Source organism: Streptomyces sp. NPDC090499 (genome assembly GCF_044769305.1).
Taxonomy (GTDB): domain Bacteria; phylum Actinomycetota; class Actinomycetes; order Streptomycetales; family Streptomycetaceae; genus Streptomyces.
Genome location: NZ_JBIVXP010000026.1, coordinates 55,853 through 106,348, shown reverse-complemented (window position 1 = coordinate 106,348; position 50,496 = coordinate 55,853). Strand labels below are relative to the sequence as shown.

The following is a 50,496-nucleotide window of genomic DNA, read 5'->3' as shown; positions in this document are numbered from 1 at the left end:
CGCATGATCGAGATCCGCAAGCAGAATCCTGCCTTCGGACTGGGGTCCTACACCGAACTGCAGTCCTCCAACCCGGCGGTGATCGCGTTCCTGCGCGAGTACGAGGACGACCTGGTCCTCTGCGTCCACAACTTCTCCCGCTTCGCCCAGCCCACCGAGCTGGACCTCAGGCGGTTCGACGGCCGGCACCCGGTCGAACTGTTCGGCGGGGTGCGCTTCCCGGCGGTCGGCGAGCTGCCGTACCTGCTCACCCTGGCCGGGCACGGCTTCTACTGGTTCCGGCTGCGCGCGGACAGCGCCCCGTAAGGGGCGCGGGGAACTGCGCGACCGGCCCCCACCGGCCCGCAGACGAAGAACGGCACACCCAGCGGAGCGCACAGGCACAGTCCACCCCGGGCGGCGGCGTTTGGTTTCCGCCGACCCGCCTGGGGCACGCATCACTAACGCCCCCGACGACCGGGGAAAGGACGTACCGCCATGGCGGAAACGGTCAGCCCCTCCACTCCCGCTCTCCTCGCCTCGCTCGACCCCCTGCTGCGCGAGTGGCTGCCCCGGCAGCGCTGGTTCGCCGGCAAGGGGACCCCGGTCACCGGCTTCTCCGCGGTGGCCGAGACCGAACTCCTGCCCTCGGACGGCCGGCTGGGCCTGCACCACCTGCTGGTCCGCGCCCACCAGCCGCCCGCCCCCGCCGAGGCCGGCGACTGCTACCAGCTCCTCATAGGCGTGCGCGAGGCGCTGCCGCCCAGGCTGGCGCCCGCGCTGATCGGACACCTGACCGACGGCCCGCTGGCCGGGCACACGGTCTACGACGCGCTGTACGACCCCCGGCCCGCCGAGGTCCTGCTGGAGGCCCTGCGCACCCGGGCCCGCATCGGCGACCTGCGCTTCGAGCGCGAACCGGGCCAGGAGATACGCGAGGGGCTGGTGGCCCGGCTGCTGACCGCCGAGCAGTCCAACTCCTCGGTCGTCTACGGAGATACGTTCATCCTGAAGCTGTTGCGCCGGGTCGTGCCCGGTGTCAACCCCGATCTGGAGATACCCCTGGCCCTGGCCCGCGAGAGCTGCGCCCGGGTGCCCGCGCCGACGGCCTGGCTGCGGGCGGAGCTGGCCGGCGAGCACGGTGAGCCCGCGGAGCCGTACGTCCTGGCGGTCCTCCAGCCCTTCGTGCGGGGCGCGACCGACGGCTGGGAGCTGGCGCTGCGCGAGCTGGGCAAGGGCGAGGACTTCGCGGCCGAGGCGCGGGCGCTGGGGCGGGCCACCGCCGAGGTGCACACGGCGCTGGCCCGGGCGCTGCCGACCGCCACCCTCGGGCACAGCCAGCTGGAGTCGCAGGTCGCCGGCATGACCGAGCGGCTGGCGGCGGCCGTGCAGGCGGTGCCCGCGCTGCGGCCGTACGAGGACGGGCTGCGGTCCGCCTACACCGCGCTGGCCGACCTGGCCGCCGAGGGCCGCACCTGGACCGCCCAGCGGGTCCACGGCGACCTGCACCTGGGGCAGTGCCTGCGGGCGCCGTCCGGTCAGTGGTCGCTGATCGACTTCGAGGGGGAGCCGGCCCGCCCGCTGGCCGAGCGCCGGATGCCGCAGCCGCCGGCGCGGGACATCGCCGGGATGCTGCGCTCCTTCGACTACGCGGCCCACTCGGTGACCCCGCCGGCCCTCGGCTGGGCACGCGGCTGCCGGGCGGCCTACTGTGCCGGCTACGCCGAGATCACCGGCGCCGACCCGCGCACCGACCCCGTGCTGCTGCGGGCCTACGAGACCGACAAGGCCGTCTACGAGGTCGTCTACGAGGCCCGGCACCGCCCCGACTGGCTTCCCGTCCCGCTGTCGGCCGTGCACCGCCTGGCCACCCCCGACCCGACCTGATCCCCGGGAGACGCGTCCGTGACCTCCAACACCCCCGTGTCCGTAGCCGCCGGCGACCGTGAGCGGCTGCTGCACGGCACCCACCACGACCCGCACTCGGTGCTGGGCGCGCATCCGGTCCCGGGCGGGATCGCCGTCCGCGCGTTCCGCCCGTTCGCCCGCGCGGTGACCGCCGTCGCGGGCCGGGATCTGCGGGCCCAACTGCACGACGACGGCGACGGGTTCTTCTCCGCCCTGCTCCCCCTCTCCGAGGTGCCGGTCTACCGGCTGCTGGTGGAGTACGACGGGACGGTCCGGGAGACCGAGGACGCCTACCGCTTCCTGCCCACCCTCGGCGACCTGGACCTGCACCTGATCGGCGAGGGCCGGCACGAGCGGCTGTGGGAGGTGCTCGGTGCGCATCCGACCGTCCAGCAGGGCGTGCCGGGCACCCGGTTCACGGTGTGGGCGCCGAACGCCCAGGGGGTGCGGGTGGCCGGCGGCTTCAACTTCTGGGACGGCACCGGCGCTCCGATGCGCTCGCTCGGCTCCTCGGGTGTCTGGGAGGTGTTCCTGCCGGGCATCGGCGAGGGCGAGCTGTACAAGTTCGAGATCACCCGCCCGGACGGCTCCCGGACGCTGCGGGCGGACCCGATGGCCCGGCGTACCGAGGTGCCCCCGAACACCTCGTCGATCGTCACCGGGTCCCGGCACGAGTGGGACGACGCGGAGTGGATGGCGCACCGCGGCGACACCCCCGTCCACAAGGCGCCGTTCTCGGTCTACGAGGTGCACCTGGCGTCCTGGCGCCCCGGCCTGACCTACCGGCAGCTGGCCGAGGAACTGCCCGCCTACGTCGGCGACCTGGGCTTCACGCACGTGGAGCTGATGCCGGTCGCCGAGCACCCCTTCGGCGGCTCCTGGGGCTACCAGGTCACCGGCTTCTACGCGCCGACGGCCCGGCTCGGCACCCCCGACGACTTCAGGTTCCTGGTCGACGCGCTGCACCGGGCGGGCATCGGGGTGCTGATGGACTGGGTGCCGGCGCACTTCCCGCGGGACGACTGGGCGCTGGCGGAGTTCGACGGCCGCCCGCTGTACGAGCACGCGGACCCGCTGCGGGCCGCGCATCCCGACTGGGGCACCCTGGAGTTCGACTTCGGCCGCCGCGAGGTGCGCAACTTCCTGGTGGCGAACGCCGTGTACTGGTGCGAGGAGTTCCACATCGACGGCCTGCGGGTCGACGCGGTCGCCTCCATGCTGTACCTGGACTACTCGCGCGAGCCGGGCCAGTGGACGCCGAACGAGCACGGCGGCCGGGAGAACCTGGACGCGGTGGCGTTCCTCCAGGAGATGAACGCGACGGTCTACCGCCGGTCCCCGGGGGTGGTCACGATCGCCGAGGAGTCGACGGCCTGGGAGGGCGTGACCCGGCCCACCGACAGCGGCGGCCTCGGCTTCGGCCTGAAGTGGAACATGGGCTGGATGCACGACTCGCTGGAGTACATGTCCCACGAGCCGGTGCACCGCAGGTACCACCACCACGAGATGACCTTCTCGATGGTCTACGCGTACAGCGAGAACTACGTCCTGCCCATCTCCCACGACGAGGTGGTGCACGGCAAGCGCTCCCTCGTCTCCAAGATGCCCGGTGACTGGTGGCAGCAGCGCGCCAACGACCGCGCCTACCTGGCCTTCATGTGGGCCCACCCGGGCAAGCAACTGCTCTTCATGGGGCAGGAGTTCGCGCAGGGCTCGGAGTGGTCGGAGGCGCACGGCCCGGACTGGTGGCTGCTCGACCCGCAGTACGGCGCGGCGGCCGACCACCGGGGCGTGCGGGACCTGGTCCGCGACCTCAACGCGGTGTACCGGGCGACCCCGGCGCTCTGGCAGCGGGACACGGCGCCCGACGGTTTCCAGTGGATCGTGGGGGACGCGGCGGAGGACAACGTCTTCGCCTTCCTCCGCCTGGACGCCGAGGGCACCCCGCTGCTCGCCGTCGCCAACCTCTCCCCCGTGGTCCGCGACTACCGCCTGGGCGTCCCGGACGAGATCCCCGCCTGGCACGAGACCCTCAACACCGACCTGGCCCGCTACGGCGGCAGCGACGTCACCAACCCCGACCCGGTCAAGCCGGAGCCGCAGGGCAGCCACGGCCGCCCGGCGAGCATCCGGCTGACCCTGCCGCCGCTGGCTACGGTGTGGCTGCGGCCTGCCTGAGCCCGTCCGGCAGGCCGCCGGTGTACAGCACGCCCAGCCGCTGGGTGGCCCGGGTCAGGGCCACGTACAGGTCGCTGGTGCCGTAGCGGTCCGGTTCCACCACGAGGACCGAGTCGAATTCGAGGCCCTTGGCCTGGCGCGGGTCGAGCAGGACGACCGTCCGCGTCAGGTCGGGCTCGGCACCGGCCGTGACGCCGTCCAGGCGGGCGGCGAGGGCGCGGTGCAGGTCGCGGGGGGCGATGACGGCCAGCCGGCCCTCGGCGGGGGCGAGTTCGGCGACCGCCTTCTGGACGGCGCCGGGCAGGTCGTCCGTCGGGCGCACCCACGGCCGTACGCCCGTCGAGCGGACCGAGCTCGGGGGCTCGAAGTCCGGGTGCTCGGCGCGGACCACGGCCGCCGCGAGGTCCATGATCTCCGACGGGGTGCGGTAGTTGACGCCGAGGCGGGTGTGCTCCCAGCGGTCCTGGACGTAGGGCTGGAGGATGTCCGCCCAGGAGCCGACGCCGGCTGCCTCCGCGGTCTGGGCCGGGTCGCCGACCAGGGTCATCGAGCGGGTCGGGCTGCGCCGCATCAGCAGCCGCCAGGCCATCGGGGAGAGTTCCTGTGCCTCGTCCACGATGATGTGGCCGAACGCCCAGGTGCGGTCGGCCGCGGCCCGCTCGGCGGCACTGCGGAAGTCCTCCTCCTCCTGGCGCTCGGCGAACCGCTCGGCGTCGATGATGTCGTGCGCGGACAGCACCTCGGAGGAGTCCGGGTCGCTGTCCTCCTTGTCGTCGAACTCGTAGGTGCGGGACGCGTAGGAGACGTCGAGGACGCCCTGGGCGTAGGCGATCTGGGTCTCGCGCTCGCGTTCGGCGCGGGCCCGCGCGACCCGCTCGTCCACGCCGAGCAGCTCGGCCGCCTCGTCGAGCAGCGGCACGTCCGAGACCGTCCAGGTCCGGGTCGCCGGGCGGCGGATCGCGGCCGCGTCCTCGTCGCTCAGGTAGCCCTCGGGGGCGGCGAGGAAGTCGGCGACCAGGCGCTGCGGGGTCAGCCGCGGCCACAGCTGGTCGATGGCCGACCAGACCTCGGGGTTCTCGGCGAGTTCGTCGCGGATCTGGGTGACGTCGGAGGGGTCGAGCAGGCTGCTGCCGTCGAAGGGGTCGGTGCCCACGCGTTCGGCGTAGAGGTCGGTGAGGGTGTTGAGGATGTGACCCTCGAAGTGCTCACGGGCCACGTTGTGCGGGAGCCGGGCGGCGCGGGTGCGCTCGCGGGCCATGTTGACCAGGCCGTCGTCGAGCATCAGCACCTCACGGTCGTGCTCGACGGTGAGGACGGGGTCGGGCAGCGCCTGCCGGTCGTGTACGACGGCGGCCAGCACGTCGGCCATGTCGGCGCGGCCCTTCACGGCGGCCGCCTCGGGGGTGTCGGACGCCGTCGCCTTCACGCCGGGGAACAGCTCGCCGACCGTGGCCAGCAGCACACCCGTCTCGCCGAGCGAGGGCAGCACCTCGCCGATGTAGCCGAGGAAGGCGGGGTTCGGGCCGACGATCAGGACCGCGCGCTTGGCGAGCAGCTCCCGGTACTCGTAGAGGAGGAAGGCGGCGCGGTGCAGCGCGACCGCCGTCTTTCCGGTGCCCGGACCGCCCTCGACCACCAGGACCCCGCGGTGGGGCGCCCGGATGATCTCGTCCTGCTCGGCCTGGATGGTCTGCACGATGTCGGTCATGCGTCCGGTGCGGGCCGAGTTGAGCGCGGCGAGCAGCACCGCGTCGCCGGACGGGTCCTCGTGGCCGGTGCGCTCGCGGTCGCCGAGGTCGAGGATCTCGTCGTGCAGGGCGGCGACCCGGCGGCCGTCGGTGGCGATGTGCCGGCGGCGGCGCAGGCCCATCGGGGTGTGGCCGGTGGCCAGGTAGAAGGGGCGGGCGACCTCGGCACGCCAGTCGACGAGGACCGGGGTGCGCTCGGCGTCGTCCAGGCGCAGCCCGATCCGCCCGATGTGATGCTTCGTACCGGAGGTCAGGTCGATGCGGCCGAAGCACAGCGAGCCGTCGACGGCGTTCAGCGCGGCGAGCAGCCCGGAGCGCTCGGCGACCAGGATGTCCCGCTCCAGGCGGGCCTGCATCGGCTTGTCGCCGAGGGCGAGGGCGTCCGCGACCGAGTCCTCGGTGTCGCCGCGCAGGGCGTCCACCCGCGCGTACAGTCCGTCGATGAATTCCTGCTCATGGCGCAATTCATCGTCCGGAAATTCGGTGTTTGACAATTCCACTCCAGCCCGGATATACTGTGCCCACTGAACTTCTCCGCGACTTCATCGACTCCACCTCGATCTGAAGTCGCGAACTCTTGAATATACGCAAAGAAATCCCCCGGACGCAATTGTCCGGGGGATTCTTCGTATTAGCGGTCGGTTCAGCGCAGTACGTCGGGCAGTACGCCGGGCAGCGCGTCGGCCAGCTCCTCGAGGAGCCGCCGCCTGGGCCGGGCGCCCACCATCGAGCGCACCGGCTCACCGCCCCGGAACACCATGAACGTCGGCATGGACAGCACCCCGTACGCGTTCGTCGTCTCCGGATTGGTGTCCACGTCCAACTGCACGACCTTCAGCCACTCGCCCGCCTCCGCCGCGAGAGCCGTCAGCACCGGGCCCATCTGCCGGCACGGCGGGCACCAGTCGGCGGTGAACTCCACCAGCACCGGCAGCTCCGCCCCGATCACCTCCGCCGCGAAGTCCGCGTCCGTCACCTCGGCCACACCAGCCGCCTTGATCATCGCCCGGTCCCTCCCAGTTCGCAGACCGGCTCCGGACCCCCCGGAGCCAACGCCTCGGCGGCCAGTACGTCCCGCGCCCGCTCGGCCCGCTCCAGCTGGGCCCCGACCGTCGCCCGCACGGCCTGCAACTCGCCGATCAGCGAGTCCAGCTCCGCCAGCTTGCGCCGGTAGACCGCGAGCGACGCCGGGCAGGTGTCGCCCTCCGGGTGCCCGGCCCGCAGGCACTCCACGAACGGCCGGGTCTCCTCCAGCTCGAACCCGAAGTCCTGCAGCGTCCGGATCTGCGTGAGCAGCCTCAGGTCACTCTCGTCGTACGTCCGATGCCCGTTCCCGGCCCGCCGCGCGGGCAGCAGCCCACGTGCCTCGTAGTACCGCAGGGCCCGCGTGGTGGTCCCGGCCCGTGCGGCCAGCTCGCCGATTCGCATGCCTACGACGGTAGGACTTGACGCCGACGTCAGGACAAGCTCGGCTCGACCCCCGCGGACTCCTCGACCTCCAGGAGCGAGGCGCTGTGCCGCTCCTCGTCGAAGGCCTTGCGCCCGCCCCGCAGCCCGAACAGCCGCTTGGCGAGGGCGATGTAGAGCACCGCGAGGATGTTGAGCACGAGGGTCGCGATCTTCAGGTAGCTGACCTTCTCGGTGAGCTCCCAGATCTCCAGCGGCAGGAAGGCGGCGGTGGCGACGACCGTGAGGTACTCCGCCCACCGCTTGGCGTACCAGAGGCCGACCGCCTCCACGAGCTCGATCAGCGCGTACGCCAGCAGCAGCGCGGCCACCAGCAGCAGCGTGGAGTGCTTGTAGCCGAAGGCCTTCTGGATGGACCCGACGACCGGTGAGTGGTCGAGGTCGTAGTGGAAGTGCTTGAAGACCGGCCGGAAGGTGTCCAGGTACTCGTTGAAGAGCCTGCGCACCGCGTCCTGGCTGTTGCTGAACTTCCACACCGCGACCGCGACCAGCACGATGAACACCCCGCGCACGGCCCGCTCGATCGCGAGGAAGCGCAGGATGAACAGGTCCCGCAGCACCTTCCCGCGCGGCACCAGCGGAGCGTCGTCGGCGGGCCCCGAGCCGTGCGGCTCGCCGAGCGCGAAGTCGCCGCAGCGCAGACACCGCCAGGCGTCCCCGACCGCGGTCTGCGCGTGCAGCCGCACCCGCAGCCGCGGGTCGTCCGGGGCATAGGTCACATGCCCCTTGCGTGCGCAGTGCCGACGGTCCCAGTCGATCGCCATCCCCCGTGCCTCCAAATACCGATGTGCCGTTCCCGTTGGACAGGAACGGCACGTTAGTGGATACGTCTGACAGGCGGGACCGAGGGGGTGGACCGGGCGGCTGGACAACGGGGGGAGTTCCCAGCCGCCCGGCGAACGGTGACCGGACGCCCGGCCCGGGTTCAGGCCGGGCCGGACGTCCGGCGGCTTCACAGATGCCGCGGTGCAGCGCCCCTTGAGGGGCGCGAGGAACTGCGCGACCAGCCCCCACCCACCCGCAGCCGACGACGACGGCGCACTACGCCTTCGCCAGCTCCTCCCGCTGCTCGGGAAGGTCAGGCGCAACCCCCGGCTCCCCCTCGTCCAGCAGCGTCTTCTCGTCGAACGGCAGCTCACCCGCCAGCACCTGCTGCACCCGGTCCTTGTCGATCTCCTTGGTCCAGGTACCGATCAGGACCGTCGCGACCGCGTTCCCCGCGAAGTTGGTCAGCGCGCGGGCCTCGCTCATGAACCGGTCGATGCCGACGATCAGACCGACGCCGTCCACCAGCGCGGGCTTGTGCGACTGCAGACCGCCGGCCAGCGTGGCGAGACCGGCGCCGCTGACACCCGCCGCACCCTTGGAGGCCAGCAGCAGGAAGAGCAGCAGCGGGATCTGCTCGCCGACCGACATCGGCGTGCCGAGGGCGTCCGCGATGTACAGCGACGCCATGGTCATGTAGATCATGGTGCCGTCGAGGTTGAAGGAGTACCCGGTCGGGACGGTGATGCCGACGACCGGCTTGCTGACGCCCAGGTGCTCCATCTTCGCGATGAGCCGCGGCAGCGCGGACTCGGAGGAGGAGGTGGACAGGATCAGCAGGAACTCGCGGGCGAGGTACTTGAACAGCAGGAAGATGTTGAGCCCGGAGACGACCCGCAGCACCGTCCCCAGCACCACGAAGACGAAGAGCACGCAGGTGACGTAGAAGCCGAGCATCAGCACGGCGAGGCTCTTGAGCGCGTCGATGCCGGCGGAGCCGACGACGGCGGCGATGGCACCGAACGCACCGATCGGCGCGGCCCACATGATCATGCCCAGAATGCGGAAGACGAGCCGCTGGATGTGCTCGACACCGCGCAGCACCGGCTGCCCCGCCGACCCCATGGCCTGCAGCGCGAACCCGGCGAGCAGCGCGATCAGCAGCGTCTGCAGCACCTGGCCCTCGGTGAAGGCGGAGACGAACGTGGTCGGGATGATCGACAGCACGAAGTCGACGCCGCCGAGCGCCTCGGAGTCCACCTGGGCGTGACCGGTGGCCTTGAGGGCGTCGGTGATGTGCAGCCCGTCACCGGGGTGCAGGATGTTGCCGACCACCAGGCCGATGGTGAGCGCGACCAGCGACATCACCAGGAAGTAGCCGAGCGCGATGCCGCCGACGGCACCGACCTTGGCGGCCTTCCGTACGGACCCGATCCCGAGCACGATCGTGCAGAAGATGATCGGCGAGATCATCATCTTGATCAGGTTGACGAAGCCGGTCCCGAGCGGCTTCAGCTCGACCCCGGCGTCGGGCCAGACGAGCCCCACGACGATGCCGAGCGCCACCGCGGCGATCACGGCGATGTACAGGTAATGGGTGCGGTCCCGCTTCACAGCGGGTGCGGCAGGTGCCGTATCGGGGGTGCTGGCTGCGGCCACGGCTGCCCTCCTTGACGTCTTCGTCGGTACCACCGGCGTGCGGCTCACGTCCGGGCGATGTGGGGGATGCCGTGACTATCTCCCGGTCTGTGAGGGCGGTCACCCTTCCGTTCATTGAGTTCACGCCCGGCTCGGGAGGCACACTGCTGACATGCGTTTTCCGTCCGTCCCCCGCCCCCGCAGCCTGGCCGGCCAGCTCTTCGCCATGCAGGCCGTGCTGATAGCGGTCGTGGTCGCCGGTTACGCGCTGTTCACGTACGTCAGCGACCGCCACCAGGCGGAGGACGCGGCGACCCGGCAGGCGACGGCGGTGGCCCGGTCGGTCGCCGACTCCCCGTCCGTCCGCGCGGCGATCCACACCGCGAACCCGACGGCCGAGCTCCAGCCGTACGCCCTCCAGGTGATGCGGGACACCGGCGTCGACTTCATCACGATCATGACTCCGGACGGCGTCCGCTGGACCCACCCCGACGAGACCCAGATCGGCAAGCACTATCTCGGCCACATCGAGGCGGCCCAGCAGGGCCACACCTACAGCGAGACCTACAAGGGCACCCTGGGCGCCTCGGTACGCACGGTGACCCCGGTGGAGGAGAAGGGCCGGGTGATCGGCCTGGTGAGCGCCGGCATCAGGGTGGAGGCGATCAGCCAGCGGGTCCAGGAACAGGTGACGGCGCTGCTCGGGGTGGCGGCGAGCGCACTGCTGCTGGGCGCGCTGGGCACGTACGTCGTCAACGCCCGGCTGCGCCGCCACACCCACGGCATGAACGCCGCGGAACTGAGCCACATGCACGACTACCACCAGGCGGCGCTGCACGCGGTGCGCGAGGGTCTGCTGATGCTGGACGGCCAGTACCGGGTGGCGCTCATCAACGACGGGGGCCGGGAACTGCTGGGGGTGGGCGCCGAGGAGGACGTGATCGGACGTTCGGTGGCCGAGCTGGGTCTGCCGGCCCCGCTGACCGGCGCGTTGCTGGCCTCCGAGCCCCGGGTGGACGAGGTGCACCTGACGGCGGACCGGGTCCTGGTGGTGAACACGTCCCCGGTCTCGGGCGGTGAGCGGCGCGGCACGGTGGTCACCCTCCGGGATGTCACCGAACTCCAGTCGCTGATGGGCGAGTTGGACTCGGAACGCGGCTTCACGCAGGCGCTGCGCTCGCAGGCGCACGAGGCGGCGAACCGACTGCACACGGTGGTCTCGCTCATCGAACTCGGCCGGGCGGAGGAGGCGGTGGACTTCGCGACCGCGGAGCTGGAGCTGGCCCAGGCGCTGACCGACCAGGTGGTGGCCGCCGTCAGCGAGCCGGTCCTCGCCGCCCTCCTGCTGGGCAAGACCGCGCAGGCGAACGAGCGGGGCGTGGAGCTGGTGGTCTCGGACGAGAGCCGGCTGGATGACGGTTTGCTACCGGAGAGCCTGTCGGCGCGCGATCTGGTCACCATCCTCGGCAACCTGATCGACAACGCGGTGGACGCGGCCCAGGGCACGGTCGGGGCACGCGTGACGGTGACCGCGTACGCGGAGGACGCCGAGTTGGTGATGCGGGTGACGGACACGGGCGCGGGGGTCGACCCCGCCCACGCCGAGCTGGTCTTCCAGCGCGGCTTCTCGACGAAGCCGGCGGGACCGGGCGGCCGGGGGCTCGGCCTGGCGCTGGTGCGGCAGGCGGTCGTACGGCTGGACGGCACCCTGACGGTGACCGAGGCGCCGGAGGGCGGAGCGGTGTTCGAGGTACGGCTGCCGCTGCGGTCGTCGGTGACGGGGGGCGGGGCCGGATGACCGGGGAGCCGATCAGGGTCCTGGTGGTCGAGGACGACCCGGTGGCCGCGGACGCGCACGTCATGTACGTCGGCCGGGTGCCGGGGTTCGTGGCGGTGGGCAAGGCGCACACGGGGGCGGAGGCCCGGCGCATCCTGGACCGCACGCCGGTGGACCTGCTCCTGCTTGACCTGCACCTGCCGGACGTGCACGGCCTGCAGTTCGCGCGCTCGCTGCGGGCGGCGGGGCATCAGGCGGACGTCATAGCGGTCACGTCGGCCCGCGATCTGGCGGTGGTCCGGGAGGGCGTCTCGCTGGGTGTGGTCCAGTACGTCCTGAAGCCGTTCACCTTCGCGACCCTCCGCGACCGGCTGACCCGGTACGCCGAGTTCCGGGCGGCGGCGGGCGAGGCCAGCGGCCAGGACGAGGTGGACCGGGCCCTGGCGGCACTGCGGGCGCCGTCGCCCGCGGCCCTGCCGAAGGGGCTGAGCGCGCCGACGCTGGAGCGCGTGACGATCGCGCTGCGGGAGTCGGAGGAGGGCCTGACCGCGGCGGCGCTCGCGGAGAGCGTGGGGATCTCACGCATCACGGCCCGGCGGTACCTGGAGCACCTGGTGGAGGCGGGACGGGCGGGGCGGAGTCCGCTGTACGGGCAGGTGGGGAGGCCGGAGCTGGTCTATCGGTGGGGCCGGCGGTGAGCCTGTCGCCCTGGGTACGGGCATCGGGCATCGGGCATCGGCGAGGTGCCCGATGCCCTCCATGCGTGAGCATCGACGGTACGGCGTCAGGCCGGGGTCCGTCCCGGTCCCGCCGGCCTCATGTACAGCAGCACCTGCACCCCGAGCCCCACCACCGCGAGCGCCTCCAGCACCGACAGGCCGACCAGCAGCCTGCCGCGGTCGCCACCCGCCCAGAACACCGCCAGCGCGGCCAGCGGCACCGCGCAGAACGCCGTCAGGTCGATCACGGCCTGGATCGTCTTGCGGGTCCGCCGCCGGACGTCGGTCCGGTGGTACGCCTCCCAGCCGAAGGTGGCGAACTCCGCCTCGGCGGACGCCAGTCGAGCGAGCCGGGGCCCCAGCTCGTCCCGCACGTAGAGCCCGATCGCCGAGATCTTCTCGTCGTTGACCAGGTACGTCCACCCGAGCACCACGCACACCGGCGGCAACGCCAGCAGCATCGACGGCTGCTTCGCCTGCGCGGCAGCCGCGATGACGGCGGCCACCACCCCGAGCGTCACGTACAGCAGGTTGTCCCGGAACCCGATGCGCGCCTTCTGCTCGTCCTTGATCGTCTGGTACTCGGCGAGCAGCAACTGCCCGACGGTGACGCCTTGTTCCGGCATGCGGCTCTCCCCCACCCGACGGGCCGACTCGCGCCGGACGACGATACCCCGCCCGACCTGGCCCTTGCCCGTCCGCCGCCGGACGGGCCGGGTGGGCGGCGGGTCTCCGCTCAGCCGGTGTGCTCCACCACGGCGTCGATGAGCTGGGGCCACAGCTCGCGTGGGCGGTCGTGGCCCATGTCGGGGAGCAGCAGGAGCCGGGCGCCCGGCACCAGCTCCGCGGTGCGTTTGCCGCCGCTCGGGTCGATCAGCGTGTCGTCCAGGCCGTGGATCACCAGCGTCGGCATCACGAGTTCGCGAAGTGCGTCCGCGCGTGACCCGCTGAGGACCATCGCGCCGAGCTGTCGGCCGATCCCCGCGGGGTAGTGGGCTCGGTCGTAGCCGGCCGCCGCCAGTTCGCGCAGCGCCGCGGCGTCGCCGTATCGCTTGGAGGCCCACACCAGTTCGTTCTCCGCCGCCGCGACGTACCCCTCGCGGTCCGCGGGCTTCGGACCGAACAGCACCGCCTGGGCTTCGGGGCTGGTCCTGCCGTACTCGCTCTCGCCGGTCGAGGACATCATCGACGTCAGGGTCAGCACCCGCTCCGGGGCGGCGATCGCCATCGTCTGGGCGATCATTCCCCCCATCGAGGCACCGACCACGTGGGCCCGTTCGACACCCAGGGCGGTGAGCAGGCCGAGGCCGTCGTCGGCCATGTCGGAAAGCCGGTAGGGGACCATCGCGAGGGCGGCCGGAAGGTCACCCGAGCTGACGGCGGCGATGAACTCGCCCATGTCGACGGGGTGGTCGTCGAACCTGGTGGACAGCCCGCAGTCACGGTTGTCGTACCGGATCACGTGCCGGCCGCGGTCCGCCAGCGCCCGGCAGAAGTCCTCGTGCCAGGCGATCATCTGCGCGCCGAACCCCATCACGAGCAGCACAGCGGGGTCTCCGGGGTCGCCGAAGCTCTCGTACGCGATGGACACCTGCGGAGACACACCGACGACCGACATACGCGGAGCCTGCCACGGCCGACCGCGGTGCGCACCCGGATAACCGGCGCGACCTGCGCGTCCGCTCCGGCTCCGCCCATGGTCCGCCGGGCGGGCCCCGGCCCCTCCCCCGGTCACCAATCCCCTGCACGCACATTGACCTGACTAGACCACTCCACTTACCTTCACACGGCAAGAGAGACGAACCCCCAGGCCACAGCGGAGTGGCCGCCGAGGAGGTCGTGCCCGTGCGCCCCACCGCCGTCAGCATCGTTGCCCTCGCCGTCGTCACCGCCGCCGCCTCGCTCAGCGCGTGCGGCAGCGGGTCCGGAAGCAGTCCGGACACCGTGAAGGTCTCCTTCAAGCAGTCGATGGACAACTCCGTCAAGGTGACGGACACCTATCTCGCGGACATCAAGAAGCAGTTCGAGAAGGAGTACCCGGGGAAGAAGGTCGAACTCGTCCCCATCAAGGCCTCGGACGCGGACTACTACACCAAGCTCCAGCAGATGCTGCGGTCCCCGCGGACCGCTCCCGACCTCGTCTACGAGGACACCTTCCTCATCAACTCCGACATCACCAGCGGGTACCTGAAGCCCCTCGACTCCTACCTCGCCAAGTGGCCGGACTGGGGGCAGTTCATCGACACCGCGAAGTCGGCGGCCAGGGGCGAGGACGGGAAGACGTACGGTGTGCCGGACGGCACCGACACCCGCGGACTCTGGTTCGACAAGCGGGTGTTCGCGAAGGCCGGGCTGCCCACCGACTGGCAGCCGAAGAGCTGGGACGACGTGCTGGCCGCCGCCCGGACGATCAAGAAGAAGGTCCCGGGCGTCACGCCCCTCAACGTCTACACCGGCAAGGCCGCCGGTGAGACCGCCAGCATGCAGGGCTTCGAGATGCTGCTGTACGGCACCAACGACGGGACCGGCGACCCGCTCTACGACAAGACCAGCAAGAAGTGGATCGCCGGGAGCCAGGGGTTCAAGGACGCGCTGTCCTTCGTCGAGACCGTGTACAAGGACAAGCTCGGGCCGGACGTGTCCGACGCGCTCGACCCCAACTACCGGAACACGGTCTGGGGTGAGCTGATGCCCCAGGGCAAGCTGGGCATCAACCTCGACGGGTCCTGGCTGCCGCAGTCGTGGGGCAAGGGCAGCGGCCACGAGTGGCCCGACTGGTCCCAGCAGCTCGGGCTCGCCTACATGCCGACCCAGCACGGGCAGGCCCCCGGCAAGGTGAGCATGTCCGGCGGCTGGACCTGGGCGGTCCCCGCCAAGGCCGGCAACCCCGACCTCGCCTTCGACTTCATCAAGACCATGCAGACCAAGGCGAACGCCGAGAAGTGGTACATCGCCAACTCGGGGATCGCGGTGCGCAAGGACGTCGCGAGCGACCCGTCGTACACGTCCGCCCAGCCCGGCATCAGGTTCTTCACCGATCTCGTCGCCAGCACGCACTACCGGCCCGCCTACACGGCCTACCCGAAGGTCTCCACCGCCATCCAGGAGGCCATGGAGAGCGTGACCACCGGGGACGCGTCGGTCGACAAGGCGGCGAGCCAGTACGACTCGAACCTCAAGGACGTCACCGACGGCCAAGTGGTCACCCGGTGATCACCCGTCGTCTCGCCCGCACCCTCCCGCTCGCCCCCGCCCTGGTCCTGCTCCTCCTCTTCCTGGGCGGGCCGATCGTCTACTGCGCCTGGATCGCCTTCACCGACCTCCAGCTCACCGGGCAGGCACACTCGTCCTTCGTGGGTTTCGCCAACTTCCGCAGGGCGTTCCACGACGACGCCTTCCTGAACGCCGTCTGGCTGACCCTCGTCTTCACCGTGCTGTCCTCGCTCGTCGGGCAGAACACGCTGGGGCTCGCGCTCGCCGCGCTGATGCGGCGGGCGTCGAAGCCGGTGCGGACCGTCACCGGGGGGATCGTGGTCACGGCATGGGTGCTGCCGGAGGTCGTCGCCGGATTTCTGCTCTACGCCTTCTTCCGCAGGGAGGGCACCCTCAACGCCATCCTCGACTTCCTTCATCTGCCGTCGCAGAACTGGCTGTTCACCCTCCCCATCCTGGCCGTGTCCTTCGCCAACGTGTGGCGGGGCACGGCCTTCTCGATGCTGGTCTACTCCGCCGCCCTCGACGAGATACCCAACGAGATCGAGGAGTCGGCGGAGGTGGACGGCGCCGGCGGCTGGCGGCGGATGTGGCACATCACGCTGCCGATGATCCGGCGGTCCATCGGGACGAACCTGATGCTCAACACCCTCCAGACGCTCTCCGTCTTCGGGCTGATCTGGGTGATGACCCGGGGCGGCCCCGGCGACAAGAGCCAGACGCTTCCCCTCTTCATGTACGAACAGGCCTTCCAGAACAGCATGATCGGGTACGGGACGGCGGTCGCCCTGCTCCTTCTCCTGGTCGGTTCGCTCTTCTCCGTCGTCTACATGCGCCTGCTGCGCACGGAGGTGTGAACCCGGACATGCCCCGCCGTCAACGCCGTTCGCACCGGCTCGCCGCCGACCTCGGGCTGCTGGTCGTGGCCGCCGCCTTCGTGCTGCCGCTCGCCTGGGTGGTCCTCTCCGCCGTCGATCCGCACGCCGGCCTGCGGGTCAGGATCCCGGACGGGTTCACCTTCGGGAACTTCGACGCGATCCTCACCCCGGACATCACCTACACCCCGCTGCTCAACAGCCTGATCCTGTGCGGCGGTGCCACCGCGCTCACCGTCGTGTGCGCCGCCCTCGCCGCCTACCCGCTCTCCCGCTACCGCTCCCGGTTCAACCGGCCGTTCCTGCTCTCCATCCTCTTCGCCACGAGTCTGCCCATCACCGCGATCATGGTGCCGGTGTACGCGCTGTTCGTACGGATCAACCTCATCGACACCATGCAGGGCACGATCCTGTTCTTCGCCGCCTCCCAACTCCCCTTCGCCATCTGGCTGATGAAGAACTTCATGGACGGCGTCCCGAAGGAACTGGAGGAGGCCGCCTGGACGGACGGCGCCAACCCGCTCCAGTCACTGGTCCGCATCGTGCTGCCGCTCATGGGACCCGGCCTCGCCGTCGTCACCGTCTTCGCCTTCGTGATGATGTGGGGCAACTTCTTCGTCCCGTTCATGCTGCTGCTCTCGCCGGACCAGATGCCCGCCTCGGTCTCCATCAACGACTTCTTCGGCAACCGCGGCATGGTGGCGTACGGCCAGCTCGCCGCCTTCTCCGTCATCTACTCGACGCCGGTGATCCTGCTGTACGTGCTGGTCGCGCGTCGGCTGGGAGGCGGGTTCGCACTGGGCGGCGCCGTCAAGGGATGAACAGGTAAGCACCGCTTGTGAATCCGTACGCTCCCACAATCCGTGTTCCTGGCCGAGCGGACCGTAGTCAGTGCCCCCGCGGACCCCTACCTTGTCGGCTGTGCGCCGACCCCCAGCTCTGCCGAACCAGCCAGGTCCCCCCTTCAACGCCCCCGCCGCCCGCAGACTCCGTGCCGCTCTCGGCATGGGACCCGAACACGTGGCGTACGACTTACAGGCCTCGTACGGGATGCCGCACGCCACCCCGGATCTCGTACTCGCGTGGGAGGGTGGGGAGTTGGTCCCCAGCAGTCCTGAACTGACTGCCCTTGCGGGAGTGTTGTGGTGCACCCCGGGTGACCTGATCGGCCGCCCGCGGACCTTGCGCGAACACCGGATCGCCCGCGGCCTGGCCCCGGAGGACGTGGCGGCGGCCCTCGGCCTCGGGCTCCTCCCGTACCTGCAGCTGGAGGAGGACGAGGAGTGGCGGGGCACCGACCGGCTGACCGCCGCCCTGGCCGATTTCCTCCACCTCTCCCTGCCGGACGTCATCACGCTCACGGGGAAGGAGAGGGAGCTGGCGGAACTGCTGCGCGGCGCGGTCACCACCACCCGGCGGCAGCCCTACGTCCGCCAGGTCTGCAAGCTGATCCCCTTGGACAAGCGACTCATCGAACACACACTCGGCGAGCTGCACGAGTCGTACCAGGCGCAACTGGCGACAACGCTGTCATGGGGCGACTTCACCGCGACGAACCGGATCCAGAAACTGGGCGAGGACTTCCTGGCCCAGATCGTCGCCCACTTCTGGAACACGGCGGAGAAGGGAACTTCTTGAACGCCCCCGGCCAAGGCGCCCCGTAAGAGGCGCTGGGGGTCCCCCGGCCGAAGGCTGGGGGAGGAGCTGCGCGACCAGCCCCCACCCTCCCGCAGCGGGACTCGAACCCCAGCCCTAGAAGACGGACTCCGCCTCGTCCATGCGATCCTTCGGCACCCTCTTCAACTCGGTCACGGCCTCCGCGAGCGGCACCATCGCGATGTCCGTCCCCCGCAGCGCCGTCATCCTCCCGAAGTCACCCCGGTGCGCCGCCTCCACCGCATGCCACCCGAACCGCGTCGCGAGGACGCGGTCGTAGGCCGTCGGCGTACCGCCCCGCTGGACGTGGCCGAGGATGACCGGCTTGGCCTCCTTGCCGAGCCGCCGCTCCAGCTCGTACGCCAGGGCCGTGCCGATGCCCTGGAAGCGCTCGTGGCCGTACTGGTCGATCGCGCCCTTGCCGTAGTCCATCGTGCCGTCGGCGGGATGGGCGCCCTCCGCGACGCACACCACGGCGAACTTCTTGCCGCGGGCGAAGCGCTCCTCGACCATCTTGACCAGGTCGGCCGGGTCGAAGGGCCGCTCGGGGAGGCAGATGCCGTGGGCGCCGGCCGCCATCCCGGACTCCAGGGCGATCCAGCCGGCGTGCCGGCCCATCACCTCGACGACCATCACCCGCTGGTGGGACTCGGCGGTGGTCTTCAGCCGGTCCATCGCCTCCGTGGCGACGCCCACCGCGGTGTCGAAGCCGAAGGTGCGGTCGGTGGAGGAGATGTCGTTGTCGATGGTCTTCGGGACGCCGACGACCGGCAGGCCCGCGTCGGACAGCATGCGCGCCGCGGTCAGCGTGCCCTCGCCGCCGATCGGGATCAGCGCGTCGATGCCGAACTCCTCGACCATGTCGGTGGCCCGGTCGCACGCCTCGCGCAGCCGGTCCCGCTCCAGCCGGGACGAGCCCAGGATCGTGCCGCCGAGGGCGAGGATGCCGCTGACGGCGTCCAGGTCGAGGGTGCGGAAGTGGCCGTCGAGCAGACCCCGGAAGCCGTCCTCGAAGCCGATGACCTCGTCGTCGTACTGGGCGACAGCCCGGTGCACCACCGATCGGATGACGGCGTTCAGGCCGGGGCAGTCGCCGCCTGCGGTGAGAACTCCGATGCGCATGGTGGTGTGTCTCCTGCTCGCTGTCGTTGCCGGTGAGCCGATCCGATTGTTTCATGCCGGACGGGCGGGCGAACTCCTGACGGGCGCCTTATCCGGCGTCAGGGGTATTGTCAAGAGCGTTCCGCTCACCCCGGTGGGCGATTTTTGTGCGGCCACAGAGACGGCCACGGAAACGGCTACAGAGACGGAGTGCCCACGTGACGCGCAGCGTGTACGTGACCGGGATCGACCGCGGCGACGGCCGCCAGGTGGTCGAGCTGGGCGTGATGGAGCTGCTGACCCGGCAGGTCGACCGGGTCGGTGTCTTCCGCCCCCTCGTCCACGACGGTCCCGACCGCCTGTTCGAGCTGCTGCGTGCCCGGTACCGCCTCTCCCAGGACCCGGCGACCGTCTACGGCATGGACTACCACGCGGCCTCCGCCCTGCAGGCCGAGCGCGGCGCCGACGAACTGGTCTCCACCCTCGTCGACCGCTTCCACCTGGTCGCCCGCGACTACGACGTCGTCCTCGTCCTCGGCACCGACTACGCCGACACCCAGTTCCCGGACGAACTGTCCCTCAACGCCCGGCTCGCCAACGAGTTCGGTGCCTCGGTGATCCCGGTGGTCGGCGGCCGTGACCAGAACGCGGAGTCGGTGCCGGCGGAGGTCCGCAACGCGTTCCGGGCGTACGACGGTCTCGGCTGCGACGTGCTGGCGATGATCGCCAACCGGGTGGTCCGCGAGGACCGGGACGAGATAGCGCGGCGGATCGACGGACGGCTGCCGGTGCCGGTGTACGTGCTGCCGGACGAGCCGGCGCTGTCCGCGCCGACGGTCGCCCAGATCGCCCACGCGCTCGACGCGAAGGTGCTGCTCGGCGACGACTCGGGGCTGGCCAGGGACGCGCTGGACTTCGTCTTCGGCGGGGCGATGCTGCCGAGCTTCCTGCCCGCCCTGACCCCGGGCTGCCTGGTGGTGACCCCGGGCGACCGCGCGGACCTGGTCGTCGGCTCGCTGGCCGCGCACAGCGCCGGCACCCCGCCGATAGCCGGCGTGCTGCTCACCCTCGGGGAGCGGCCCACCGACGGGATCCTCACCCTCGCCGCCCGGCTGGCCCCCGGCACGCCGGTGCTGTCCGTGCCCGGCAACAGCTTCCCGACCGCGGCCCAGCTGTTCTCCCTGGAGGGCAAGCTGAACGCGGCCACCCCGCGCAAGGCGGAGACCGCGCTCGGCCTGTTCGAGCGGTACGTCGACACCGCCGGCCTCAACAAGCGGGTCTCGGCGCCGAGCACCGGCCGGCTCACCCCGATGATGTTCGAGCACAAGCTCCTGGAGCAGGCCCGGTCCGACAAGCGGCGGGTGGTGCTGCCGGAGGGCACCGAGCCGCGGGTGCTGCATGCGGCGGAGGTGCTGCTGCGCCGGGGGGTATGTGACATATCACTGCTCGGACCCGTCGACCAGATCCGCAAGAAGGCCGCCGACCTCGGCATCGACCTCGGCGACGCCCAGCTGATCGACCCGGCCACCTCCGAACTGCGCGACGCCTTCGCCGAGCAGTACGCCGTGCTCCGCGCCCACAAGGGCGTGACGGTGGAGCTGGCGTACGACGTGGTCGCCGACGTCAACTACTTCGGCACCCTGATGGTGCAGGAGGGCCTCGCGGACGGCATGGTCTCCGGGTCCGTGCACTCCACGGCGGCCACCATCCGCCCGGCGTTCGAGATCATCAAGACCAAGCCGGGTTCGTCGATCGTCTCGTCCGTCTTCTTCATGTGCCTCGCCGACAAGGTGCTGGTCTACGGCGACTGCGCGGTGAACCCGGACCCGAACGCGGAGCAACTCGCCGACATCGCCGTCCAGTCGGCGGGTACGGCCGCCCAGTTCGGCGTGGCGCCGCGGATCGCGATGCTGTCGTACTCGACGGGCACGTCGGGTTCGGGGGCGGACGTGGACAAGGTGCGGGAGGCGACCGAGCTGGCGCGCTCGCGCAGGCCCGACCTGTTGATCGAGGGGCCGATCCAGTACGACGCGGCCGTGGAACCGTCGGTCGCCGCCACGAAGCTGCCCGGCTCGGAGGTCGCGGGGCAGGCCAGCGTGCTGATCTTCCCGGACCTCAACACCGGCAACAACACCTACAAGGCCGTGCAGCGGTCGGCCGGCGCGATCGCCGTCGGGCCGGTGCTGCAGGGGCTGCGCAAGCCCGTCAACGACCTGTCCCGGGGCGCCCTCGTCCAGGACATCGTCAACACCGTCGCCATCACGGCGATCCAGGCCCAGAACCCCAGTGAGAAGGCGTCCGAGCAGTGAGCCGCACCCGTGTCCTCGTCCTCAACTCCGGCTCCTCGTCGGTGAAGTACCAGCTGCTGGACATGCGGGACAGCAGCCGGCTCGCGGTGGGTCTCGTCGAGCGGATCGGCGAGCAGACCTCACGGCTCAGGCACACCTGCCTGGACGGCGGGGACACCCGCGAGGCGCTCGGGCCGATCGCCGACCACGAGGCCGCGCTGAAGGCCGTGGCGGAGGAGCTGGCGAGGGACGGGCTCGGGCTCGACTCGCCGGAACTGGCCGCGATCGGGCACCGGGTGGTGCACGGCGGGATGTTCTTCACCGAGCCGACGGTGATCGACGACGCGGTGCTCGCCGAGATCGAGCGGCTGATCCCGGTCGCCCCGCTGCACAACCCGGCCAACCTGACCGGCATCCGCACCGCGCGGGCGCTGCGCCCGGACCTGCCGCAGGTCGCCGTCTTCGACACCGCGTTCCACACGACGATGCCGGAGTCCGCGGCGCGGTACGCGATCGACCCGAAGCTCGCCGACCGGTACCGGATCCGCCGCTACGGCTTCCACGGCACCTCGCACGCGTACGTGTCCCGGGCGACCGCGCGGCTGCTGGGAAAGACACCGGAAGAGGTGAACGTCATCGTGCTGCACCTCGGCAACGGGGCGTCCGCGTCGGCCGTCCGAGGCGGCCGGTGCGTGGACACCTCGATGGGCCTGACACCTTTGGAGGGGCTGGTGATGGGAACCCGTTCCGGCGATCTGGACCCGGCCGTCATTTTCCATTTGGCACGAGTTGGCGGAATGTCCATGGACGAGATCGACACTCTTCTCAACAAGAGGAGTGGTTTGTTCGGTCTGTGCGGTGACAACGACATGCGGGAGATCCGGCGCCGGATCGACGAGGGCGACGAAGAGGCACAACTCGCCTTCGACATCTACATTCACCGCCTGAAGAAGTACATCGGCGCGTACTGCGCGGTCCTCGGCCGGGTCGACGCGGTGGCCTTCACCGCGGGCGTCGGCGAGAACGCGGCCCCGGTGCGGGAGGCGGCCATGGCGGGCCTGGAGGGGCTGGGGCTCGCGGTCGACCCGGGGCTGAACGCCGTACGGGCGGACGAGCCGCGGCTGATATCCCCCGCCGGCGCGCGCGTCGCCGTCGCGGTCGTCCCGACGGACGAGGAGCTGGAGATCGCGACCCAGACGTACGCGCTCGTCGGCACCGGATCGACGCCGGTCGGAAATAACAGCTGAGCACATTAGCGCCCATTTGTATCTTCCACCAGACGGAATATTCCGTAGCGAAACAAACCGATAGGATCGCCCCCATGCGCCGTTCGAAAATCGTCTGTACTCTCGGCCCCGCGGTCGACACCCACGAGAAGCTCGTCGCCATGATCGAGGCGGGCATGAACGTGGCCCGGTTCAATTTCAGCCACGGCTCCCACGCCGAGCACCAGGGGCGGTACGACCGCGTCCGGGCCGCCGCCAAGGAGACCGGCCGGGCCATCGGCGTCCTCGCCGACCTGCAGGGCCCGAAGATCCGTCTGGAGACCTTCGCCGAGGGACCGGTGGAGCTGGAGCGCGGTGACGAGTTCGTCATCACGACCGAGGACGTCCCGGGCGACAAGACCATCTGCGGTACGACCTACAAGGGCCTGCCGGGCGACGTCTCGCGCGGCGACCAGATCCTCATCAACGACGGCAACGTCGAGCTGAAGGTCCTGGACGTCGAGGGTCCGCGGGTGAGGACGATCGTCATCGAGGGCGGTGTCGTCTCCGACCACAAGGGCATCAACCTGCCCGGCACGGCCGTCAACGTGCCCGCGCTCTCCGAGAAGGACGTCGAGGACCTCCGGTTCGCGCTGCGCATGGGCTGCGACATGGTCGCGCTGTCCTTCGTGCGGGACGCCAAGGACGTCGACGACGTCCACAAGGTGATGGACGAGGAGGGCCGCCGGGTCCCCGTCATCGCCAAGGTGGAGAAGCCGCAGGCGGTGGAGAACATGGAGGGCGTCGTGATGGCGTTCGACGCCGTCATGGTGGCCCGTGGCGACCTGGCCGTCGAGTACCCGCTCGAGAAGGTCCCCATGGTGCAGAAGCGCCTGATCGAGCTGTGCCGGCGCAACGCCAAGCCGGTGATCGTGGCGACCCAGATGATGGAGTCGATGATCACCAACTCCCGCCCGACCCGCGCCGAGGCCTCCGACGTCGCCAACGCGATCCTGGACGGCGCGGACGCGGTGATGCTCTCGGCGGAGTCCTCGGTCGGCGCGTACCCGGTCGAGACCGTGAAGACGATGTCGAAGATCGTCAAGGCGGCCGAGCAGGAGCTGCTCAGCAAGGGCCTGCAGCCTCTGGTGCCGGGCAAGAAGCCGCGCACGCAGGGCGGTTCGGTGGCCCGTGCGGCCTGCGAGATCGCCGACTTCCTCGGCGGCCGCGGCCTGGTCGCCTTCACCCAGTCCGGCGACACCGCCCGCCGCCTCTCGCGCTACCGCGCGCAGCAGCCGATCATCGCCTTCACCACCGACGAGAACACCCGCAACCAGCTCACCCTCAGCTGGGGCGTAGAGTCGCACGTCGTGCCGTTGGTGAACAGCACGGACGCGATGGTGGACATGGTGGACATGGAGCTCGCCAAGATCAACCGCTTCAACGCGGGCGACACCGTCATCATCACGGCCGGCTCGCCCCCCGGCGTCTCCGGCACCACCAACATGCTCCGGGTCCACCACATCGGCGGCATCAACAAGTGACGGCCTCCTGAAGGGCCTTGCACGACACCGAGGGCGCTCCCTGCGACAGGGGGGCGCCCTCTGCGTTGCCGCCCAGTTCCGGATGGGCGGCGGTGATCAACCGTACTCCCCGGCGGGCGCCCGACACGGCTGTGCCCCGCCGAGTCGGTACTCGGCGGGGCACAGCCCTCTTGCGGCTCCCGGACGGGTCTGTGGTGACGCTCAGCTGGTTCCGTCGGTCGTGTAGACGTGCATCCCGGGCACGTGCAGGGTGCCGCCGAACTGGGCCGCCTGGACGACCTTCACGTTGGTGAAGTAGATCAGCGGGATGTTCAACGGCGGCGGATTGTCCGGGTCGAACGTGATCGGGATCAGGCCGAAGAGGTTGCCGGAGATGGACTCCGTGTACATCGTGGTGGCGCCGCCGGTGATCGTGGACGTCGAACCGGACGCGGCCTGGACGTGGTACGTCTTGCCGATCTGGGTGTCCTTGACCGTCTGGTGCAGGTCACCGATGTCGGTGCCGCCCGAGATGACGTACTTCAGCACCTTCTTCGTCTTGCCGCTGGCCGTCTTCACCTCGACGATGCCCTGGTAGTCGGCGCTCTTCAGCGTCAACGAGCTGGCGTTCAGGTACCAGGGGTCGTCCGCGACGGCGACCTTGTTGTCGACACCGCTCACGTCGTCGGTGGCGGCGTCGCAGTCGTCGGCCGACGTGCTGGAGCTCGCGGACGGGCTCGGCGAGGCGCTGGACGTGGCGTCCTCGGCCGCCTTGGTGGCGTCCTTGGTGACCTCGTCGGCCGCCTTGGTCGCCGTGTCGGTGGTGTCCTTCACGGTGTCCGTGACCTTCTTGACGGTCTTGGACACGGTGTCGGAGCCGCTGTCCTTGCTCGTCGAGGACGACGAGTCCGAGGACGACGAGTCCGAGGAAGCGGACGCCGACGGCGAGGGGGTGGCGCTCGCGGTGGAGTCCGACGAGGACGAGCTCGTCGTGCTGCCGCCGCCGAGGATGCTGCCGATCGCGTCGCCGATCGAGTCCAGCAGACCACTGCCGCTGCTGCTCGCGGAAGCCGACGGCGACGGGGTCGCCGTGCTGCCGGAGTCCGACGAGCCGGAGGACCCGGACGAGTCCGAGGAACCCGAATCGCCCGAGGACGAGGACGACTTGGACGCGGACGGGGTCGGCGTGGCCGCGTCGTCGGAACCTGAATCCGACGAGGACGACTTGTCCGACGACGACGTCGAGTCCTTGGCGTCGTCCGACGCGGTCGCCGACGGCGTGGCCGTGTCCGTGGCCTTGTCGCTCGCCGACGCCGAGGGCGACGCGGAGTCCAGGGCGGAGACGCAGTCCTTGTAGTCCTCGGCAAGGCTCTTCGACGACGCCGACGACGTGCTGTTGGTGTCGGCGATCGCGAGCGAGGACGTGAACCCGAAGCCCATGAGCACGGCCGTCGGCATCGCCACGGACGCTATCGCCTTGCCCGCCGGCATGTGGAACCTGGTGAACAACGGCTTCTTGGGCGCCGCATGCCGCGGCCCGGTTCTCACACGGGACTCGTCCACATCAGTCCCGTGGGTCACCTCGTCAGCCGGCACTGTGCCTCCCGTTCGCCCCGTTCACCGGGCTCGTTCCTGACAGGTCGTTCTCCCCCAGCGGCGCAAGGCCCTGGGAGGTACCCCCATCGCTCACGCCGTCCGGCCCCGGGTAGTAGGCGGCCTTCTCCGGCGCGTCGTCCCCGGCCGGCGGGATCTCGCCCTCCGGCTGCGGCTTCGGGGGCGCGCCCGGGGACCAGGCCACGGCCATCGCGCCGCCCACGAGAGCGAGCAGGAAGCCCATGACGAAGCCGCCGAAGTTGGACACGGGGAGGGACACCAGCGCCAGCAGGATCGCGGCGACTCCCGCGAACGTGCGGATGTGCTTCTGGTACCAGAGGCTGATGCCCAGGACGACGAGCAGCACGCCGATGATCAGGGACCCGGCGCCCGCGGTGGTCGCCATCGCCACCGTGAGGTTGCCGATCTGGAGGTGCGCGTACGGGAAGTACATGATCGGGAAACCGGCGAGCAGGATGTACAGACCGGCCCAGAACGGCCGCGTGCCCCGCCAGGAGCGGAACTGCAGCCTCCGGCGGGTGAACTGGCCGGGTGCGGCAGGAGTCTCGGCGCTCATGGAAAACAGCTCCCTGGTGCGGCGTTGCTGTGGTGGTGATGTTGTGTGGTGCGGTGGTGGTTCCTTGTACCGCGTGTGAAGACCATGGGAAGAAGGGGGAGGGCGGGGGTGCCGTCGGCTCCCCCGCCCGTCACGGAGTGCTTAGTAGCACTCCGCTCCCTTCGTCGAGATCGACATGTGCAGACCGCTCAGCTTGAAGGTTCCGGCAGTGGTCGCCCACGCCGTCTGCTTCACGCCGGACAGCGAGGCGTGGTCCGCCTCCTGCGCGAACCCGTTCGGGTTCGTCTGGCCGGCCTTGGCCTCGTCCGACTTGATGCCGGGGCCCTTGGTCGAGCTGCCGGCCGCGACACCGATGTTGATGTTGGTGAACGTCGCGTCGGCGCTCAGGTCGTCGAGGTCGATGTAGAGCTTGCTGGCCTCGACCGGCTTCTTCGCGTCGGTGCCCGCGTGCAGGATCAGGCTGACGTTCCCGAAGATCGGGACGTTCGGCGTGACCACGGACTGGCACAGGTTGGTGATGGTCGCGGTGTTGAACGCCGAGACCGCCACCGGGTGGATCGTCTTGTCACCGGCGAGGGTGACACCCGAGTCGACAGCACCGTACTGAACGAAGCCGTCGCCTTCGAGCTGGTCGGCCGTGACCTTGAACTGCTGGCCCGACACACTGAACGACGCGGCGAGAGCACCCTGCGCGAGGGCGACACCTATACACGCCGTGGCGGCGACGCTGGGCACCATGACCACAGCGAACCGCTTCCATCTGGTCCCGCCACGCACCTGGGACTCCATATTTCCTCCTTCTCGGACGTACATCTCCTGGCCCGGTATCGCCACCGACGGCGGCTCGGCCGGGCAGGGATGGGAGAAGTGCTACGTCCTCGGAAGGGGAGCGCCCGTACTCGGAGGCACGAACGCACCTCGATCACCGGCGATCACCCCCGAGCGACAACCACTGGTCGCGCCTGACACGCATCACGCACAACCTTGCTGGACAGGCTTCGCGGTGAGGCGAAGACCCCCCTGCCCAAGAGCCGGCGTCACTGCCGCCGACTCTGCTCGGTGGGGACCCAGATGAACCCGCGGCCCGACCGGCTGTCGGGTACGGGAATGGACCGAGCGTCGCCGATCGTGGTGCATTCTCGCCGCCCGCACAAGGGGCTTCGTTACTGGGTAGTAACGGCCGGATAACCGAAGGAAGACCCACCGGTCTCGGAGAGCGACTCTGGGTGGCTTCCAGGGGCAGAGCAAAACAGTTGATCAGTGGACGAAACCAGACAGACCAACAGCCCGGATTTACTCCGAGTAACAGCGACCGCTATTACCAAGATTTGGTAAAGAGCGGCCGCTGCGGCCCCGCCTCGGCAAATCTTTCACTCGGGCATCACAGGACGTGACGTTTAGCGACTGGTCAGCCCTGTGTTCAGATCGTTGCCTAGAAGAGCGCGCGCGCCAACGCCCTGCGCGCTCCCACAACCCGCGGGTCGTCGGTGCCCACGACCTCGAAGAGCTCAAGAAGCCGCCGCCGTACGGCATCCCGGTCGTCCCCGGCCGTCCGCTGCACGGTCTCGATCAGCCGCCCGAAGGCGTCCTCGACATGCCCGCCCACCAGATCCAGGTCGGCGGCCGCGATCTGCGCCCCGGCGTCGGCCGGCTTCTCGGCCGCGTCCCTGCGCACCTGCTGGGGGTCCATCCCCTGCACCCGCTGGAGCAACTCGGCCTGCGCGAGCCCCAGCTTGGCCTCGCTGTTGGCCGGGTCGTCGCTCAGCACGTTCTTGTACGCCTGGACCGCACCGCCGAAGTCACCCGCGTCCAGCGCCTGGACGGCCGCCTCCAGGAGCGCGTCGTACGGGCCCGCGGGCATCGCGGCGGGCCCGTCCTGGGCACCCGGCTCCGCGTCGGGGTCGACGACGAGGCCGGTCAGCCCGAACCGCTGCTCGGCGACCTGCACCAGCTGGTCCAGCGTCCCGCGGATCTGCTCCTCGCCGGCCGCGCCCTGGAAGAGCGGCAGCGCCTGCCCGGCGACGACGGCGAACACCGCCGGGATCCCCTGGACCCCGAACTGCTGCATCAGCATCTGGTTGGCGTCGACATCGATCTTCGCCAGCAGGAAGCGGCCGTTGTACTCGACGGCGAGGCGCTCCAGGACCGGGCTCAGCTGCTTGCAGGGCTGACACCACTCGGCCCAGAAGTCGATGACGACGGGGACTTCGGCGGACCGCTGCAGGACATCGCGCTCGAAGCCGGCTTCGTCGACGTCGATGATCAGATCGGCCGGGGAGACGGCACCGGCACCACCCTGCCGGGCCGCTTCGGCGCGCGCCTGCTCGGCTTTGGTCTTGGCCTCCTGGGCCGCCTTGACCGCGGCGAGGTCGACGACGCCGCTCATGGACATGTTCCGTGGCTGCATGCGTCTATCCTCCCCCGTTCCCGCGCGTGTGTGAAAAGCGTTGTGAAAGCCGGGCCGAACGTATGTCTCTCAGCGGCGCCGGGTCCCCACCCCACGCCATGGTCGTCGCCCGTGCGGTCACCCACGAGCTTTCGCTACGACCCGTAGCGTAATGCCATCGGAGACCCGCGCGACACCACATTCCGGTGATCTCCCTCACGGCATCACATGAACCGCCGGTTATGGTCGTGGGATGCAGAGCCGCACCCCCGCCGGACGTACCGGCCGCCCGCGCAGCGCCGCCGCGGACGCGGCGATCCTGGACGCGACGCGGCGGGCGCTGGTCGAACTGGGCTGGTCCAAGCTCACCCTGGGAGACGTGGCAACGCGGGCCGGGGTTGCAAAGACGACCCTCTATCGCCGCTGGGCGGGCAAGAACGAACTCGTCGTCGACGCGGTGGCGGAGCTGTTCGACGAACTCGAACTCCCCGACCGCGGCAGCCTGGCGAGCGACATCGAGGGCGTCGTGCTGCAGTTCGCGGCGATCCTGGACCGCCCGGAGGCCCGCAGCGGCCTGATGGCGGCGGTCGCCGAGTCGACCCGCGACGACGCGCTGCGGGAACGTATCCGCGGGTCCATCGTGGACCGGCAGAAACGGTTGGTCCTGGAGGGCCGGGCCCGGGCGCAGTGCCGGGGCGAACTGCCCACCGAGCCGGACCCGGAGGAGGCCGCCCGCACGGTGGACCTGATCTTCGACATGGTGGCGGGCGCGGTGGTGCACCGCACCCTGATGAGCGGCAAGCCGGCGGACGAGGAGTGGGTCCGCGACTTCACCCGCGTCCTGCTGCTGGGCCTCGCCGCCCAGCCGACGGCCGAACAGCCCTGAGCAGCAGCTCCCCGGCCCACCGGGCCGTCGGAAGCGGCCACTCCTCGACCCACGGAGCCGACCAGGCCGACCGCTGCCCGACGGGCCGCTGGCCGGCCGACCGTCGCCCCGGCCCACCGAGTCGGCCGGGGCAGCCACTTCTCGGCCACCCGCCCGAGCCGACCCGGGCGGCGCCTTCTCGGCCGACCGAGTCGGGTGGTGGGTGGGTGCAGGCTCCGGGGGTCCAGGGGCGGAGCCCCCTGGTACGTGGCTAGAACCCCGCCGGCTCGGTGTACACGCCCCACTCGTCCCGCAGCACCCCGCAGATCTCACCCAGGGTCGCCTCGGCCCGTACGGCGTCCAGCATCGGCTCGATCATGTTGGCGCCGGAACGGGCGGCGCCCAGCATCGCGTCCAGGGCGGCACGCACCGCGCTCTCGTCCCGCGCCGCCCGCCGTACGCCCAGCACCCGTACCTGCTCCCGCTCGACCTCGTGCGAGACGCGGAGGATCTCCAGGTCCCCGGTGACGGACCCGGTGTGGACGTTGACGCCGACGACCCTCTTGTCGCCCTTCTCCAGTGACCGCTGGTACTGGAAGGCGGACTCGGCGATCTCGCCGGTGAACCAGCCGTCCTCGATCCCGCGCAGGATGCCCGAGGTGACCGGCCCGATCGGGTGCCGCCCGTCCGGGTGGGCGCGCAGCCCCCGCTCCTTGATCTGGTCGAAGATCTTCTCGGCGTCGGCCTCGATCCGGTCGGTGAGCTGCTCGATGTACCAGGAACCACCCAGCGGGTCCGCCACGTTGGCGACGCCGGTCTCCTCCATGAGCACCTGCTGGGTGCGCAGCGCGATCTCGGCGGCCTGCTCGCTCGGCAGGGCGAGGGTCTCGTCGAGGGCGTTGGTGTGCAGCGAGTTGGTGCCACCGAGCACGGCCGCCAGCGCCTCCACTGCCGTACGCACCACGTTGTTGTACGGCTGCTGGGCGGTCAGCGAGACTCCGGCGGTCTGGGTGTGGAAGCGCAGCCACTGCGCCTTCTCCGACCGGGAACCGTACACGTCCCGCATCCACCGGGCCCAGATCCGGCGCGCGGCACGGAACTTGGCGATCTCCTCGAAGAAGTCGACGTGCGCGTCGAAGAAGAAGGAGAGGCCCGGGGCGAAGACGTCCACGTCGAGGCCGCGGGAGAGGCCCAGTTCGACGTAGCCGAAGCCGTCCGCGAGCGTGTAGGCCAGCTCCTGCGCGGCCGTCGCGCCCGCCTCCCGGATGTGGTAGCCGGAGACGGAGAGCGGCTTGTACGCGGGGATGCCGGCGGCGCAGTACTCCATCAGGTCGCCGATCAGCCGCAGATGGGGTTCGGGCTGGAACAGCCACTCCTTCTGGGCGATGTACTCCTTGAAGATGTCGGTCTGGAGCGTGCCGTTGAGGACCGACGGGTCGACGCCCTGCCGTTCGGCGGCGACGAGGTACATGCAGAAGACGGGCACGGCGGGCCCGCTGATCGTCATGGACGTCGTGACGTCGCCGAGCGGGATGTCCTTGAAGAGGACCTCCATGTCGGCGGCGGAGTCGATGGCGACCCCGCAGTGCCCGACCTCGCCGAGCGAGCGCCCGTCGTCCGAGTCCCGGCCCATGAGGGTCGGCATGTCGAAGGCCACGGAGAGACCGCCGCCGCCGTTGGCGAGGATCATCTTGTAGCGCTCGTTGGTCTGCTCGGCGTTGCCGAACCCGGCGAACTGGCGGATGGTCCAGGTCCGCCCGCGGTAGCCGGTCGGATACAGGCCGCGTGTGAAGGGGTACTCCCCCGGCCAGCCGATCCGCTCGAATCCCTCGTAAGTGTCCCCCGGTCGGGGCCCGTACACCGGCTCCACGGGGTCCCCGGAGAGCGTGGTGAAGTCTGCGTCCCGCTTGCGGGCCGCGTCGTAACGGGCCTGCCAGCGTCGGCGGCCCTCCTCGATGGCGTCAGCGTCCATGCTTCGAATTTACTAGGACGTCCTAGTAAATGTCGATGGGAAACCGCCGCACGGGTGTCCGTACGGCGGTACGCCCCGGGGTCCCCCGGAGCTGCGGACTAGGCCTGGACCTTCGCGGCCACCGGAGAACCCTCGGTGACCTTGGCGTCCAGCTCGCGGGTGACCCTGCGCTCCACGAAGAAGGCCGCGGTCGGGATCGTGCCCGCCAGCAGCACCCACAGCTGCTTGCCGACCGGCCACTTCGCCTTGGAGCCCAGGTCGAAGGCGAAGACCAGGTAGACGACGTAGAGCCAGCCGTGCGCGATGGCGACGACGCGCGTGACGTCGGCCGCACCGTCGATGTCCAGCCCGTACTTGGCGATCATGCTCAGGCACAGCAGCACCAGCAGCACACCGGTGACGTAGGCCAGGACGCGGTAGCGGGTCAGCACGCTCTTTTTCATGGGCACGAGCGTAACCACCCGTTCCGGGAGATCTTGTCCCGGGTCACTCCTCTGCGCAGGGTGCGTTCAGTCCTCGTCGAAGTCGCTCGCGGCGACCCGCAGCGGCCGCAGCATCGCGAAGATCTCCCCGCACTCCTCGGCGTCGTACACCCCGAGCCCGAAGTCCATCGCCATCAGGTCGCGGGTGGCCGCCTCGACGACCTCACGGCCCTTCTCGGTGATGGTGGCGAGCGTGCCGCGCCCGTCGTTGGGGTTGGGCCGCTTGTCGACCAGACCGGACCTCACCAGCCGGTCCACGGTGTTCGTCACCGAGGTCGGGTGCACCATCAGCCGCTCGCCGATCTTCGACATCGGCAGCTCGCCGGCCTTGGAGAAGGTGAGCAGCACCAGCGCCTCGTAACGCGCGAACGTCAGCCCGTACGGCTTGACCACCGCGTCGACCTCGGCCAGCAGGATCTGCTGGGCCCGCATGATCGACGTGATCGCGGCCATCGACGGGACGCTTCCCCAGCGCTGCTTCCAGAGGTCGTCGGCACGGGCGATGGGGTCGAAGGGGAGACTGAGAGGCTTGGGCACGTCACCGACCCTACCGGCCGGTCATATAGCGGTCAGCCCTGTCTCGGCTTTCGGTCACCCGCCCGCTCCCGGTCGCCTCCGGCCGGGCCGGCCGGGCATCGCCGGGCCGCCGCCGCCAGGCCGCAGCAGCACACCACGCCCACCGCCCCGGCGCCCGCCACGGCCGCCCGCACCCCCACGGTCTGCGCCGCCAGCCCCGCCAGCGTCATGCCGACCCCCTGCAGGGTCATCAGCCCGGCGCTGAGCACGGTCATGGCCCGCCCGCGCAGCTCCTCGGGCACGGCCCGCACGAACCACTGGTCCAGCCCCAGTGTGTACGCCGACCCGGCCCCCGCCGTCAGCAGGAGCAGCAGCGAGAGGGCGAGGGACGGGTGCAGGGCGTACCCCAGGTACGGCAGCAGGGTGAGGCAGACCAGCGGGAGGGCGATCCGCTCCCGGGCGGCGGGGCCGAGCCGGGCACCGGCGTACAGCTCCCCGGCGACGGTGCCGACCGGCAGCGCGCACATCAGCAGGCCGAGCCCCGGGGACCCGGTGCCGAGCGCGTCGGCGTAGGGGGCGGCGAGCGCCTCGGGGACGACGGCGAACATCGCCGGGATCCAGAAGAGCAGGAGCAGCAGCCGGATGCGGCGGTCGGCGAGCAGCTGCCGGGTACCACCGCGTTCCCGGGCCCGCGCGCGGGCGGGGCGGCGCCGGGTGCCGAGGCGGAGCAGGGCGGCCGAGGCGAGGAAGGTACCGACGGTGATCAGCAGGGCGTGCCGCGGGGTGAGGACGGCGAGGAGCAGTCCGCCGAGGCCGTAGCCGACCAGCAGGGCGCTCTGCGCGACGATCCGCAGCAGCGAGCGGCCGAGCACGAACAGGTCGCCGCCGCCGAGGATGTCGGAGAGGGTCGCCATCCGGGTGCCGGCGAACACCGGCGAGACGACGGCCAGAGCGCAGCGCAGCCCGAGCAGCACTCCGATGCCCGTTCCGGGCACCGCCATCACGGCGACGCACCCCGCGCACACCAGGTCGCAGACCACCAGCACCCGGCGGGCCGGGAACCGGTCGGCGACCGGGGCCAGGAGGGTGCCGCCGACCAGGTAGGGCAGGAAGCCCAGCGCGAAGGTCAGGGCGCTGAGCAGGGGTGATCCGGTGAGGTCGTACACCAGCACGGACAGCGCGATCTCGCTGACGATCACGCCGAGCATGGACAGCACGTGGGCGGCGAAGACGGCACGGAACTCGGGCACGGCGAGGACCCGGCCGTAGCCGGCGGTTCTCTGGAGGGCAGGCGCGGACATGGACGGCAGCGTGCCCGCGCTCCGGCCCGGCGCTTAGAGTTTCGTCACCAGCCGAATCTTCGCCCCTGGCCCCGCCACCTCTTCGTCCCTGGCCCCGCCACTCGTCCCTGGCCCCGCCACCTCTTCGTCCCTGGCCCCGCCACCTCTTCGTCCCTGGCCCCGCCACTCGTCCCTGGCCCCGCCACCTCTTCGTCCCTGGCCCCGCCACCTCTTCGCCCCTGGCCCCGCCACCTCTTCGCCCCTTCGCCCCTTCGCCCCTTCGCCCCTTCGCCCCTTCGCCCCTTCGCCCCGGAACGGTCCCGCCATGCCCTCCCACCTCCACTTCGACGAGGACGACTTCCTGCGCTGCCGGTTCGCCGTGTCGCCGCTGTGGGAGACGCAGGAGGCGGTGCGCACGCTGCGGCGGCCGGACCGGCACGGCTATCACGCGCCCTGGCTGCGGCGGATCAGGGCGGTGGCGGCCGGTCTCGACCTGGCCCCGCTGTGGCTGCTGATGCCCCGTCGCGGCCACTCGCCGGACTGGCTGGTGGCACCGCCGACGGGTCCGGCCGCCTCCGTCGAGGAGGAGCTCGCGGCCCTGCGGGCGGCGGACCCGGAGACGGCGCGGGCGGACACCGCGCGCTCGCTCGCGGACACGCCGGGCGCGCTGGGGTCGGCGACCGGCCGGGCCTGGCTGGCCGATCCGCCGCGCCTGGTCCGGGAGGTGACGGACGCGCTGGAGGAGGCCTGGCGGGTTCTGGTGGCCCCGGACTGGCCCCGGCTGCGCGTCCTGCTGGAGGCGGACATCGCCTTCCACTCCCGGCGGCTCGCTGAGGTCGGCCTGGGCGGGCTGCTGCCGGAGCTCCACCACCGGTTCGGCTGGCGGACCGGCACGCTGACGGTGGCCGCGCCCGGCGGCGCGTACGAGCGGCGCCTCGGCGGGCAGGGCCTGGTGCTGATGCCGAGCGTCTTCACCTGGCCGGACGTGATCAGCACCTTCGAGCCGCCGGCCCGGCCCACGCTGGTCTACCCGGCCCGGGGCATCGGCGGCCTGTGGACCGACCCGGCCGCGGTCACCCCCGACGCCCTGGTACGGCTGCTGGGCCGGGGCCGCGCCACGGTCCTGGCCGCCCTCGCCGAACCGGCCACCACCACCGCCCTCGCCCACCGGCTGCGCCTCGCCCCCTCCTCGGTCTCCGCACACCTGACGGCCCTGCGCGACGCGGGCCTGCTGGCCTCGCGCCGCTACGGCCACCAGGTGCTGTACGAGCGGACCCCGCTGGGCATCGCGCTGGCGTCGGGGCCGCGACGGCTGCAGCGGGGCGCTGTCGACGACCCGTGAGCGGGTCCGTCCGAGTCGCAGTCTGCAGACGGCACATCGCCGCACACCCAGTGGAGCGCCTATTTACGGCCGACCCGTCGCAGGTGGTGCCGGACCGCGCGCTGGGCCACCGGGCCGAGTTCGTCCAGCGCGGCGACCATCGCGCCGAGTTGTTCCAGGGCGTCCAGGGCCGCGTGGGCGCCGGCCGTGTCGACGCCCTCGTACAGCTCGATGCCGACGAAGGACGCGGCGACCGCGCGGGCGAGCCCGGCCGGGTCGGCGAACTCGCCGAACGGGGTGGCCGCGAGGACCCGGCCGAGTACCTCCTCCATCTCGGCGATCCACAGGTCGAGCCCGGCCGCCGTGGCGGGCCCCAGCGCCTCGTGGGTCTGGGCACCGGCCAGCAGCTGGCCGAGCAGGGCGACATGGCCGCCCGCACGTGCCTCTTCGTGGATCTGCCGCCCCACGGTGAGGAGTTCGGAGAGCGAACGGACCTCGGCAAGGCGGGGGCGGAAGCGGGCGACGGCCTGTTCGGCGCCGTAGCGGCAGGCGGCGGCGAGGAGTTCGTCCACGGATCCGAAGTGGTAGAAGACCAGCGCCTGGTTGACCCCGGCCGCCGCCGCCACGGTACGGGCCGAGGTCTTGGCGATCCCCTGCTCGGTGAGCGTCCGCAGCGCACCCTCCAGGAGCTTGTTCTTGGTCTCCAGGGACTTGGCGGTCTCCGGGCTCACCCGCGCGACTCCTCACGGACCGGCCGCAGTCCCGGCCGTACCCCGCGGCCGCCGATGCCGGTGTACGACACCGCGAAGGAGCCCTGGTAGCCGAAGAGCGGCCCGAAGTACCGGTTCGCGACCCGCACCCGGATCCGGAAACGGCCGGCCCGGTCGTCGTAGGACTCGCGCACCTCCGCGGTGGCGCCGATGAGTTCGGGGACCCGGACGTCCACCGGGCCCTCCCTGAACCGGTGTTCGCCGGAGCGGATCAGCAGGGAGCCGTCCGGCTCGGCACGGAAGTGCAGCTCGCTGGCGAGGTGCTGGTGCGTGCCGAGGTAGTCGAGGATGCGGTCGCCCTTGGGACTGAGCACCATCTGGGCGTCGAAGCGGCGGGGGCGGCCGGGCAGGTCGAAGGTGCGCACGAAGGTCACCGTCTCACGGCCGTAGGTGTCCGCGTAGGGAACATTCTCGATCTTGAAGGGCACGCTGCCGGCGGCCTCCGGGACCAGGATGTTGCGGGTGGCGCCCAGCGCCAGGAACGGCTTCACGAACGCCGGCCCGTGCCAGATGCGCTCCATCACGCCGTGGCCGGTGCAGGCCTCGCCGCTCTCCAGGCCGATCGAGAAGCGGCGTCGGAGCTGCGGGTGCAGCCGGTCGAAGTCCGGGCCCATGACCGTGCGGAACATCGAGGTCACGACTGCTTCTCCAGGGTGTTCAGGACGCGTGGGGCGGTGACCTTCGCCGACGGGGTGCGCAGGCAGCGGCGGGCGGCGGGGGTGGTCGCGAGCGGGGCCGCGAAGAGGGCCAGGGAGAGTGCGACCACGAGAAGGAGCGGGACCAGGAAGGCGACGGCGGGCGAGAGGACGCCGAGGACCGGGCCCCGGGCCAGGCCGGCCGCGCAGCCGGCGACCGTCAGCGCGCGGGCCGCCAGCTCGGCCAGCCAGTTCCGCCGGGCCCGTTCCGGGGTGATCCCGCGTTCCAGCCACAGCCGCAGCCGGTCGAAGGACCAGGCGGTCGCCCAGCCCATCAGCGGGCGGAGCACGAGCCGGTCGGCGAGCGCGCCGAAGGCGCCCCAGCGGGGCCGGTAGTCGTAGCCGGTGAGGAAGCGGACGCCGTCGCCGACCGGGATGTAGCGCCAGTAGCCGCTGCCCTCGGCGAGCAGCGAGAGCGGGTGCGGGGTGGCGAAGCGCAGGGCCGAGGTGCGGGTGCCGTCGGGGCGCTCCTTCTCCCCCGCCGAGACGCCGGTGCCGGCGATCGTCAGGAACGGGAGCACGCGGGTGGCGTAGCGGAAGCGCTGCGGCTCGCCCGCCGCGCGCGGCAGGTGGTCGATCTCGGTGAACCTCAGGTCCCAGCGCTGGTGCCGGGCCGGGTCCTGGGTGCGGGCCCACAGCTCGTCGAGGTCGGCTCGGATGTGCGCCTCTATGTAGAGACCCATTGGTGGTGTACCCCCGTCACCTGGTCCTTCAAGGTCCTTCGAGGTCCTACGAGGACCTTTTGAGCGATCGCTCAAACCCTCGGCGATGACGGTACCGGGTTTTGAGCAACTGCTCAATCACCGGGCACAGGAAAACCCCGGCCGCGCTGGGCCGGGGCTTCCGTCCGCCTGGTTGGTTTTCTGCTGCTCCCGCTGCGGCTACTGGGCGAGGTACTGCTCGACCGTCGCCACCTTGCTGGTGAGGCCGTCGGTGACACCGGGCCGGATGTCCGCCTTGAGGACCAGGGAGACGCGCGGGGCGCGCTCCTCGACGGCGGCGACGGCGCGCCTGACGACGTCCATGACCTCGTCCCACTCACCTTCGACCGAGGTGAACATGGCGTCGGTGCGGTTGGGCAGCCCGGACTCGCGGACCACCCGGACGGCGTCGGCGACGTACTCCCCGACGTCCTCGCCGACACCGAGCGGCGTGACGGAGAAGGCGACGATCATGCGTTCACGACCCCTTCCTTGCGGGCGCGGGCGGCGATGACCTCGTCCTCGGCGGCGCGCTTGAGCCTGCGCTCGGCGAAGAAGCCGCCGGTCGGCAGGACGGAGAGGACGAAGTAGAAGAGGCCGGTCTTCAGGGACCACTTGGTGCGGTTCCAGGCGTCGGCCCAGAAGATCACGTACAGGATGAACAGGACACCGTGGACCGCGCCCATCACGGGCACCGCGTTGAAGTCCGTGGTCCGCTTGAGCACCGAGCAGACGAGCAGGATCAGGAAGGAAACGGCCTCCGGGGCGGAGACCAGGCGGAGGCGGCGGATGGCGGTGGCGGTCTTGATGTCCACGAGTCACCTTCGGTGGGAGAGACGTCCACTCTTTGTGAACGCGAGCACAAACGTTCTGCCATTGTGGCAAAGGGGTGGTGCCGCCCCGGCGCGGGGGTGGCAGGCCGGGCCGGGCGACGAAGGGGGCGCGGGTATGCGGTTGGTGTTCTTCATGACCCTGCCGGGGCTGGTGGTGCTGCTCACCGTGGTGGCCTTCGTGGACCAGCTGCTGCTACGGGCCGGCCGGGCGGGGGTGCTGCCCTGGCGGAACGCCGCCCGGCAGGGCCAGGTCTCCGCGACCGGCTTCGAGCAGCTGCACGCGGCGCTCTCCCCCGGCAAGCAGCACGAGCTCAAGGAGCGGCAGAGCGCGCTGGTGCTGCGCGACGACGAGGAGGACGGCGCGCCGCGCAGGTCCACGGTCGATCTCACGGCGGGAACGGCCGTGATACGCCTCCCCGGTGAGCGACGGCGCCCCTGACGGCCGCACCCCTAGGGGACGGATCGGGGGTGATGTCCACCCACGGGACCTGTCGCCGCCGTCTGCCTGCGGCTACCTTCGCAGCGTGGCGATGTTCCGACTCCAGGGCAGCAAGGTGCTCGCCGTCGAGATGACCGGGGACGCCGTGAAGGCGAAGAACGGCTCGATGGTCGCGTACGACGGGCAGATGGCGTTCAAGAAGCTGAGCGGCGGCGGCGAGGGGCTGCGCGGGATGGTGACCCGGCGGCTCACCGGTGAGCAGATGACGGTGATGGAGGTGAAGGGGCACGGGACGTGCTGGTTCGCGGACCGGGCGTCCGAGATCAACCTGGTCGGGCTCCAGGGCGACAAGCTGTACGTCGAGTCCAGCAACCTGCTCGCGACCGACGCGGGCCTGCGCACCGGCACGACGTTCACCGGGCTGCGCGGCGCCTCCCAGGGCAACGGCCTGTTCACCACCACGGTCGAGGGCCACGGCCAGGCCGCGATCATGTCGGACGGCCCGGCGGTGGTGCTCAGGGTCAGCCCGCAGTACCCGCTGACCGTCGACCCGGGTGCCTACATCGCCCACCAGGGCAACCTCCGCCAGTCCTTCCAGTCGGGTGTGACCTTCCGCACGTTCCTGGGAGAGGGCGGCGGGGAGGCCTTCCAGATCCGGTTCGAGGGGGACGGCCTGGTGTACGTGCAGCCGAGCGAGCGCAACACGATCGCGGGGGACGTCTGACATGGCCCTGCGCGAGGTGAACTCCAAGATGGTCGAGGCGACCGTCGTGCCCGGTCAGCGGCTGTTCAGCCAGCGCGGCGCGATGCTCGCCTACAAGGGCGAGGTGTCCTTCACGCCCAACATCCAGGGCGGGCAGGGCGGGCTGATGTCGATGCTCGGCCGCCGGGTCGCCGGCGAGGCGACCCCCCTCATGACCGTCGAGGGCAGCGGCACGGTCTTCTTCGGGCACGGCGGCCACCACGTCCACGTCATCACCCTCACCGGCGACACCCTCTACGTCGAGGCGGACCGGCTGCTCGCCTTCGAGGGCACGCTGCAGCAGGGGACGATGTTCATGGGCTCCCAGGGCGGCGTGATGGGCATGGTGCGCGGCCAGGTCACCGGCCAGGGCCTGTTCACCACCACCCTCAAGGGCCACGGTGCGGTCGCCGTGATGGCCCACGGCGGGGTCTTCGAGATCCCGGTCACCCCGCAGCGCCCGGTCCACGTCGACCCCCAGGCCTACGTCGCCCACCACGGCGACGTGCGCAACAAGCTGTCGTCCGCGCTCGGCTGGCGGGAGATGGTGGGCCGCGGCTCCGGTGAGGCGTTCCAGCTGGAGCTCAGCGGCAACGGCATGGTGTACGTGCAGGCGTCGGAGGAGAAGCTGTGAGCGGATACGGAGCCGCCGGAGCGGCCGGGCCGGTCGTGTACGACCCGATGACCCTCCCCGTCGACGACAACGTCAACAAGTACACCTTCTGCGTGGAGCTCAAGAGCAGCCAGTGGTTCCTGCAGAAGGGGAAGATGATCGCCTACTACGGCTCGATCGACTTCAACGGCATCGGGCACGGCCGTTTGGACCGACTTGTCCGTACGTCTTTCCATTCGCCTCTGCACGCGAGCGACTGGGTGGTGGCGGAGGGCTCGGGGAGGATGCTCCTCGCCGACCGGGCGTTCGATGTGAACTCGTACGACCTGGAAGACGGCAACCTGACCATTCGCTCCGGCAACCTGCTCGCTTTTCAGCCAAGTCTCGCGCTGAAGCAATCAATCGTTCCCGGTTTTCTGACCCTTATCGGAACCGGAAAGTTTGTGGCGGCGTCCAACGGACCGGTGGTGTTCATGGAACCCCCCATCCGGGTGGACCCGCAGGCGCTGGTGGGGTGGGCCGACTGCCCCTCCCCCTGCCACCACTACGACCATGGGTACATGACCGGCGTACTGGGCGGTCTACGTGCACTGACAGGCCTCGGCGGGGCCTCCGGAGAGGAGCATCAGTTCGAGTTCGTGGGAGCCGGCACGGTCCTGCTCCAGTCCACCGAGACCCTGATGGCCGAGCAGGCCGCGGGAGCGGTTCCGCACGAGCCCGGAGTGCCCGGCGGAGGCGTCCCCTCCACAGGACATTCACAGCAGCCGGGCGCACCGCGCCTTCCCGGACAGCTGGGGGACCTCCAGCGTCGCTTCGGGCTGTGAGCGGTAGTCTGCGGAGTGTGACATCGAACGCGTGCGCACAGTCACACCACCCTCACTAGTTCGCCTTTCAACATTTTAGGTAGACTTCATTCATGGAGACCGAGACGGCCACGCGCTGGCTGACCGATGCGGAGCAGTGCGCCTGGCGCACCCACCTGGAGGTCAACAGGCTGTTGACGTACCAGCTCGAAAAGGACCTGCAGCCGTTCGGCCTGACAATGAACGACTACGAGATCCTGGTGAACCTGTCCGAGTCGGAGGACGACCGGATGCGGATGAGCGACCTCGCCTCCGCCACCCTCCAGTCCAAGAGCCGGCTGTCCCACCAGATCACCCGCATGGAGAACGCGAACCTGGTCCGCCGCGAGAACTGCGAGTCCGACCGCCGCGGCCTGTTCGCCGTCCTCACCGAGCACGGCATGGAGACGATGAAGAAGGTGGCGCCACATCATGTCGCCTCCGTGCGACGGCACTTCATCGACCTGCTGTCGCCGGAGGCCCTCATAGAGCTGGACAAGGGCCTGAAGCCCATCGCGGAACACCTGCGGGGGCAGCGCGGGCGCCCCTGACGAGGAACGGCACCTGAAGACGGCGGACGAGGGTTCAGGTCTCGTCCGCCGTCTGCCGTAGCCCCCTTCGGGGCCGCGGGACGCTAGCTGCGATCAGCCCCCGTTCCCCCGTTCGTTCCCCCGTTCGCCCGCGGCCTCACTGCCCGCACCGCTGCGGCGGAGGCCAACGCGACACTTCCCGCGAGTGCGAAGCAAGCCTCGACCGACAACCGCGCGACCAGCAGGCCGGCCGCCATGGACCCTGCCGCGGTGCCGGCGTTCACCGCCGCGTTCACCCACGCCCCGGCCCGCGTCCGCTCCTCCTCCGCCGCCGTCTCGTCGGCCAGCAGATACGCCGTCGTCAGGGTCGGGGCCACGAACATCCCGGTCGCCGCCATGGCCGCGGCCAGCGTCCACATCCCCGGCGCGAACCCGGCGGCCACCAGGACCACCGCCAGCCCCACCGCCAGCCACGCCAGCCGCTCCCCCGCCGGCCGGCGCCACTCCACCGCCCCGTTCAGCAGCCCGCCCACCGCGCTGCCCGCCGAGACCGCGGCGAGCACCCAGGGGACGGCTCCGTCGCCGTACGACCGCTGCTCGGCGAACGCCATCACCAGCAGGTCCACCGCGCTCAGCGCCAGACCGAGGCCGACGGCCGCGAGGACCGGCGCCGCCGGGAAGCGTCCGGGCGTGCGGCCCTTCTCCCGCTTCGGCGGGACCGCTCCCCGCACCGGCGGAGACATCACGAACGCACAGGTGCCGCCCAGCATCAGCACCGCGCTCAGCAGCAGCCCCGCCGGCGGCGGGCCGAACCGCAGCAGCAGGCCCACCAGCGCCGGGCCGGACACGAACAGCAGTTCCTCGGCGACCCCGTCCAGGCTGTACGCCCGCCGCAGCAGCGCCGGGTCGTCGGCCAGGCGGCCCCACACCGCCCGCATCGTGGGGCCGAGCGGCGGCGCGAAGCAGCCGGTGAGCGCGGCGGCCGTGGCGAGGGCCGCGGGCGGTGTGCCAGGTCGCCAGGTCAGGGCGGCCAGAAGGCAGAGCAGAGCGCTGTAGACGGCCGCCAGCGGCGGCAGGGCGCGCCGGGGACCGTACCGGTCCACCAGGCTCGCCCGGACGGGCAGCAGGACGACCATCGTGCCGCCGAAGAGCGCCATCACCAGACCGGACACGGCGTAGGAGCCGGCCGCCCTGGTCACGGAGAGCAGCACGGACAGCGAGACCGTGCCGTAGGAGAGACGGGCCGCGAGCGCGGCCAGGAAGGTGCGACGCGCGTGCGGAACGCGCAGGACGGCGGCGTAGGAGGGCCGCCGGGCACGCGAAGGGCGCGACGAAGTCAACGCGGACATGAGTGAGTTCCTCGGGCAGAGGCGGAAGAGGGGACACCTGAGGGCGCCACGGCACGGGGTGTTCACGTGCCGGCGGCGCCGGGTGCGCTCTTACGCCAAGGAGAGGAACATGCCGGTCAAGGTAGCAGCACCGGTTGCCGCACGGGGGTGGGGACGCTCACCGGCGCCGGCCGGGTGCCGCCGCGCCCACCCGTGCCGCCCCAGCGGCGCGACTGCCCGCAGCTGAGTCGTGCCCCGCAAGGGGCGCGGGGAACTGCGCGAGCAACCCCCACCGGCCCGTGGGCGGGCGACGGCCCACGCCCCTACGGCGACTAGCCCTCCGTCAGGCCCGAGACCAGCTCGTCCGCCGCGCGGTAGGGATCCAGCTCGCCGGCCACGATGCGCTCCGCGAGCGCGCCGAGATGCCGGTCGCCGTGGAGGTCGGCGATGCGTGCACGCAGGGCCGTGACCGCGATGGTCTCGACCTCGCGGGAGGCGCGGGCCAGGCGGCGCTCCGCCAGGACACCCCGTTCCTCCATCCAGGCGCGGTGCTTCTCCAGGGCTTCCACCAGTTCGTCGATGCCCTCCGCGCGCGCGGCGACCGTCTTGACGATCGGGGGCCGCCAGTCGCCGGGGCCGCGGGACTCGCCGAGGCCCAGCATGTGGTTCAGCTCGCGGGCCGTGGCGTCGGCACCGTCCCGGTCCGCCTTGTTGACGACGTAGACGTCGCCGATCTCCAGGATGCCGGCCTTGGCCGCCTGGATGCCGTCGCCCATGCCGGGGGCCAGCAGCACCACGCTGGTGTCCGCCTGGGAGGCGATCTCCACCTCCGACTGGCCCACCCCGACGGTCTCGACGAGGATCACGTCGCAGCCGGCCGCGTCCAGGACGCGGATGGCCTGGGGGGCCGACCAGGCGAGGCCGCCCAGGTGGCCCCGCGTCGCCATCGAGCGGATGTAGACGCCGGCGTCGGACGCGTGGTCGGACATCCGGACCCGGTCGCCGAGCAGGGCGCCCCCCGAGAAGGGGGACGACGGGTCGACGGCCAGCACGCCGACCCGTTTGCCCTGTTTGCGATAGGCGGTCACGAGCGCCGAGGTGGAGGTCGACTTGCCGACGCCGGGAGAGCCGGTCAGGCCCACCACGTAGGCGTTGCCCGTCAGCGGCGCGAGTGCCGCCATGACCTCCCTGAGCTGCGGGGACGCCCCCTCCACCAGGGAGATCAGGCGGGCCACCGCACGCGGTCGGCCCTCCCTGGCCTGGGCCACCAGTGAGGAGACGTCCTGCATCACAGCTCCGTTCACTCCGTTCGCTGCCGTTCGCTTGCGTTCGCTCGGCGAAAGGTACTCAGGCCTTCGGTACCCGCACGATCAGCGCGTCACCCTGACCGCCGCCACCGCACAGCGCGGCCGCGCCGACCCCGCCGCCCCGGCGCCTGAGCTCCAGGGCCAGGTGCAGGACGAGCCGGGCGCCGGACATGCCGATGGGGTGGCCCAGGGCGATGGCTCCGCCGTTCACGTTCACCTTTTCGGTGGTCACCCCGAGGTCCTTCATTGACTGGACGGCGACGGCGGCGAAGGCCTCGTTGATCTCGATGAGGTCCAGGTCGCCGACCTCCAGGCCCTCCTTCTTCAGGGCGTGGTTGATGGCGTTCGACGGCTGGGACTGGAGCGAGTTGTCCGGTCCGGCCACGTTGCCGTGGGCGCCGATCTCGGCGAGCCACTGCAGGCCCAGCTCCTCGGCCTTGGCCTTGCTCATCACGACCACGGCCGCCGCACCGTCGGAGATCTGCGAGGAGCTGCCGGCGGTGATCGTGCCGTCCTTCGTGAACGCCGGGCGGAGCCTGCCCAGCGACTCCACCGTGGTGTCGCCGCGGATGCCCTCGTCCTTGCTGAAGACGACCGGCTCGCCCTTGCGCTGCGGGATCTCGACCGGGGTGATCTCGGCCTCGAAGATCCCGTTCTTCTGGGCGGCGGCGGCCCGCTGGTGGGACAGCGCGGCCACCGCGTCCTGCTCCTCGCGGCCGAGGCCGAGGCGGGTGTTGTGCTTCTCGGTCGACTCGCCCATCGGGATGTTCTCCCAGGCGTCGGTCAGGCCGTCGTACGCCATCGCGTCGAGCATCTCGATCGAGCCGTACTTGAAGCCCTCACGGGACTTCGGGAGCAGGTGCGGGGCGTTGGTCATGGACTCCTGGCCGCCCGCGACCACGATGTCGAACTCGCCGGCGCGGATCAGCTGGTCCGCCAGCGCGATGGCGTCGAGACCGGAGAGGCACACCTTGTTGACCGTGAGCGCCGGGACGCTCATCGGGATGCCGGCCTTCACGGCGGCCTGGCGGGCCGGGATCTGCCCGGTGCCGGCCTGGAGCACCTGCCCCATGATCACGTACTGCACCTGGTCGCCCCCGATCCCCGCACGGTCGAGGGCGGCCTTGATCGCGAAGCCGCCGAGGTCGGCTCCGGAGAAGGACTTCAGCGAGCCCAGCAGTCGTCCCATGGGCGTCCGCGCGCCCGCGACGATCACCGAGGTGGTTCCAGAGGTTCCAGAAGTCATGAGCTGCGAATCCCCTTACCGGCTGCACTGCCGAGGAGTGAACGAGGGTTTACTTCGAATGTATTGCGTGGCACTCCGTGCCGTCATCGGGCCGTCAGTGTGATCGCTGGCACGTTGCGTAACCATCGCCGTGGCGCTGCACTGAATCCATGCTGACGCGAATCGACCACATCGGGATCGCCTGCCACGACCTCGACGCGACCGTCGAGTTCTACCGGGCCACGTACGGCTTCGAGGTGTTCCACACCGAGGTCAACGAGGAGCAGGGCGTGCGCGAGGCCATGCTCAAGATCAACGAGACGTCCGACGGCGGCGCCTCCTACCTGCAGCTTCTCGAACCGACCCGGGAGGACTCGGCGGTCGGCAAGTGGCTCGCGAAGAACGGCGAGGGGGTCCACCACATCGCCTTCGGTACGGCGGATGTGGACGGGGACGCGGCCGACATCCGGTCCAAGGGCGTACGCGTTCTGTACGAGGAGCCACGGATCGGCTCCATGGGGTCGCGGATCACCTTCCTGCACCCCAAGGATTGCCACGGCGTACTGACAGAACTGGTCACTTCGGCGGCTGTTGAGTCACCTGAGCACTGACCCTCGTACATATGGGCCGGTAGGGTTGGGGGCGGTCGTCCCTTCGCACGTTCGCAGGGCCGGGGCGGCCGCATGCCGGGGTCCGGGTTTCGGGGGACGAGCGTCGGGGCAGCAGCCCGTGCTCCGCCGTTGATCTGACACCATTCCCCGGGGGCCCCGTTCGGCGGATGGACGGAGCTCGTTCGGAGAAGGTTGCGACCAGGGGACGGATGGGACCGCGCAGTGCGGGGCTACGAGAGCCAGGAGCGAGAGCCGGCGGCTGACGTCGACCACCTCTCTCGGTTCGAGGCCGAGATGAAACGGCTGAAGACCGAGCGGGAAAAGGCGATCCAGCATGCCGAGGACCTCGGCTACCAGGTCGAGGTGCTGCGCGCCAAGCTGCACGAGGCGCGGCGCACCATCATGTCCCGGCCCGCGTTCGACGGCGGTGACATCGGCTACCACGCCGAGCAGCTGCTGCGGAACGCCCAGGTGCAGGCCGACCAGATCCGCCAGGAGGCGGAGCGGGTGGCCGCGGAGGCCCGCGCGCAGACGCAGCGCATCCTCCAGGAGCACGCCGAGCAGGCCGCGCGGCTCCAGGCCGAGCTGCACCAGGAGGCGGTGACCCGCCGCCAGCAGCTGGACCAGGAGCTGGCCGAGCGCCGGCAGACCGTCGAGTCGCACGTCAACGAGAACGTGTCGTGGGCCGAGCAGCTGCGCGCCCGCACCGAGTCGCAGGCCCGCAGGCTGCTGGACGAGTCCCGCGCCGAGGCCGAGCAGGCCATGAGCGCCGCCCGCGCCGAGGCCGAGCGGATCGCCACCGAGGCCCGCCAGCGGGTGACCAGCGACGCCGAGGCGGCCCGCGCAGAGGCCGAGCAGCTGCTGCTGCGCGCCCGCCGGGACGCCGAGCGGCTGCTGAACGCCGCGTCCACGCAGGCGCAGGAGGCCACCGACCACGCGGAGCAGCTGCGCAGCTCCACCGCGACGGAGTCGGACAGCGCCCGCCGGCAGGCCGGTGAGCTGAGCCGGGCCGCCGAGCAGCGGATGGCGGAGGCCGAGGAGGCGCTGCGCAAGGCGCAGTCCGAGGCGGAGAAGCTGGTCACCGAGGCCGAGGCGAACGCCACGAAGGCCCTCTCCAGCGCCGAGGCCACCAACCAGCAGCGCACCCAGACGGCCAAGGAGCAGGTCGCCCGGCTGGTCAGCGAGGCCACCAAGGAGGCCGAGGCCACCAAGGCGAGCGCCGAGCAGGTCGTCGCGGACGCCCGCGCCGAGGCCGAGAAGATCATCGCGGAGGCCTCCGAGAAGGCCCGCAGCCTCACCGCCGAGGAGAGCGCCTCCCAGCTGGCGAAGGCCGCCAAGACCGCCGAGGACGTCCTGAACCGGGCGTCCGAGGAGGCCAAGCAGACCACCAAGGCCGCCGCCGAGGAGGCCGAGCGGATCCGCACCGAGGCGGAGACCGAGGCCGACCGGCTGCGCGCCGAGGCGCACGACATCGCCGAGCAGCTGAAGGGCACGGCGAAGGACGACACCAAGGAGTACCGCGCCAAGACGGTCGAGCTGCAGGAGGAGGCCCGTCGGCTGCGCGGCGAGGCCGAGCAGCTGCGGTCCGACGCGGTCGCCGAGGGCGAGTCGATCCGCGCCGAGGCCCGGCGCGAGGCCGTGCAGCAGATCGAGGAGGCGGCCAAGTCCGCCGAGGAGCTGCTCGCCAAGGCCAAGGCCGACGCCGACGAGCTGCGGCAGACCGCGACCACGGACAGCGAGAAGGTCCGCACCGAGGCCATCGAGCGCGCCACCACGCTGCGCCGGCAGGCCGAGGAGACCCTGGAGCGCACCCGCCAGGAGGCCGAACGGCTCCGCGCGGAGGCCCAGGAGCAGTCCGAGCAGATGCAGGCCGACGCCGAGCGGGCCGCGGCCGAGATGCGCGCGGAGACCGAACGGGGCGTCGAGGCCCGGCGCGCGGAGGCCGCCGACGAGCTGACCCGTCTGCACACCGAGGCCGAGGACCGGCTCGCCGGCGCCGACCAGGCGCTGACCGAGGCGCGTGAGGAGTCCGGCCGGATCCGCCGGGAGGCCGCCGAGGAGACCGACCGACTGCGCGGCGAGGCCGCCGAGCGGATCCGTACCCTCCAGCAGCAGGCCGAGACCGAGGCGGAGCGGCTGCGTGACGAGGCCGCCGCCGACGCCTCCGCGTCCCGCGCGGAGGGCGAGACCATCGCCGTACGGCTGCGGTCCGAGGCCGCGGCCGAGGCGGAGCGGCTCAAGCAGGAGGCCCAGGACACCGCCGACCGGGTCCGCGCCGAGGCGCAGGCGGCGGCCGAGCGGCTGTCCACCGAGGCGTCCGAGACGCTGGCCGCCGCCCAGGAGGAGGCCACCCGGCGGCGCCGGGAGGCCGAGGAGCTGCTCGGTTCCGCCCGCCAGGAGGCCGACCAGGAGCGCGAGCGGGCCCGCGAGCAGAGCGAGGACCTGCTGGCCCAGGCCCGCAACCGGGTCGAGGAGGCGCAGGCCGAGGCGGTACGGCTGGTCGAGGAGGCGGACCGGCGGGCCACCGAGATGGTGTCGGCCGCCGAGCTCCACGCCCAGCAGGTGCGGGACTCCGTCTCCGGGCTGCACGAGCAGGCGCAGGAGGAGATCACCGGGCTGCGCTCGGCCGCCGAGCACGCCGCGGACCGCACCCGGCGGGAGGCCGAGGAGGAGTCCGACCGGGTCCGCGCCGACGCCTACTCCGAGCGGGAGCGGGCCAGCGAGGACGCCAGCCGGATCCGGCGCGAGGCGGCCGAGGCGTCCGAGGCGGCGAAGTCGCTCGCCGAGCGGACCGTCGCCGACGCGATGACCGAGTCGGAGCGGCTGCGGTCCGAGGCGGCGGCGCACGCCCAGCGGGTGCGCACCGAGGCCTCCGACGCCGTCGCCCAGGCGGACCAGGACGCCACGCGCACGCGTGCCGAGGCGCGTGAGGACGCCAACCGGATGCGTTCGGACGCGGCGGGCCAGGCCGACGCCCTCATCACCGAGGCGCGCAACGAGGCCGAGCGGCTGCAGAGCGAGACCATCGCCGAGGCCGACCGGGTCCGCGCCGACGCCATCGCCAAGGCGGAGAAGCTGATCTCGGACGCCACCGGCGACGCGGAGCGGCTGCGGGCCGAGGCCGCCGAGACGGTCGGCTCCGCCCAGCTGCACGCCGACCGGACGCGGGCCGATTCCGAGCGGCTCAAGGCGGACGCGGAGGCCGAGGCCGAGCGGATGCTGAACGCCGCCCGCGAGGAGGCCGACCGCACCCTCGACGAGGCCCGCCAGGATGCCAACAGGCGCCGTCAGGACGTGGCCGAGCAGGTCGACACGCTCATCAACGAGACGACCGCCGAGGCCGACAAGCTGCTCACCGAGGCGCAGCAGCAGGCGATGAAGACCACCGCGGACGCCGAGTCGCAGGCCGACACCATGGTGGGCGCGGCCCGCAAGGAGGCCGACCGGCTGGTGTCCGAGGCCACGGTCGAGGGCAACGCGCGGGTGGAGAAGTCCCGTACGGACGCGGACGAGCTGCTGGTCGGCGCCCGCCGGGACGCCACCGCCATAAGGGAGCGGGCGGAGGAGCTGCACGAGCGCATCACCACCGAGATCGAGGAGCTGCACGAGCGGGCCCGCCGCGAGGCCGCCGAGACCATGAAGTCGACCGGCGACCGCTGTGACGCACTCATCAAGGCCGCCGAGGAGCAGCTCGCCAAGGCCCAGGCCAAGGCCAAGGACCTGGTCTCGGAGGCGAACTCGGAGGCGGGCAAGGTCCGGATCGCCGCCGTCAAGAAGGCCGAGGGGCTGCTCAAGGAGGCCGAGCAGAAAAAGGCCACGCTGGTCCGGGAGGCCGAGGAACTCAAGGCCGAGGCGATCCGCGAGGCCCGCCGCACGGTCGAGGAGGGAAAGCGCGAACTGGAGATCCTGGAGCGCCGGCGGGAGAACATCAACGGCGAGATCTCCCGTGTCCAGGACGTCCTGGAGGCGTTGGAATCCTTCGAAACGCCGTCGGCCGGCAAGGACGGCGGGGTCAAGGCGGGCAGTACGGTGGGTGCGCCCCGTTCGGGTGGCAAGGCGTCAGAGGGCTAGAGACCGGGGCCGGTTCTGTAGTGTTCTGAGGCTTTTGATTAAATCTGCGGCAGAGGCTTTGGCAAGCGATCTCACAGCTAGCCACTCAAAAGGGGTGTCATTCTCCAGATCAAACACGTATCCGCTCGATGACACACCGCTTCGGCCCCTAGGATTCCCCCTATCACCTCACCGGTCTCTTTCGACAGGAACCCCATGAGCGACACTTCCCCCTACGGCTTCGAGCTAGTGCGGCGTGGGTACGACCGCGCTCAGGTGGACGAACGGATCTCCAAGCTCGTCTCCGACCGTGACAGCGCTCTCGCCCGCATCACCGCTCTGGAAAAGCGCATCGAGGAGCTCCACCTCGAGACGCAGAACGCCCAGGCTCAGGTAACCGACGCGGAGCCGTCGTACGCCGGCCTCGGCGCGCGTGTCGAGAAGATCCTCCGCCTCGCCGAGGAGGAGGCGAAGGACCTGCGCGAGGAGGCCCGGCGCGCGGCCGAGCAGCACCGCGAGCTCGCCGAGTCGGCGGCCCAGCAGGTGCGCAACGACGCAGAATCGTTCGCTGCGGAGCGCAAGGCCAAGGCCGAGGACGAGGGCGTCCGGATCGTCGAGAAGGCCAAGAGTGACGCCTCGCAGCTGCGCTCCGAGGCCCAGAAGGACGCGCAGTCCAAGCGCGAGGAGGCGGACGCCCTCTTCGAGGAGACCCGCGCGAAGGCCGCCCAGGCCGCTGCCGACTTCGAGACGAACCTCGCGAAGCGCCGCGAGCAGTCCG

At 71.1% G+C, this 50,496-nt stretch carries 46 protein-coding genes (1 of these 46 running past the window's edge); 22 read left to right on the top strand and 24 right to left on the bottom strand.

The features are described 5' to 3' along the window. The 3 genes from ACIQVL_RS46965 to glgB all read left to right on the top strand — a co-directional run. The coding region (locus tag ACIQVL_RS46965; RefSeq protein ID WP_403478629.1) for an alpha-glucosidase C-terminal domain-containing protein at nucleotides 1-306 on the top strand (306 nt) is incomplete at its 5' end. 171 nt (nucleotides 307-477) lie between these two features. Then, a complete protein-coding gene (locus tag ACIQVL_RS46960) occupies nucleotides 478-1,866 on the top strand; it encodes a maltokinase (protein WP_403478628.1) in 1,389 nt (462 codons plus the stop codon). An 18-nt stretch (nucleotides 1,867-1,884) separates the two neighbouring features. Then, a complete protein-coding gene (glgB, locus tag ACIQVL_RS46955) occupies nucleotides 1,885-4,065 on the top strand; it encodes a 1,4-alpha-glucan branching enzyme (protein WP_403478627.1) in 2,181 nt (726 codons plus the stop codon). Here glgB and ACIQVL_RS46950 read toward each other — a convergent pair. The 5 genes from ACIQVL_RS46950 to ACIQVL_RS46930 all read right to left on the bottom strand — a co-directional run bounded on the left by ACIQVL_RS46950 (nucleotide 4,040) and on the right by ACIQVL_RS46930 (nucleotide 9,704). Next, nucleotides 4,040-6,277 carry a HelD family protein gene (locus tag ACIQVL_RS46950; protein WP_403478626.1) on the bottom strand — a complete coding sequence of 746 codons (2,238 nt, stop codon included), beginning with the start codon at nucleotides 6,275-6,277 and terminating at the stop codon, nucleotides 4,040-4,042. The two genes, glgB and ACIQVL_RS46950, sit on opposite strands and share 26 nt — an antisense overlap. Nucleotides 6,278-6,456: 179 nt before the next feature. Continuing rightward, nucleotides 6,457-6,816, bottom strand: coding sequence for a thioredoxin family protein (locus ACIQVL_RS46945; protein ID WP_403444443.1), 360 nt, complete (start codon nucleotides 6,814-6,816; stop codon nucleotides 6,457-6,459). Beyond that, nucleotides 6,813-7,241 (bottom strand): MerR family transcriptional regulator, encoded by a 429-nt coding sequence (locus tag ACIQVL_RS46940; RefSeq protein ID WP_403444441.1) that lies wholly within the window; start codon nucleotides 7,239-7,241, stop codon nucleotides 6,813-6,815. The genes ACIQVL_RS46945 and ACIQVL_RS46940 overlap by 4 nt, the downstream gene beginning before the upstream one ends. 29 nt (nucleotides 7,242-7,270) lie before the next feature. Beyond that, a complete protein-coding gene (locus ACIQVL_RS46935; protein WP_403444438.1) occupies nucleotides 7,271-8,044 on the bottom strand; it encodes a DUF2127 domain-containing protein in 774 nt (257 codons plus the stop codon). 277 nt (nucleotides 8,045-8,321) lie between these two features. Next, nucleotides 8,322-9,704: a cation:dicarboxylate symporter family transporter gene (locus tag ACIQVL_RS46930; RefSeq protein ID WP_403478625.1), complete on the bottom strand. Its 1,383-nt coding sequence runs from the start codon at nucleotides 9,702-9,704 to the stop codon at nucleotides 8,322-8,324. A gap of 151 nt (nucleotides 9,705-9,855) precedes the next feature. Between ACIQVL_RS46930 and ACIQVL_RS46925 the strand changes: the two genes are divergently transcribed. Next, the gene (locus ACIQVL_RS46925) at nucleotides 9,856-11,481 is read left to right on the top strand and encodes an ATP-binding protein (protein ID WP_403478624.1); all 1,626 of its coding nucleotides are present in this window, start codon (nucleotides 9,856-9,858) and stop codon (nucleotides 11,479-11,481) included. Next, entirely contained in the window at nucleotides 11,478-12,158 is a 681-nt protein-coding gene (locus ACIQVL_RS46920; protein ID WP_403444430.1) for a response regulator, read from the top strand. The genes ACIQVL_RS46925 and ACIQVL_RS46920 overlap by 4 nt, the downstream gene beginning before the upstream one ends. An 86-nt stretch (nucleotides 12,159-12,244) precedes the next feature. Here the strand turns inward: ACIQVL_RS46920 and ACIQVL_RS46915 are convergent, their stop codons facing one another. Further along, nucleotides 12,245-12,805 (bottom strand): hypothetical protein, encoded by a 561-nt coding sequence (locus tag ACIQVL_RS46915; RefSeq protein WP_403444427.1) that lies wholly within the window; start codon nucleotides 12,803-12,805, stop codon nucleotides 12,245-12,247. A 110-nt stretch (nucleotides 12,806-12,915) separates the two neighbouring features. Then, on the bottom strand, nucleotides 12,916-13,797 hold the full coding sequence (locus ACIQVL_RS46910) for an alpha/beta fold hydrolase (protein ID WP_403478623.1): 882 nt from the start codon (nucleotides 13,795-13,797) through the stop codon (nucleotides 12,916-12,918). A 227-nt stretch (nucleotides 13,798-14,024) separates the two neighbouring features. Here ACIQVL_RS46910 and ACIQVL_RS46905 point away from each other — a divergent pair, with 227 nt between their 5' ends. The 4 genes from ACIQVL_RS46905 to ACIQVL_RS46890 all read left to right on the top strand — a co-directional run bounded on the left by ACIQVL_RS46905 (nucleotide 14,025) and on the right by ACIQVL_RS46890 (nucleotide 17,905). Then, nucleotides 14,025-15,392, top strand: coding sequence for an extracellular solute-binding protein (locus ACIQVL_RS46905; protein WP_403444421.1), 1,368 nt, complete (start codon nucleotides 14,025-14,027; stop codon nucleotides 15,390-15,392). Beyond that, a complete protein-coding gene (locus tag ACIQVL_RS46900; protein WP_403444419.1) occupies nucleotides 15,389-16,249 on the top strand; it encodes a carbohydrate ABC transporter permease in 861 nt (286 codons plus the stop codon). The genes ACIQVL_RS46905 and ACIQVL_RS46900 overlap by 4 nt, the downstream gene beginning before the upstream one ends. An 8-nt stretch (nucleotides 16,250-16,257) precedes the next feature. After that, the gene (locus tag ACIQVL_RS46895; RefSeq protein WP_403444416.1) at nucleotides 16,258-17,088 is read left to right on the top strand and encodes a carbohydrate ABC transporter permease; all 831 of its coding nucleotides are present in this window, start codon (nucleotides 16,258-16,260) and stop codon (nucleotides 17,086-17,088) included. A gap of 100 nt (nucleotides 17,089-17,188) precedes the next feature. Then, nucleotides 17,189-17,905, top strand: coding sequence for an XRE family transcriptional regulator (locus tag ACIQVL_RS46890; protein WP_403444414.1), 717 nt, complete (start codon nucleotides 17,189-17,191; stop codon nucleotides 17,903-17,905). A gap of 114 nt (nucleotides 17,906-18,019) precedes the next feature. Here ACIQVL_RS46890 and ACIQVL_RS46885 read toward each other — a convergent pair whose 3' ends face one another. After that, nucleotides 18,020-19,045 carry an ATP-dependent 6-phosphofructokinase gene (locus ACIQVL_RS46885; protein WP_403444411.1) on the bottom strand — a complete coding sequence of 342 codons (1,026 nt, stop codon included), beginning with the start codon at nucleotides 19,043-19,045 and terminating at the stop codon, nucleotides 18,020-18,022. A 197-nt stretch (nucleotides 19,046-19,242) separates the two neighbouring features. On the opposite strand from ACIQVL_RS46885, the gene pta reads away from it, so the two are divergent. The 3 genes from pta (at nucleotide 19,243) to pyk (ending at nucleotide 24,061) form a co-directional block, all read left to right on the top strand. After that, complete coding sequence (gene pta / locus ACIQVL_RS46880) at nucleotides 19,243-21,333, top strand: phosphate acetyltransferase (protein WP_403444408.1); 2,091 nt, start codon at nucleotides 19,243-19,245, stop codon at nucleotides 21,331-21,333. Then, nucleotides 21,330-22,559, top strand: a complete 1,230-nt coding sequence (locus ACIQVL_RS46875) for an acetate kinase (RefSeq protein ID WP_403444407.1) — start codon at nucleotides 21,330-21,332, stop codon at nucleotides 22,557-22,559. Before pta ends, ACIQVL_RS46875 begins: the two co-directional genes overlap by 4 nt. Nucleotides 22,560-22,633: 74 nt before the next feature. Further along, nucleotides 22,634-24,061, top strand: a complete 1,428-nt coding sequence (gene pyk / locus ACIQVL_RS46870) for a pyruvate kinase (protein ID WP_403478622.1) — start codon at nucleotides 22,634-22,636, stop codon at nucleotides 24,059-24,061. Nucleotides 24,062-24,262: 201 nt separating this feature from the next. Here pyk and ACIQVL_RS46865 read toward each other — a convergent pair whose 3' ends face one another. The 4 genes from ACIQVL_RS46865 to ACIQVL_RS46850 all read right to left on the bottom strand — a co-directional run bounded on the left by ACIQVL_RS46865 (nucleotide 24,263) and on the right by ACIQVL_RS46850 (nucleotide 28,617). Next, nucleotides 24,263-25,636: a hypothetical protein gene (locus ACIQVL_RS46865; protein WP_403444403.1), complete on the bottom strand. Its 1,374-nt coding sequence runs from the start codon at nucleotides 25,634-25,636 to the stop codon at nucleotides 24,263-24,265. After that, nucleotides 25,626-26,210 (bottom strand): DUF6114 domain-containing protein, encoded by a 585-nt coding sequence (locus tag ACIQVL_RS46860; RefSeq protein ID WP_403444400.1) that lies wholly within the window; start codon nucleotides 26,208-26,210, stop codon nucleotides 25,626-25,628. Before ACIQVL_RS46860 ends, ACIQVL_RS46865 begins: the two co-directional genes overlap by 11 nt. A gap of 141 nt (nucleotides 26,211-26,351) precedes the next feature. Continuing rightward, on the bottom strand, nucleotides 26,352-26,999 hold the full coding sequence (locus ACIQVL_RS46855; protein ID WP_403444398.1) for a DUF6230 family protein: 648 nt from the start codon (nucleotides 26,997-26,999) through the stop codon (nucleotides 26,352-26,354). Between the two features lie 643 nt (nucleotides 27,000-27,642). Continuing rightward, nucleotides 27,643-28,617, bottom strand: a complete 975-nt coding sequence (locus tag ACIQVL_RS46850) for a tetratricopeptide repeat protein (protein ID WP_403444395.1) — start codon at nucleotides 28,615-28,617, stop codon at nucleotides 27,643-27,645. Nucleotides 28,618-28,849: 232 nt separating this feature from the next. Between ACIQVL_RS46850 and ACIQVL_RS46845 the strand changes: the two genes are divergently transcribed. After that, nucleotides 28,850-29,482 carry a TetR/AcrR family transcriptional regulator gene (locus tag ACIQVL_RS46845; RefSeq protein WP_403444392.1) on the top strand — a complete coding sequence of 211 codons (633 nt, stop codon included), beginning with the start codon at nucleotides 28,850-28,852 and terminating at the stop codon, nucleotides 29,480-29,482. A 250-nt stretch (nucleotides 29,483-29,732) separates the two neighbouring features. Here ACIQVL_RS46845 and ACIQVL_RS46840 read toward each other — a convergent pair whose 3' ends face one another. From ACIQVL_RS46840 to ACIQVL_RS46825, 4 genes are all read right to left on the bottom strand, one after another. Further along, nucleotides 29,733-31,433, bottom strand: a complete 1,701-nt coding sequence (locus ACIQVL_RS46840) for a methylmalonyl-CoA mutase (protein WP_403478621.1) — start codon at nucleotides 31,431-31,433, stop codon at nucleotides 29,733-29,735. Between the two features lie 98 nt (nucleotides 31,434-31,531). Beyond that, nucleotides 31,532-31,876 (bottom strand): DUF3817 domain-containing protein, encoded by a 345-nt coding sequence (locus ACIQVL_RS46835; protein WP_403444387.1) that lies wholly within the window; start codon nucleotides 31,874-31,876, stop codon nucleotides 31,532-31,534. 66 nt (nucleotides 31,877-31,942) lie between these two features. After that, nucleotides 31,943-32,452, bottom strand: coding sequence for a MarR family winged helix-turn-helix transcriptional regulator (locus tag ACIQVL_RS46830; protein WP_403444384.1), 510 nt, complete (start codon nucleotides 32,450-32,452; stop codon nucleotides 31,943-31,945). A 32-nt stretch (nucleotides 32,453-32,484) separates the two neighbouring features. Continuing rightward, nucleotides 32,485-33,732 carry an MFS transporter gene (locus ACIQVL_RS46825; protein ID WP_403478620.1) on the bottom strand — a complete coding sequence of 416 codons (1,248 nt, stop codon included), beginning with the start codon at nucleotides 33,730-33,732 and terminating at the stop codon, nucleotides 32,485-32,487. 304 nt (nucleotides 33,733-34,036) lie between these two features. Between ACIQVL_RS46825 and ACIQVL_RS46820 the strand changes: the two genes are divergently transcribed. Then, on the top strand, nucleotides 34,037-35,053 hold the full coding sequence (locus ACIQVL_RS46820; RefSeq protein WP_403478619.1) for a DUF5937 family protein: 1,017 nt from the start codon (nucleotides 34,037-34,039) through the stop codon (nucleotides 35,051-35,053). 59 nt (nucleotides 35,054-35,112) lie between these two features. Here the strand turns inward: ACIQVL_RS46820 and ACIQVL_RS46815 are convergent, their stop codons facing one another. The 5 genes from ACIQVL_RS46815 to ACIQVL_RS46795 all read right to left on the bottom strand — a co-directional run bounded on the left by ACIQVL_RS46815 (nucleotide 35,113) and on the right by ACIQVL_RS46795 (nucleotide 38,013). Further along, complete coding sequence (locus ACIQVL_RS46815) at nucleotides 35,113-35,763, bottom strand: TetR/AcrR family transcriptional regulator (protein WP_403444376.1); 651 nt, start codon at nucleotides 35,761-35,763, stop codon at nucleotides 35,113-35,115. After that, nucleotides 35,760-36,440: a DUF4166 domain-containing protein gene (locus tag ACIQVL_RS46810; RefSeq protein ID WP_403478618.1), complete on the bottom strand. Its 681-nt coding sequence runs from the start codon at nucleotides 36,438-36,440 to the stop codon at nucleotides 35,760-35,762. The genes ACIQVL_RS46815 and ACIQVL_RS46810 overlap by 4 nt, the downstream gene beginning before the upstream one ends. Then, entirely contained in the window at nucleotides 36,437-37,180 is a 744-nt protein-coding gene (locus ACIQVL_RS46805; protein ID WP_403478617.1) for a hypothetical protein, read from the bottom strand. Before ACIQVL_RS46805 ends, ACIQVL_RS46810 begins: the two co-directional genes overlap by 4 nt. A gap of 198 nt (nucleotides 37,181-37,378) precedes the next feature. After that, nucleotides 37,379-37,672 carry an MTH1187 family thiamine-binding protein gene (locus ACIQVL_RS46800; protein WP_403444368.1) on the bottom strand — a complete coding sequence of 98 codons (294 nt, stop codon included), beginning with the start codon at nucleotides 37,670-37,672 and terminating at the stop codon, nucleotides 37,379-37,381. Then, complete coding sequence (locus ACIQVL_RS46795) at nucleotides 37,669-38,013, bottom strand: DUF3817 domain-containing protein (RefSeq protein WP_351962298.1); 345 nt, start codon at nucleotides 38,011-38,013, stop codon at nucleotides 37,669-37,671. The genes ACIQVL_RS46800 and ACIQVL_RS46795 overlap by 4 nt, the downstream gene beginning before the upstream one ends. Before the next feature lie 133 nt (nucleotides 38,014-38,146). On the opposite strand from ACIQVL_RS46795, the gene ACIQVL_RS46790 reads away from it, so the two are divergent. From ACIQVL_RS46790 to ACIQVL_RS46770, 5 genes are all read left to right on the top strand, one after another. Further along, nucleotides 38,147-38,470: a DUF6191 domain-containing protein gene (locus ACIQVL_RS46790; protein ID WP_403444365.1), complete on the top strand. Its 324-nt coding sequence runs from the start codon at nucleotides 38,147-38,149 to the stop codon at nucleotides 38,468-38,470. A 91-nt stretch (nucleotides 38,471-38,561) separates the two neighbouring features. Next, nucleotides 38,562-39,194 (top strand): AIM24 family protein, encoded by a 633-nt coding sequence (locus ACIQVL_RS46785; RefSeq protein ID WP_093499030.1) that lies wholly within the window; start codon nucleotides 38,562-38,564, stop codon nucleotides 39,192-39,194. A gap of 1 nt (nucleotide 39,195) precedes the next feature. Next, a complete protein-coding gene (locus tag ACIQVL_RS46780; protein ID WP_351494366.1) occupies nucleotides 39,196-39,846 on the top strand; it encodes an AIM24 family protein in 651 nt (216 codons plus the stop codon). Beyond that, the gene (locus ACIQVL_RS46775; RefSeq protein WP_403478616.1) at nucleotides 39,843-40,649 is read left to right on the top strand and encodes an AIM24 family protein; all 807 of its coding nucleotides are present in this window, start codon (nucleotides 39,843-39,845) and stop codon (nucleotides 40,647-40,649) included. Before ACIQVL_RS46780 ends, ACIQVL_RS46775 begins: the two co-directional genes overlap by 4 nt. A 92-nt stretch (nucleotides 40,650-40,741) precedes the next feature. After that, nucleotides 40,742-41,218, top strand: a complete 477-nt coding sequence (locus ACIQVL_RS46770) for a MarR family winged helix-turn-helix transcriptional regulator (RefSeq protein WP_403444357.1) — start codon at nucleotides 40,742-40,744, stop codon at nucleotides 41,216-41,218. 83 nt (nucleotides 41,219-41,301) lie between these two features. Here ACIQVL_RS46770 and ACIQVL_RS46765 read toward each other — a convergent pair whose 3' ends face one another. From ACIQVL_RS46765 to ACIQVL_RS46755, 3 genes are all read right to left on the bottom strand, one after another. Beyond that, complete coding sequence (locus ACIQVL_RS46765) at nucleotides 41,302-42,546, bottom strand: MFS transporter (RefSeq protein WP_403444354.1); 1,245 nt, start codon at nucleotides 42,544-42,546, stop codon at nucleotides 41,302-41,304. Nucleotides 42,547-42,857: 311 nt separating this feature from the next. After that, nucleotides 42,858-43,814, bottom strand: a complete 957-nt coding sequence (gene meaB, locus ACIQVL_RS46760) for a methylmalonyl Co-A mutase-associated GTPase MeaB (RefSeq protein ID WP_403478615.1) — start codon at nucleotides 43,812-43,814, stop codon at nucleotides 42,858-42,860. A 58-nt stretch (nucleotides 43,815-43,872) separates the two neighbouring features. Further along, the gene (locus ACIQVL_RS46755; protein WP_403478614.1) at nucleotides 43,873-45,078 is read right to left on the bottom strand and encodes an acetyl-CoA C-acetyltransferase; all 1,206 of its coding nucleotides are present in this window, start codon (nucleotides 45,076-45,078) and stop codon (nucleotides 43,873-43,875) included. 149 nt (nucleotides 45,079-45,227) lie between these two features. Between ACIQVL_RS46755 and mce the strand changes: the two genes are divergently transcribed. The 3 genes from mce to ACIQVL_RS46740 form a co-directional block, all read left to right on the top strand. Beyond that, on the top strand, nucleotides 45,228-45,668 hold the full coding sequence (mce, locus tag ACIQVL_RS46750; protein WP_093499037.1) for a methylmalonyl-CoA epimerase: 441 nt from the start codon (nucleotides 45,228-45,230) through the stop codon (nucleotides 45,666-45,668). A gap of 222 nt (nucleotides 45,669-45,890) precedes the next feature. Then, nucleotides 45,891-49,739 carry a polarized growth protein Scy gene (scy, locus tag ACIQVL_RS46745; protein WP_403444345.1) on the top strand — a complete coding sequence of 1,283 codons (3,849 nt, stop codon included), beginning with the start codon at nucleotides 45,891-45,893 and terminating at the stop codon, nucleotides 49,737-49,739. A gap of 195 nt (nucleotides 49,740-49,934) precedes the next feature. Next, nucleotides 49,935-50,496, top strand: the 5' portion of a protein-coding gene (locus ACIQVL_RS46740) for a cellulose-binding protein (RefSeq protein WP_393809627.1). Its footprint extends 374 nt past the window's final position; the window shows 562 of its 936 coding nt (coding positions 1-562); the start codon lies at nucleotides 49,935-49,937; its stop codon lies beyond the right edge, outside the window.

Bases quoted from the DNA above. Each gene is read 5' to 3' on its own strand.
- ACIQVL_RS46960 (WP_403478628.1), top strand. From the start codon at position 478: ATGGCGGAAACGGTCAGCCCCTCCACTCCCGCTCTCCTCGCCTCGCTC.
- ACIQVL_RS46945 (WP_403444443.1), bottom strand. From the start codon at position 6,816: ATGATCAAGGCGGCTGGTGTGGCCGAGGTGACGGACGCGGACTTCGCG.
- ACIQVL_RS46940 (WP_403444441.1), bottom strand. From the start codon at position 7,241: ATGCGAATCGGCGAGCTGGCCGCACGGGCCGGGACCACCACGCGGGCC.
- ACIQVL_RS46935 (WP_403444438.1), bottom strand. From the start codon at position 8,044: ATGGCGATCGACTGGGACCGTCGGCACTGCGCACGCAAGGGGCATGTG.
- ACIQVL_RS46925 (WP_403478624.1), top strand. From the start codon at position 9,856: ATGCGTTTTCCGTCCGTCCCCCGCCCCCGCAGCCTGGCCGGCCAGCTC.
- ACIQVL_RS46920 (WP_403444430.1), top strand. From the start codon at position 11,478: ATGACCGGGGAGCCGATCAGGGTCCTGGTGGTCGAGGACGACCCGGTG.
- ACIQVL_RS46915 (WP_403444427.1), bottom strand. From the start codon at position 12,805: ATGCCGGAACAAGGCGTCACCGTCGGGCAGTTGCTGCTCGCCGAGTAC.
- ACIQVL_RS46910 (WP_403478623.1), bottom strand. From the start codon at position 13,797: ATGTCGGTCGTCGGTGTGTCTCCGCAGGTGTCCATCGCGTACGAGAGC.
- ACIQVL_RS46895 (WP_403444416.1), top strand. From the start codon at position 16,258: ATGCCCCGCCGTCAACGCCGTTCGCACCGGCTCGCCGCCGACCTCGGG.
- ACIQVL_RS46885 (WP_403444411.1), bottom strand. From the start codon at position 19,045: ATGCGCATCGGAGTTCTCACCGCAGGCGGCGACTGCCCCGGCCTGAAC.
- pyk (WP_403478622.1), top strand. From the start codon at position 22,634: ATGCGCCGTTCGAAAATCGTCTGTACTCTCGGCCCCGCGGTCGACACC.
- ACIQVL_RS46860 (WP_403444400.1), bottom strand. From the start codon at position 26,210: ATGAGCGCCGAGACTCCTGCCGCACCCGGCCAGTTCACCCGCCGGAGG.
- ACIQVL_RS46855 (WP_403444398.1), bottom strand. From the start codon at position 26,999: ATGGAGTCCCAGGTGCGTGGCGGGACCAGATGGAAGCGGTTCGCTGTG.
- ACIQVL_RS46850 (WP_403444395.1), bottom strand. From the start codon at position 28,617: ATGCAGCCACGGAACATGTCCATGAGCGGCGTCGTCGACCTCGCCGCG.
- ACIQVL_RS46845 (WP_403444392.1), top strand. From the start codon at position 28,850: ATGCAGAGCCGCACCCCCGCCGGACGTACCGGCCGCCCGCGCAGCGCC.
- ACIQVL_RS46840 (WP_403478621.1), bottom strand. From the start codon at position 31,433: ATGGACGCTGACGCCATCGAGGAGGGCCGCCGACGCTGGCAGGCCCGT.
- ACIQVL_RS46835 (WP_403444387.1), bottom strand. From the start codon at position 31,876: ATGAAAAAGAGCGTGCTGACCCGCTACCGCGTCCTGGCCTACGTCACC.
- ACIQVL_RS46825 (WP_403478620.1), bottom strand. From the start codon at position 33,732: ATGTCCGCGCCTGCCCTCCAGAGAACCGCCGGCTACGGCCGGGTCCTC.
- ACIQVL_RS46820 (WP_403478619.1), top strand. From the start codon at position 34,037: ATGCCCTCCCACCTCCACTTCGACGAGGACGACTTCCTGCGCTGCCGG.
- ACIQVL_RS46805 (WP_403478617.1), bottom strand. From the start codon at position 37,180: ATGGGTCTCTACATAGAGGCGCACATCCGAGCCGACCTCGACGAGCTG.
- ACIQVL_RS46800 (WP_403444368.1), bottom strand. From the start codon at position 37,672: ATGATCGTCGCCTTCTCCGTCACGCCGCTCGGTGTCGGCGAGGACGTC.
- ACIQVL_RS46790 (WP_403444365.1), top strand. From the start codon at position 38,147: ATGCGGTTGGTGTTCTTCATGACCCTGCCGGGGCTGGTGGTGCTGCTC.
- ACIQVL_RS46785 (WP_093499030.1), top strand. From the start codon at position 38,562: ATGTTCCGACTCCAGGGCAGCAAGGTGCTCGCCGTCGAGATGACCGGG.
- ACIQVL_RS46780 (WP_351494366.1), top strand. From the start codon at position 39,196: ATGGCCCTGCGCGAGGTGAACTCCAAGATGGTCGAGGCGACCGTCGTG.
- ACIQVL_RS46770 (WP_403444357.1), top strand. From the start codon at position 40,742: ATGGAGACCGAGACGGCCACGCGCTGGCTGACCGATGCGGAGCAGTGC.
- ACIQVL_RS46765 (WP_403444354.1), bottom strand. From the start codon at position 42,546: ATGTCCGCGTTGACTTCGTCGCGCCCTTCGCGTGCCCGGCGGCCCTCC.
- meaB (WP_403478615.1), bottom strand. From the start codon at position 43,814: ATGCAGGACGTCTCCTCACTGGTGGCCCAGGCCAGGGAGGGCCGACCG.
- ACIQVL_RS46755 (WP_403478614.1), bottom strand. From the start codon at position 45,078: ATGACTTCTGGAACCTCTGGAACCACCTCGGTGATCGTCGCGGGCGCG.
- mce (WP_093499037.1), top strand. From the start codon at position 45,228: ATGCTGACGCGAATCGACCACATCGGGATCGCCTGCCACGACCTCGAC.